This is a genomic window from Shewanella sp. BJSY2023SW005 (genome assembly GCF_047314585.1).
GTDB lineage: Bacteria > Pseudomonadota > Gammaproteobacteria > Enterobacterales > Shewanellaceae > Shewanella > Shewanella algae.
On sequence record NZ_JBKORJ010000064.1, the window covers coordinates 1 to 57,671 of the forward strand.

Genomic DNA, 57,671 nt, shown 5'->3' on the forward strand with positions numbered 1-57,671 from the left:
AGGGCTCACGAAGCCGGATATATGTGTGTGGCTACTTTGTCAGAAAGAGACCTGCCGGTGCTTGCATCGGAGAGGTGTCCATATAAGCTATTTAGAGCCGATCACAAAAGATTGCTCTAGAACTTATGGTGGTCGAAATCAGCCAGCACAAAGCTTAGCCGACTCAAAACATTTGAAAAAACTGCTCAAAAAACATAGACATCATTACCAGCCTTAAATAACATGTCACTCTCATAAAGAAATAAAATTTGTTAATGAACAGCACGAAATAAATTAAGACTCTGAAATTTATGAATAGCGTAATCAAATGGCTAAATAGTCGTTACGAAGAACTTGTAAAAGATAGTTACTTTACATATCTAGTTGGAGAAAATACGCTTAAGTTTGAGCCAACGCTTGATGATCGATTTGACTTAGTATGTTACGACGACAAGATAAATATGATTTTCGATCAAGATAAACGTCTCAAGTTTTTCATCGTGGAATACCCTCTTGATGAAGCGCTATTGAGCATGCTTTCAACAAAAGATATACCATTGACTGAAAAAATGAGTTTGACTTCGATAAAATCAGTATTTGGGGAGCCAGAAAAGTCGGTTGGTCCGAGAAAGCTACCTGGTTCAGTTAAAAATGGCTGGGTTCAATATAACTTATCAGAACAATACAAACTAACATTCAGCTTGTCTCATGTTGATCAAGCTCAGATAGTAGATATAAGGTTCTCAATGAGTTAGTAGAAAAGGTAGCTGATATAAAGAGTTATCTAAACTTTATTGACGATATTTACCTAAACGTCTTTTCAAAAGAGTTAGCAATACCCGCGATTGGTACTCCACTAATTTTCTTAAAAAAATCTATGTACCTACTCGACATCAAAATGAGAAAAGTGGCTTAGGGGGATATAATTAACCTTTCAAGAAAGGTAAACTAAATAACTTTCCCAAATAAGTAGAACACTGGAAGGGAACTCAGTCCAGTTTGAGCGTTCAGAGCTACCACAAAACAAACCTATTTCTTGTACAATACCTGAGGTTAGTTAATCCCCAGAAAATATCTAGCCCGAGGCGTAAAAAGTATACTTAGTATCGAACTACGAGCTATTGCTGAAATAACTGTTGCACTAACAACCTAATGCACAGCTATTTCAAAAACTCGTCCACCTTGATTTAATGTCATCTAGAAACTAATTCACTCTATTAAACTCCATTCCAAGAATGTATTCACTGAGTTTGAAAAACTGAAATGCTTCAATATTGAATTTGGCTAGCGCTTTTACTATTTTTCCATGAACGATAATTGCACCACCCTCCACTCGAGCCAACTTGATAATTAGGCGATTTTCTTCTGGTATATCATTCAAAATATTCTCGAGCAGTTTGTATTTTATAACCTCATTGTATTTAGCATTGGGTTCATACTCATCTACATTACTACTTTCAAAGTCAACACAATCCAAGGTGGAGTAAAAATTGAAGAAATAAAAGTCCTCGTACCACGTCCCATCATCACCTATAATGACAGCAGGAAACAACTGAAAGCCATTTATTTCGTATTGGTTCACTACTGAAGCAATATCCACAGATACCACTGGGTATATACTGTCCATTTGAGCGTTATTAAGATTAAAAGGAACCTCTCCTTTATACCCATTTTCAAAAAATACAGGGCCATCACCATAATCTAACTTTGCATATGTATGATTTCTTCTTCCAGTATCTAACGTCGCTCGCAAAGATAGATATTTATCGCGAAAAACTACGCGTTTCATTATAAAGTATTGATCTTCGTACTGACTCATTTTCTACCTGACTAAAAGTTATTTCATCCTACACAAACACAATCTTTGCTCTTATACAGTATTAAAACCTGTGTCGAGGACATTTATGGTGACTCATACGGAATCCAGCTGTTTATTCAAAGGCTGGTTGGCGAATTGGAGTCACCTACGGACTACTGTACTCACCTGCAACGACGACGCCGGCAAGAAACTGCGAATTGCCAGACATTGTCTCGCTGCCCAACCCATCAACCAAGTCGAACTTTGTTCGATTTCAATAATGCCTGAAATTGGTTCCTTGCACTAACTTCAATAGTCGAATGGCCCTCAAATGGCTATGGCTTGAAAGATAGCTTTCTCCCTGTGGAAACATCTGTGTTTCTGTAATCCAGGAAACTAGATTTCTCACTCAGTTAGTGTTGGGTGTATCTATTGTTTTCTTTATTTTTCGCATATCTTTAACCAATCTTGTTCAGTTGGCATCGTATCAAATTGTGGTATACCGTCATTCATGAAACCCACATCCCAACTTGCGTGAGAGCCGACATAGACATGAGCAGAAACTTTTGTATCAACAGGCTCGGAAAGCAAACCAGCAGGTACCCAATATGAATCACCGTTTGAGCTGATATTAGGTACCGGACTACCACATTGGCAACAAAACTCAGATTTAAAGCCTGAGCTAGTAGAAAATGACCGAATCTGATGTTCGCCAGTGCACCACTTAAAATTTGATGCCTTGACTATCAAAGCTGAATTTGATGAAGAACCCGACACTTTGCGACACAACGAACAATGACATTGATAGATAAGTGGTAATTCACCTGATAACTCAAACGAGATCTCTCCGCACAAACAGTTTCCTTTCAATTGAATTATTCCTTGTTAATTAGTACGCATACCCCCAAACAGAGGCGCAAGCTTCGCTGGTGTCCTGTAGCCTTGATTTTGTTATGTTTTTTTCGGTGGCTGAAACACCATCTAATTACAACAGTACATCTCGCTATGCATTTGTATTGATTGGTTAAACAGGTTTCAGTCCTAATATCCTTTGCAGCTAAACGCGCATTCACGGTTTCCAAATCTATTATCTACCAACAGTGTTTTATATCTTTTTGAATTTAAATCTATTTTCTGTGATATTACAGAAATAATGCGCAAATTTATCTTCAAATTGCCAGGCATTTTGTCAAAACTCTAATAGACAAGCAGCGTGGCTACCGTAGGGGGATTAAGTGTTCTGCCTCTTCCCTCAACCTAAATTTTATCTTTCTGTATCAGCATCTTGTCAGAGATTAACAACATTAGGCAAGCGATAAATTTGCTACCTTTTGGCCAGTTCTTCAATCTGTGCCTGAGTGAAATCACTCATCCAGTAGCACCAAAGATAACCGCCAATAAAAAAGAGCGATACAAGCCGCGGGGTCACTTCAGCCCCTAAAACCAATGCACCCATTTCAAACTGTTTGCGGCTGTGGCTAAGCCGTCAAGGAGGCTCAGCCCATGAGCATACAATGAGTATGTGATTAGGTGAGCCGATGCAGACAATAACGCCACTGTCGCAAACAAAAAGTAAAGCATTGCAGTCTGGTCGAGGGCTGACATACTTCAATCCCTAAACCAATGCACCTATTTCAAACGGTTTGCGGCTGTGGCTAAGCCGTCAAGGAGGCTCAGCCCATGAGCATACAATGAGTATGTGATTGGGGGAGCCGACGCAGACAATAACGCCACGGTCGCAAACAGGAAGAAATAGAAGAAATATCAGTAGTCGAAACCAGGCTGAGCTTTAACCCCCGCCTCAAACGCATGCTTCACGCTATTCACCTCACTGACAGTATCTGCTAATTCAATCAGTTGCCTGTGGCAGTTACGGCCGGTGATGATCACATGCTGCATGGGTGGGCGATTTTGCAACGCATCTATCACTCGCTGCAGATCCAGATAGTGGTAGCTGACCATATAGGTGAGTTCATCGAGCAGGAGTATGTCTATGCTGGCATCCTGAAGCCATTTTTCGGCGGCCGCCCAGGCCTTTTCGGCGGCGGCGATATCCTTGGCTTTGTCCTGGGTGTCCCAGGTAAAGCCTGTGCCCATGACTTCGAACTTGACCCCGGCGCCTTCCAGTAGCTTGCGCTCACCGCACTCCCAGGTGCCCTTGATAAACTGCACCACGGCGCCCTGCTTGCCATGACCGACCGCGCGGGCCAGAGTACCAAAGCCGGAGGTGGATTTACCCTTGCCGTTACCTGTCACGACCAGGAGTATGCCCTTCTCTTCGGTGGCGGCCGCGATTTTGGCATCCACCGCCGCTTTTACTTTCTGCTGCCGCTGTTTATGACGCTCTGCCTTGATATCGGTTTGATTATTATCGGTCACCCGGGCCTTCCTCTTTGAATATGTTGATTATTTTATTGAAATCCAGATGTTGCTCCAGCACATCGGCCAAACGATCCAGCTGTTGTTGTCGCTGCTGATTGATATCCACGGCATGGCGCTGTGGCGCCGTCATCCCGGCCCAGGCGAGCAGTAGTTCACAGGCTTCTTGGCTGTCAAACAGGCCATGCAAATAACTGCCGAGAATTTGATTATCCTCCGACAGCAGGCCTTCGCTGCGGAGTGCTGGGAATTGTGTAGGTGCTGTGGTTTTTGCAGGTTTAGTGATTTTTGCGGGCTCAGTGGCGCTGACACAGTTGGCGTCACTGCCTCGCTCATTAAGCAACAGTGGCTGGGTGCACCTGTCCGGGATCCGCGACACTCCGCAGTGGATCTCATAACCGAAGACTGATGCCGATGATTGCCCAAGCCTCAGGGTACCGCTGACATTGAGCAGCTGTTTTTCGACTTGCAGCTCGGTAGTGAGCGGCAGATATCCCAACCCTTGGCTGGTACCGGGCAAGTCTTCCAGTCCCAAGGGGTCGGCAATGCTCTGCCCCAGCATCTGAAAGCCGCCGCAGATACCGATAAGCTTGCCGCCATAGCGCAGATGGCGAGCTATGCCCTTATCCCAGCCCTGTTGGCGGATAAAAGCCAGGTCGGCGCGCACATTCTTGCTGCCGGGCAACAGCAGGAGATCCAGCCCTGGAAGTTCGCCCTGATGGATCGGCCCTATATAACAAAACTCGATATCCGGATGCAGCCGCAGCGGGTCAAAGTCGGTATGGTTGCTGATCCTGGGGTACACCAAGACGCCGACTCGCAGTCGCGTCCCAGTTCTTTCAGATTGAGTTGTTTCAGATTGAGTTGTTTCAGATTGAGCTCGTGCTGATTGAGCTGTTGTCGGCTGCTCGGTAGTCCCCCCCTGAGACTGAGCAGTGGGCTGCACCAGTGCATCTTCGGCGTCCAGATGCAGGGCATCGAGGTAAGGCAATACGCCCAATACCGACTTGCCGGTGTGAGCCTCGAGCCAATCCAGCCCGGACTGCAGCAATGAGATATCACCGCGGAAACGATTGATCACAAAGCCTTTTACCCGCGCCTGCTCACTCTCGGACAGCAGGGCCAAGGTACCGACCAGGTGGGCAAATACCCCGCCCTTGTCGATATCGGCGATGAGGATCACCGGGCAGTCCACCGCTTCGGCAAAGCCCATATTGGCAATATCGCCCTGGCGCAAGTTGATTTCTGCCGGGCTACCGGCGCCTTCTACCAGCAGCCAGTCAAACTCCTGCTGCAACCTGTGCCAGGATGCCAACACCGCCTGCATGGCAGCGGCTTTATAGTCACGACTCTCGGGGCCGAAAAAGGCGGCCGCTTCCAGGCTGGTCAGCGCCTTGCCCTGAATAATCACCTGCGCCTTGGTATCCGAGCTGGGTTTAAGCAATACCGGGTTGAAGTCGATTCTCGGCTCAAGACCGGCGGCCACCGCCTGCAGCGCCTGGGCCCGGCCAATTTCACCGCCATCCCGGGTGACGGCGCTGTTGAGTGCCATATTTTGCGGCTTGAATGGCGACACTCGCTGACCATGACGATGAAACACCCGGCAGAGTCCGGCTACCAAGGTGCTCTTACCGGCATCCGAAGTGGTGCCCTGCACCATAAGGCTGCGACCAAGCCGGGCCAGAGCCGAAAATTCAGCTTTAAGTTCTGCGCCATTATGGGGTACTGGGTTACTCATGCCTTGCCCCGCTGATCCGGGCTTGTACCCGAAGCGCTCAAGCCCAGGGAGCCACTGCTATCAGAGTTCACAGGCTTTAACGCCAGCGGTAAACCGGCGACCACCAGAGTGACTCTGTCAGCCTTGGCAGCCAGCGCCTGATTGAGCCAACCGGCCTCATCGACAAAACGCCGACTCAGCTCCCCAAGCGGCACTATGCCGGAGCCGACTTCGTTGCTCACCAGCAGCAGATCGCCGTCAAACTCGGCTACCGCCTGCAGCAAGGCCGCGCGTTCGCTAGCCATATCGGCACCAAAGCAGAGCTGATTACTGAGCCAAAGCGTCAGGCAGTCTACCAATACCGGCGCTCCAGAGCCTGAGCGCTGCACAAGCGCCTTGGCCAAATCGAGCGGCACCTCGGCCAACAGCCATTCGAGGCTGCCGCCTTGGCGCGCAGTTTGATGGTGGGCGATACGCCGGGCCATCTCCTCATCGGCGGACTCGGCCGTTGCCAGATACCAGGGGCGGACATTGGCCGGGCACAAGTCGGCCAGTTGCCGCTCGGCGTAACCACTCTTGCCGCTGCGGGCACCGCCCAGAATTAGATGGATCATGCAGGGCTGCCCCCCAATGCCAGCAACAGCATATAAACCGCCAGCTCACTCACCTGCTGCGCCGCTCCCAGGGTATCGCCGGTGTAACCGCCAATCTGGCGCCGGAACCAAAACACCAGGGCCCAACGCAGTAACAACATGGTCGGCAGTAGCCAGAACAGCAGCGTGGTGGACAGCACTGCCGTCAGCACAATTCCAGTCAGCAGCAAAATACCCAACTCATTGAGCCCCTGCTGCTGCGCCAGAGGTTTGCTCTTGCCCTCGTCGCGAACATAGGTTTCGCTGAAGATAATGCTGGCCGCCGTCACCCGGCTGACACAGTGCGCCAATACCAGGGCCAGCGCCGCCTGGTTGATGTCGTAAAGTGCCAACTCCAGCAGTAACTGGTACTTGAGCAGCAACACCAACACCAATGCCAAGGCGCCATAGCTGCCAAGGCGGCTATCTTTCATGATTTTCAGTTTGTCTTCTACCCGCCAACCGCCGCCGAAACCATCGGCGGTATCGGCCAGGCCATCTTCATGAAAACCGCCGGTAACCAGCACACTGCTAATCATCGCCAGCACTATGGCGATAGAGCTTGGCAATATCCCGGCGGCCAGCAACAACACCAAGGCGGAGATCAAGCCCACCACCACGCCCACTAGGCCAAAGTAGCGGCTGGCCTTGTTGAGGCTGTCGCTGTCCACCGTCAGGGCGCTGGGCACAGGAATACGGGTGAAAAAACCTATTGCGATCAAAAATAGCCGCAGCTGCCCGAGCCAGAATCCCATCAGAGCACCTCTTGGGTGGCAGGCTCTACCACCTTGTCGACCCCGGCTTCACCAAAGCTGGCCATCTGGTTGTAGAAGTTGGCCGCCGCCTGCACCAAAGGCAGCGCCAGCGCCGCGCCCGAGCCTTCGCCCAACCTGAGCCCAAGCCGCAGCAAAGGCTTGGCGGACATGGCCTCGAGCAGCAACTTGTGGCCGCGCTCTTCAGACTCATGGGCAAAAATAAGATAATCCCTCACCCCCGGCGCCAAACGCACAGCCGCCAGCGCCGCTGTCGACGCGATAAAACCGTCCACCAGCACGGGCACGCCAAATTCGGCCGCCGCCAACATGGCTCCTGTCATCTGCACTATTTCAAAGCCTCCGAGGCAGGCGAGGATACTGAGCGGCTCGGTCAGCTCGCAGTGGTGCAGCAGCAGTGCCTGCTCTATCAGCAGGCATTTGCGCTTAAGCGTCGCGGCATCTATGCCGGTGCCGCGGCCAACACATTCACTCACAGGCAGACCGGTCAGGGCAGCCATCACGGCGGCGGCAGAAGAGGTGTTGCCTATTCCCATCTCCCCCAGCGCCAGCAGGTTGCTGCCGGCATCGATATGGCGTTTTACCAAGGTGCGCGCCATGGCAAACCCTTGATGCACAGCGCCCAGAGTCATGGCGGCGCGTTTGTGGATAGGCCCGGTACCGGCGCCCAGACGCTGCTCTGTAACCTCGGGGATCCCCAAGCGGCTGAGAATGCCGCAGTCAATCACCTCCAGCTCGAAGCCGGTCTGGCGACAAAACACATTGATGGCAGCGCCGCCGGCAACAAAGTTGAGCACCATTTGGGTGGTCACCTCGCTGGGAGCAATCGACACCCCGGCCGCGGCAATACCATGGTCGGCGGCAAACACCAGCATCACGGGGCGGCGGATGACCAACTCATCAGTGGCGGAACCGAGCTGAATGCGCCCCAATTGCAGCGCCAAAGCCTCCAACTCACCCAAAGCGCCCAGGGGTTTGGTCTTGTTGTCTATGCGGGCCTGAATCGCGTCATCCAGCGCGTGATTGATTGCTGCAACCTGGTACATCCTTCCCTCTCTTATCGTTATTGGCCGCGTTTACGCAGCACTATCAGGAAAAACAGACTGCCGATGGCCGAGGTGATCACCCCCACCGGCAGCTCTTGGGTGGGCAGTATGCTGCGAGCCAGCACATCGACCCAAACCATAAACAGGCCGCCCGCCAGTGCCGTCAGCACCATGGGGTGCTGCCCCGGCAGCAACAACCTGACAATATGAGGCACCATCAGCCCCACAAAACCAATTCCGCCGCAGTGGGCCACCAAAGTGGCGGTAATAAGCGAGCATAACAGCAGCATGGAAACCCTGAGCCTTTGCACCCTGATTCCCAGAGTGTGGGCGGTTTCATCACCGGCAAGCATCGCCAGTACCTGGCGCTTGAAGGCCAGGATCACCAGCAAGGCCGCCAGCACCACCAGAGTGGGCAGTCCAAGCCCATCCCAACTGGCACGGGCAAAACTGCCCAGGCTCCAAAACAGCAAGGAGGTGGTGGCCTGCGGGGTGGAAAAATACAAGATCAAGCTGGTGAGGGCGCTGAACATAAAGGAGATGGCGACCCCGGAGAGCAACATTCTCTCTATCTGGTTGCCGATATTCCTGCCCGCGAGCAGCAGTACCATGAGCACGGCCAAACTGGCACCGATAAAGGCTCCCAGCGGCAGCGATATCCCGGAGATGGCCGAACTCAGGCCAAGGCCGGTCGCTAGGGCGACCGAGACCACCGCGCCGAAGCTGGCGCCCGAGCTGATACCGAACAGGTAAGGATCGGCCAGCGGGTTGCGGGTCACCGCCTGCAATACATAACCCGACAATGCCAGACCGCTGCCGGCGATAAAGGCCAGCAAGATACGCGGCAGGCGCAGATCCCAGACGATACGCTCGCTGATAGCGGACGGCTCACCCACGCCCAGCAGGTGTTTGCCAATCACTCTTGCCACATCGAAGAGACTGATATCTGCGGCGCCAAAACCGGCGGCGGCCAAGGGTGTCAACACAGTGCCGAGCAGCAACAGCAGCCAGCACCAGTAAAGTCTGGGCAAGGGCTTGAGAAACCAGCCGATAAGCGAGCGCCCCGGTGCGACCATGGAAGTAGTCATGCGCCACCTCCCACCGAGCCTGGGCGCCGGTCAGTTTCCTTGTGGGCAACACAGGTTTCGGCCGAGGCAGGCCCTGCCATTGGCTCGACTATCGCAGCGCCGTGAGCCTTGCCGTGACCAGGCTCTGGCGACTGATAGCCGTAAAAGTAGTGGATCAGCGGCCTTCCTAACTGCGGATGCGTCCCCACCTGGCAGCAGACACCGAAGACACCGGCAATTCTGTCTTCGGTCAATACGCTCTGGGGCGAGCCGTGGGCAATACGGCGGCCGTTATCCAGCAGCAAGAGTTCGTCACACAGGGCCGAGGCCAGATTGAGATCGTGAATCGAGGCGATCACCGTGACTCCCAGACTGCGCACCAGCTCGAGGATCTGGATCTGATAGCGGATATCCAGATGATTGGTGGGCTCGTCCAGGATCAAAAGCTTGGGGCGCTGCACTATGGCGCGGGCAATCAAGGCCCTTTGCTTCTCTCCGCCGGAAAGCTGCGCGAAAGGCTCAGCGGCCTTGTGCTGCAACCCGACCTGCGCCAATGCCGCCTGCACCTGGGCCTTGTCGGCCGCCGATGGCATATCAAACAACCCCTTGTGGGGAGTCAGTCCCATGGCCACTAATTGAGTCAGATCCAGTGCCAGTTGGGCCGGGGTATCCTGCAGCACCACGGCCACCTCTTTGGCGAAAGCTTTGGCTGACAAACTATTGATATCCTGCCCAAACAGCTGGATCTGACCGCTGTCCGGGCGGATATAACGATAGAGGCAGCGCAGCAGGCTCGACTTACCGGCACCATTGGGGCCTATGAGCCCGAGCATCTTGCCACTTGGCAGCTCAAAACCCACATCGGCCAATACGCTGTGACCACCGGGAAGCCAGCTAAGCTGTTGCACCTTGAGTGCCAGGCTCATAACCGCCCCCCGACATTGAGCCTGTGACCGGCAGAAGGCTCAGGCTGCAGTGGAAGAATCATCTATTCGCTCCCCCGGTTTACCCGCCCGGGTTTCTGGTTTGGTTTATCAGCCTGGGCAGGTCTCCTGACTCGTCGCCAACGGCGACTCACAGTTGCGGGCACAGTCCGGGCTTTCCCGGTTCCCTGGGTTGGTTCACCTGCAAAGGTGCCAACACCCTGGCTGCTGCCGCACTTGGCGGCCATTTGGGGTTATTATCCCGGTTTTATCGCTCGGCACAATTGCCTGGCGCAATAGCGCAGCACAATCACCACCGGATGCTTGCTCCGCACTATTGCGGCCAGTGGAGCTTGCTGAAACACTGCCATTCTTGGTCACTTTCACCGCTGGCATCACGGCTGGCATAGAGGGTTATTCTGACCCAGGCCGCATAAGGTAGCTCCAAGGCGTTGAACACTGCCGCAGGCGGCATTTGCCCCGGCAGCAAAATCTCGGACAACAGCAGCCGGATAACCCCGCTGTGAGTCAGGATCAGCGCTGCATCGGCGCTTGCTGAAGAAGCAGAATCTCCTGAAACAGAGCCTTCGGAAGAACTAACCTCTCTCGCAAGCCAGCGCTGCACCATAGTCTGCCAGCCATCCAACACCCGGCTACGAAAGGCTGGCAGCGATTCCCCGCCCGGCGGAGTATTGGCCACAGGGTCACGCCAGAAGGCTTCGGCCGCCTCGCTATGCTGCTGATAGACACTCGCCACCTTCATGCCGTCCCAGTCACCGAAGTCCAGCTCCCAGAGCCAGTCATGCTGCTGCAGCGGCGCCGGGAAATAGTCAGGCATATCGGCCTTGAGCTCGGTGGCAAAAGCCTGGCAACGCAGGGCCGGAGAACTCAGCAGCGTCAGGCGTTCGGGCTGGCTCGGCAACTGCTCCAGCGCACTACTGATAGCCCGCCAGCTGCGCCACATCTGCGCTTTGCCCTCATCGCTCAGGGCCACATCACTGCGGCCGCGGATAATCTCGCCGCCTTCACATTCGCCGTGCCGCAGCAGATAGATATTCAGTTGCCTATGTTCAGCCACACACTTCTCCCGTCAGAGTCCGGTGGTTACCGGGCCAATTTAACCTTGCCGCAGGCCGCCGGAATCCGTATATTATGGACGTCTATACGTATAAATGTCCAAAATAACTTTTTCCGCGCCCACACACGCCTTTGGCTATCATGCCAGATAGTGCCCCGGGCGTCAGGTCGGCAGAGATGATGTCGCGGATGCCAAGCGCCGCGAATGTAAAACAGCAATAAGACAGGTATGAAAGGTAACCCTATGGCGACTTCCCAGCACTCCCCAAGCCAGACAGAGCGCAAGCTCAAACAGACCCTCAAAGAGCGGATCCTGATTTTAGATGGCGCCATGGGCACCATGATCCAGGACTACAAGCTGGAAGAAGCCGATTACCGCGGCGAGCGCTTCAAAGATTGGCATTGCGATGTCAAAGGCAACAATGATCTGCTGATACTGACCCAGAGCGAGATCATCAAGACCATTCACAGGGAATACCTGCTGGCCGGTGCCGACATCATAGAAACCAACACCTTCAACGCCACCACCATTGCCATGGCCGACTATGAGATGCAGAGCCTGGCGGCGGAGATCAATTACCAAGGCGCCAGAATCGCCCGAGAAGTGGCCGATGAAGTGGCCGCCGCCAGCGGTATTCCCCGCTATGTGGCCGGGGTGCTAGGCCCCACCAACCGCACCTGTTCCATCAGCCCGGATGTGAATGACCCCGGCTTTCGCAACATACATTTCGACGATCTTGTGTTGGCCTACAGCGAATCCACCGAGGCGCTGATCGCCGGTGGCGCCGACATCATTCTGGTGGAAACCATCTTCGATACCCTCAATGCCAAGGCGGCGCTGTTTGCCATCGAAAATGTGTTCGAGAAACTGGACCAAAGGTTGCCGGTGATGATTTCCGGCACCATTACCGATGCCTCGGGCCGCACCCTGACAGGGCAAACCACAGAGGCCTTTTACCATTCTCTCAGACATATAAAGCCGCTGAGCATAGGCCTCAACTGCGCCCTGGGCCCGAAAGAACTGCGGCCATATGTCGAGGAGCTTTCCCGTATCAGCGAGTGCTTTGTCTCGGCGCACCCCAATGCCGGTCTGCCCAATGAATTCGGCGGCTATGACGAGACTCCGGCGGAGATGGCAAGCGTGATAGGCCCCTGGGCCGAAGAGGGGCTGCTCAATATTGTCGGCGGCTGCTGCGGCACCACGCCTGCGCATATCAAGGCGATTTCTGAAGCCGTTAGCCTTCATGCACCAAGGCCGCTGCCTGAGCTGCCGGTGGCATGTCGCCTCTCCGGACTGGAACCCCTGACCATAGATGCAAGCAGCCTGTTTGTGAATGTGGGCGAACGCACCAATGTCACCGGCTCGGCCAGGTTTCTCAAGTTAATCAAAGAAGGCCAGTACGAAACCGCGCTGGAGGTGGCCCGTGACCAGGTGGAAAACGGCGCCCAGATCATAGATATCAACATGGATGAGGGCATGCTCGACGGGGTCGAGATGATGCAGAAATTCCTCAACCTTATCGCCTCAGAGCCTGATATCAGCAAGGTGCCTGTGATGATCGACTCCTCCAAGTGGGAGGTGATTGAGGCCGGGCTCAAGTGCATTCAGGGCAAGGGAATAGTCAACTCCATCTCCCTCAAAGAGGGCGAGGCCAAGTTTATTGAACAGGCCAAACTGGTGAAGCGCTACGGCGCCGCCGCCATCATCATGGCCTTCGATGAACAAGGCCAGGCCGACACCCGGGAGCGCAAAACCGAAATCTGTACCCGCGCCTACCGGGTGCTGCTGGATAAGGTGGGCTTCCCGCCGGAAGATATTATCTTCGACCCCAATATCTTCGCCATCGCCACCGGCATAGAGGAGCACGATAACTATGCGGTGGACTTTGTCGGCGCCATTGAAGATATCAAGGCCAACCTGCCCCATGCGATGATTTCCGGCGGGGTGTCCAACGTTTCTTTCTCCTTCCGCGGCAACAACCCGGTGCGGGAAGCCATTCATGCCGTGTTCCTCTATCACGCCATCAAGGCGGGGATGGATATGGGCATAGTCAACGCCGGTCAGTTGGCCATCTATGACGATATCGACCCTGAGCTTAAGCAGAAGGTAGAGGCCGTGGTGCTCAACCTGCCCTGCCCGGTTGCCGACTCCAGTAACACAGAGCAGTTGCTCGAAGTCGCCGAGAAGTATCGCGGTGGCCCGGGCGGCGCAGGCAAGAAAGAAGATCTCGAATGGCGCAAGTTGCCGGTCAACAAACGCCTGGAACACGCGCTGGTGAAAGGGATCACCGAATACATAGACGCCGACACCGAAGAAGCGCGCCTGCAGGCCAAGCGGCCGCTGGATGTGATTGAAGGCCCGCTGATGGACGGCATGAACGTGGTGGGCGATCTCTTTGGCGCCGGTAAGATGTTTCTGCCGCAAGTGGTCAAGTCCGCCCGGGTGATGAAAAAAGCGGTCGCCTATCTCAACCCCTATATCGAAGCCGAAAAAGTTGAAGGCCAGAGCAACGGTAAGGTGCTGATGGTCACGGTCAAGGGCGATGTTCATGACATAGGCAAGAACATAGTCGGGGTGGTGCTGGCCTGTAACGGCTACGAAGTGATAGATCTCGGTGTCATGGTGCCGGTGGAGAAAATCATCGAAGTCGCCAAGGCCGAGAAGGTCGACATCATAGGCATGTCCGGGCTCATTACCCCGAGCCTGGATGAGATGGTGCACAACGTTAAAACCTTCGAGCGCGAAGGTCTGACCCTGCCGGCGATTATCGGTGGTGCCACCTGCTCCAAGATCCATACCGCAGTGAAGATAGCGCCTCATTATCCCCATGGCGCCATCTATATTGCCGATGCCTCGCGCGCCGTGCCCATGGTCAGCAAGCTCATCAACAATGAAACCCGCCAGGCCACCATAGACGAAACCTATCGCGAATATGAACTGATGCGCCAAAAGCGCCTGTCGCAGACCAAGCGCAAGCAGATAGTGCCCTTGCAGGTCGCACGGGATAACCGCTGCAGCCACGACTGGGCCAACTACCAAGCAGTGAAGCCCAACACCCCGGGGATCCAGGTGTTTGACGACTATCCGCTGGAGGACTTGCTCGATCGCATCGACTGGACGCCGTTTTTCCGCGCCTGGGAGTTGCACGGTCATTTCCCGCAAATACTGGATGACGAAGTCGTCGGTACTGAGGCCCGTAAAGTCTATGCCGACGGCAAGGCGATGCTGGAGCAAATCATCCAAGAGAAGTGGCTCACCGCCAAGGGCGTTATCGGCCTCTTTCCCGCCAACAGCGTCAACTTCGATGATATCGAGATCTACACAGATGACTCTCGCAGCCAAGTGTTGTTGACCACCCATCATCTACGGATGCAGCTGGAGCGGGTGGGCAACCACAACTTCTGTCTCTCTGACTTTGTTGCTCCCAAAGAGAGCGGCGTGGCCGACTATATGGGGGGATTTGCGGTCACCGCCGGCCATGGCATCGATGCCCATATTGCCCGTTTCGAGGCGGCCCACGATGACTACAGCGCCATCATGCTCAAGTGTCTGGCCGACCGCCTGGCCGAAGCCTTCGCCGAGCGGATGCACGAGCGGGTGCGTAAGGAATTCTGGGGTTATGCCAGCGAAGAAAACCTGGATAACGAGGCGCTTATTCGTGAAAAGTACAAGGGCATACGCCCGGCTCCCGGCTACCCTGCCTGCCCGGACCACACGGAAAAAGGCCTGCTTTGGCAGCTTCTTAAGCCAGACGAGTGTATCGACCTTAAGATCACCGAGAGCTTTGCCATGTACCCCACGGCGGCGGTCAGCGGCTGGTACTTTGCGCACCCGCAATCACGCTATTTTGGGGTAAGCAACATAGGCCGAGATCAGGTAGAAGACTACGCCCACCGCAAAGGGATGACAGTGGCCGAAGCCGAAAAATGGCTGGCCCCGGTGTTGGATTATGATCCTGAGTAAAAGAGGCTCTTAAGCGAACAACTGAGCTGTTCAGGGGCTCTCGCCTTTTCGGGTGAGGGTCCCTGAATTCAAGACCGTTCCACATTTTTGATAACAGCCATACTCATCAAACACTTACTGTATCTCATCTTCGCCCGTAAGCTGGTGCTTTTTGCAAGAACCTGAAACTGGGATTACTTTTAATGAGGTTGTCTCCATCACTTCATTGAAAAGGAATTCACTATGCGAACAGTGCATTTGGCCGCAGCCTTGCTTTGCCTATCTGGATGTACCAGTACACTCACCACAACGGTCATTAAAAGCAATGACGATCCCGGTGCAACATCGGCCAAGCAAGGTTTGGTTTACCATTTGCCGGCTTCATCGCAAACAGTAACGCTAACTCATAAATTGGTCTTTTGTCGTGTGGTCAATGATACCCTGGAGTTTGATTTCAACACTACCGCAACAGTCAAACAAACAGGGCATCCTGATCTAACCAAAGTATTCGTGATTAACCCTTCAGAGTTACATGCTTTTTCCAAAGCCTGGGGCATGAACGTGGTGATGCATCCCAATGGTTTGCTTAAATCCTTTTCCACCCATGCTGACGACAAATCCATAGAGTTGGGCATGGCGGCGATAAAAACCGTAGCCAACATTGCCGCCATTTCACAGGGAATTCCTATATCGATTGGTTCAGCTTCTCTCCCTCCAAGCGATAAAAAAAATCAGGGGCAAGGCGTTACGCCTCCCAAAGCAGCTTGTATTCCAAAACTTTTGCATCAACCCTTGGTATCCGTGGTTATCGATAACCTGAAAGCTACAGTGACAAATAAACAAGGAGAGCTGAAGAAAAAGCAGAAGCTCCTGGCCGCAAAAAAAGGGAATACCTCTGCAGAAGAAGCTGCGGTACTCAGCGCACAGAAAGCCGTATCCATGGCGACTCTTGAATTCGATACATTCCAGAAAGAAATCTCAGTGCAACGCGAATACACCATAGATACAGCATCAATCCCCCAAAATCAGCCTTATCTATTGCCTCTTGTTAGTGATGATTTTTTGCCTTGGGTAATATCCCAGGATACCGAGTTAAGAAATGACGTGGCGATAACTATGGCCAATAGATACCTATTTGGACTATCACTTGAAAAACTGACTGATGTCGGATTAGCGAAAGAGAGCACCTTAAAAGCAGAAGAGGATTATCCGGGGTTGTATTACACAACGTTCGGAACCCGTAAACTACTATTAGTGCGACAAGACACTGCTAAGAAACAAAACAACCTGACGATGGTATTCAGCGGTTTTATTAATGCGCCTGAATTCGGCCACGTAGGCATTTTGCCCTACCAAAACCATGTTGGAGAAAGTAACTCTTTTACGGCCGTATTCGACGCCAATGGTGCACTGACTTCAGTCGATTACGGAACTGAACGCCCTGCCTCAGAAAAAGTGGAGTCTGCCCTCTACGAGGTCACTGATTTTTATAGCGATTACGCCAATAATCGACAAACTATCCGCGATGCAGACAAGCTGGAAAGCCAGACATTGACAATCCACGCATTATTGATAGCCAATAGCACTTATCCGAACCTGACCGTTGATCAGTTAACCGCACGTGCCAGCATAGTCCAATCACTGCTCATCAAGCTTGGTGACACGGAGCAGAGTCGGGCGGCAATAACCTCTCTGTCGATGAACATAGACAATGACAATCTGATTCGATTAGCTGAGGCGTTATAAGCTGCCAAAGGTACTCGTCGGCTATCGAGTGGAACTGCTTAATATTTGCAATATAGGCAATTGGTTAGCCACCAATTGCCACTATGACTAGGGCTGATGTAATCGATATCCTGCTTCATTTTCTTTCACTAGTAAGGAAATACCTATTCGGGTCTGTTTCTTCTGTTAAAATCAGCGCAAATTGAATGTTTCAAACCAATGAGGAGCTTATGAATCCTATTATTGCCCTGCTGAAAGAGCACAATATCAGCGATGAACAAATAAACAGTCTGTTCCAGAGCCTGACCGAAAATCCCCTGATGGCCATGGGTACTCTGGGGCAGTTGGGATTACCGCCGGAAAAGCTGCAGGGGTTGATGATGCAAGTGATGCAGAACCCGGCACTGATCAAAGAAGCCGTGGAAGAACTGGGACTGGATTTCTCCAAGGTTGAAGCCGCCAAAGCCCAAATGAACAAGTCTGTTTAATCTTGTGCGCCCTCAAGGCCTGACTCATTTGGCTTTGAGGGCCGATGTCATGTTCTGTCATTCATCAGGTATTAGGCTGACAAATTGGCTGTGCCATCAGCTCAGTTCGCTGCAACGCTTAGGAAGGTGCGAATAGGTCCTCGTGGCACTCTGGCTTACACAGCAATTGGCGCTCAAGGCATCTGACTGAAGGCATGCCGGGGCATGTTGAAGTCGGATAACGCAGAGAGCCGGTTGCTGTGAAAGCCCCGAAGGGCGTGGCTTACAGACCTGTCTGCTGTGTTGTGCTTCTTGCAAAGGACTAGGGCCATTTGCTGCGAACCACGCCTTGCATCCAGGCCTGTAAGCCGACGCAGAGCACACATGGGACTTGTTCGCACCTTCCATTTTTGATAGTTCTCTGAAGCAATACCCGTATCAAGCGCCCGGCAATTTCTGCAATAACTTTGATGCCCGTCCGGATTGGCCGCTGTCACTCGTGCCGGCGTATTACCAAAATCAGTGGGATAGGGATGAAATATATGTTCCTCACCATGAGTCGTTGAACAGTTGGGACACGACTTAAACTTCCGACCGCTTCCCGGCTCCTGCTTACGTAACATTCCGTTATTCAAACGCCCACCACAAAAGTTACAGCTCATCAGCACTCTCCCTGTTATTAACTGATATTCAGCATGGCAAACAGCTCACGCTGAGCAAAAGATAACCAAAGGTGTGTTGAAAGCCAATCTATTCCCTCTTGTCTCTCCGCCATCGCCCTCACCTAACACAAGATTGAGACAAACCGTGTGTGTTTAACAAAAACGCTACAAAACGCTACATCATTTGCCGTGCCTCCCATTGAGTCGGCGTGCTTAAGTAGGTGCTCGGTCAATATTCGGCCAAGGAAGTATGGGTCGATGATCGAAAGCTGAATTTATCCCAATCATACAGGAGGTATTACAGTGACAAGATCCCAGTGGTTCCAGCGTCTATCGGCGCTATGTCTCGTCTCAGCCAGTTTGCTGCTGACACCGGCAGCCGTGGCCCAAAAACATCTCAAACAAAATCTCAGTCAATTGACCAGTCAGGCGTCCAGCATAGTCTCGGGCCAAGTGGTGTCTGTGACCGATGGCTTTGATGAGCGCAAACGCCCCTATACCCAGATCACTATTCGGGTAGGTATGGATGCCAAGAACAAACATAAGGCAGGCAGCGAATATACCTTCCGCCAGTTTGGTTTGCTCAAGCCCCGTTCCATGGGTAACGGCAAAGTCTACCTGGGCGTATCCCCCGAAGGCTTCGCCCGCTGGTCGGTTGGCGAGCAGGTAGTGGCCTTTATGAATCCGGATCTCGGTGCAGGCCTGACTTCTACCGTAGGGTTGGAACAAGGCAAATTCATTGTGCAAAACGGCAAAGTCAGCAATCAACTGGGCAACATAGGCCTGTTTGATGGCATGAACACCCAGTCGCTCAGCCCTGAAGAGCAGAGCCTTATCACCACGGCCGGCGCTGTGGATGCCGCCGCATTTATGTCTCTGGTTGGCAAACTGGTACAGGAGGCCAAATAATGAAGCTTTCAAGAATTGCCACGGCCTTGCTGTTGGGCTCAGTCTCCTCTGCCGCGCTGGCCGGTGGCCCGCTGTATATTCACGAACCCACAATGCAGCCCTATAAGTGGGATACTTCCAAGGGGGCGATTCCCGTCTATACCGACGGCGGTCCTGTGATTAAAAACAAGGATGGGGTTAACGTACAAACCTTCACCATTCTGGAAAAGGGGCAGATGTTCAATCTCGACATAACACTGCCGGACGGCACTGTTATCCCGGCAGGTACAGTGCTGGACAGGGATTACACCTTCCTCAGCATAGCTCAGGCCAATGCCATTACCGCCAAGGCCGTGGGCGAATGGTCAGCGGTGGAAACCTCCACCTTTGAGATGTCGGTGCAGGGCACCATTGAACAGCAAATCGGCATCCAGGACGTCAATCAAACCAATGTCGACCAGATCTATTCCGCCGTAAACGGCTATGGTTTCTGGGTCAACTATGACACCGACGGCCAGATACTGGAACAATATTTCGGCGTACCACGCAGCCAGGTCCTGGGGATAGCCTTCCCCGAGTGGGCCGATGAAGAAACCGGTGAAATCCTCGAGGCCACTGCCTTGATGAACGGCTGGTACGTGGGTATAGATGACACAGAAGGCGAAATGATTGCCGGGGTATTTACCCATGAATTCGGCCACGCCCTCAACATGTCGCACTCCCAGGCCAATGGTCATCTCAGCTATATGTCGGCCTCTTACAGCCCGCAATATGACGGGGTACCGGGCTGCGCCATCACCAATCAATACACCAGCGCCAGCCAGATAGCGCCGGACACTATTGAAACCATGTTCCCCTTCATCAATGTGTTGGGGATTCAGGGCGCCGAGCAATCAACGGTCAATGTGCGCGACGATATAGTCAACCTGTCCGATCTCTACCCCACAGCGGAATATCGTTCTGGCTACGGCTCGATTTCCGGTACCTTGTACACCAAGGAAGGAGTGGATTATTCGGGCATGAACATGGTGGCCCGTAACCTGGATAACCCACTGTACGATGTGGTCACTCAACAGTCCGGCAACCTGACTCAAGGGCTTGTAGGCCCGGATGGCAAGTTCACCATCAATGGATTGACTCCCGGCGGCCGCTATGTGCTCTACATGGAGACCATCAAGGCCGGTGGTTATCCTACCCGACAAACCGCCCTCTTGTCAGAGGCCGAATACTGGAACAGCAATGAAAGCAGCAATCCGGCCAGCGATAGAGCCTGTGATTTCACTCCTATCATTGCCGAAGCCGGGGTGACCAAACAGGCCGATATCTATTTCAACGGCTATAGCGATGGCATCCAATATACCCCGCTGGTAAGCGCCTTTGTGCTGGATCATGCCAAGAACGGCAAACGTGCCATGGGGATAACCGGCACTACGCCTTTCCTCTATGACAGCACCAAGAAAGCCCTGTTCGAGCTGCACCCGGCCGGTAATGCCGTGGTTGCCGGACACGCCACCATGAACAAAAACGCTACCAAGGCCGGTGTCATGGCGGACTTCAGTGGCAACGGCATCAGCAATGCCGCCATCTGGGATCTGCGCAGCGACAAGCTGACCTCGCTTGGGGATCTCAACGGTAACAGCTGCGGTGGCTCGGGACAGTCAGGCACCAACTCCAGCTATGTCTGGGATATGGATGACAATGGCGACACAGTTGTCGGCACCGCTTATGTGGATACTGACGGTAACGGCGCCTGCCAGAGTGCATTCAAGGACGAGATAGTGCCCTTTATCTGGACCAAGATGGCCGGTATGCAGCAACTGCCTTACCAATTTGCCGAAAAGGTTCAATGGCTGCGTGCCGACAGGATAGCCGGCAACGGCAGTACCATAACAGGTACTTATGATGGCACCAGTCAGGTTGCCTGGGTCGATGGCCGCTTCCACGACACCTCGGCTGAGTTTGGCGCCCAGGACTCTTCGGTGATCTCCAACGACGGCAGCACGGTTGGCTTTGGCACCCGCACCGGAGTCACCCTATGGCATACGGACTCGGGCCAACAGGAGCACATAGGCAGCCTGCGCTGGTGTGAGCAGGTACCTTTCAATCACTTCTTCCTGGGTAATCTGTGTGCCGAAGGTTGGGATCACGACAGTATCAGTGCCGAATTTGGCGTACCGCGTATGCTGCTGCTTGATGCCAGCGACGATCTGTCGATGATTACCGCTCGCTCCGGCAGCCTGTTTACCGGTTTCAGTGGTGGTATCTACCTGGAAGGTTTGGGCTGGATGAGCACCAAGGAGTTCTTCGCCAAGCAAGGCGTTACCGAAGCCAAGGCACTGACCATAGACAACCCTTTTGCCATCAGTGCCAACGGCTCTGAAATGATGGGTGGTATCGCAGGAGCTGTCTTGTCTATCGATGTCGATCTGAACAAGGCCTTTGTCTGCCGGGAGGGCCAGGATGTTCAGCTCAGCTTCCCGAAACAGGTGGTTGCTGCCGTCAAAGGCGGAGCCGAGTTTGGTCGCTGTGCCCACCTGAACGATTGATGCAAAGTTGAAGTAAACAACTGCCAACGGGAGCCTCAGGGCTCCCGTTTTTTGTCTGCCTAAAACCTTCCATCAGCGGTTGTTCTCAAGCCAGGCTGCCACTTTCCAACCGAAGAAATTGGTGCATCTAATTCCTTAGGCTTTCATGAATTACTGGCTCTGCTATAATTTGTGCCCGAAATTTTCAGGCATTTCCAGACGAGCGGTAAGCCATGTCCACTACAGGTGTTGAACTCTTTAATCCCGGCCAACAGGCACAAGCCCCTGATGCCGCCCCCAGCCAAGCGGTGCAACTGGCCGACAACAAGTTGGAGTTGATGGCTCCGGCCAAGAATGCCGATTTCGGTATCGAGGCCATTCGCCACGGGGCGGATGCCGTCTACATTGGCGGCCCGGCGTTCGGTGCCCGCCATACTGCCGGCAACAGTGTCGAGGACATTGCCCGTCTGTGTGAGTTTGCCCATAGATATCACGCCCAGGTATTTGTCACCTTCAATACCATATTGCTGGACGATGAACTGGAAGAGGCCAAGCGCCTGATCTGGGCCGTGTACGAGGCCGGTGCCGATGCCATTATTGTGCAGGACTTAGGGCTGCTTGAGCTGGACTTGCCACCGATTGCACTGCACGCCAGCACTCAGATGGACAACAGGGTTCCGGCCAAAGTCGCCTTCCTTGAGCATGTGGGCTTTTCTCAGGTGGTGTTGGCACGGGAGCTGAGTCTGAGCCAAATTCGCGCCGTGGCCGCCGAGACCAAGATGCGACTGGAGTTCTTTATCCATGGCGCCCTGTGCGTGGCCTACAGCGGCCAATGCTATATCAGTGAGGCGTACACAGACCGCAGTGCCAACCGCGGCGAATGCTCGCAGCAATGCCGGATGCCGGGTAATCTCAAGACCCGCCAGGGCGATATCATTGCCAGCAACGACCATATGCTGTCGCTGAAGGACAACAACCAAACAGATAACCTCGAAGCGCTGATCGATGCCGGGATCCGCTCCTTCAAGATAGAGGGCCGACTCAAGGACCTCAGCTACGTCAAGAATGTTACCGCTCACTACCGCCAGCAACTGGATGCCATCATGGCGCGTCGGCCCGAGTTTGAACCCTCGTCCCACGGCCGTTGCAACTACAGCTTCACCCCGGATCCGGACAAGAGCTTTAACCGCGGCAAGACGGACTACTTTGTCAATGAGCGCAAGGCGGACATCGGCGACTTCCGCACTCCGAAATACTTGGGAGTAGAGGTCGGCAAAGTCAGCAAGATAGGCAAAGACTTCATCCAGGTCGACTCGGATGCCGAGTTCCACAACGGTGATGGCTTGGGCTTCTTCGCCGCCAACTATCAAAAGGCCAGGTTGTCGGATGACAAGCTGACAGGTTTTCGGGTCAACCGCGCCGAGGGTAACACCCTGTACCTGAAAAACATGCCGAAAGATCTCTATGTCGGTGCCACCCTGTATCGCAACAAAGATCAGGCCTTTGAAGCCCTGCTGGCCAAAGAATCTGCCGAGCGAACCCTGTTGCTGGACTTCAGCCTCAGCAATACCCAGACAGGTCTGGCGCTGACCGCCGCCGACCGTCATGGCCATCAGGCGACAGTGACCGCTGACTTCGAAAAACAGCAGGCCAAGGATATTGGCCGCAACCGTGAATCACTCGGCAAGCATCTCGCCAAGCTGGGCAATACAGATTTTCGTCTCGGACAAGTGGATTTGGGCGATGCCGAAGCCGTTTTTGTACCGGCATCCATCATCAATGGCCTGCGCCGTGATGCCATTGCTGCCCTGGACGAAGCGCGTATTCAGGGGTATCAAAGACCCACACCCTGGGTACGGGACGACAGTGCCCGCTTCCCGCAGCGCAGCCTGACCTATCTTGGCAATGTGGCCAACCAAAAGGCCAAGGACTTCTATACCCGTCACGGGGTGGTATCCATCCGTGATGCCTATGAAGTGCGGCCGGTGAAAGGCGATGCACCCTTGATGATCACCAAGCACTGCATACGTTACAGCTACAACATGTGCCCCAAAGAAGTGCCGGGGATCAAGGCCGAGCCGCTGGAAATGGAGCTGGGTGGCAAGCAGTTCAAGCTGGTGTTCGACTGCCATAAATGTGAAATGCTGTTGGTGGGTTAAGGAGAAAAACATGGGATTTTTGAACGCCTTGATGGGCAACGCCAGTGAAGTGGATCTGGATAAACTCAACGAAGAACTGACGCCGATTATGGCCGACAGCGAACAGTTGCAGCTGGCCTATAAACTGGTTCGCGACATGTTTGTCTTCACCAACAAGCGCCTGATCTTGATAGATAAACAAGGCATGACCGGCAAGAAAGTGAGTTATCACTCCATCCCCTACAAGGCGATAGTGCACTTTGAAGTGGAAACCGCCGGGCGCTTCGATATGGATGCCGAACTCAAGCTGTGGATCTCAGGCCAGGCAGAGCCCCTGGTCAAAGAGCTCAAGCGCGGCACTGATGTGGTGGGTATTCAAAAGACCATAGCCAAATTCACGCTCTGAGGTTAAAAAAGTCTAAGATCCGCTATTTGGCAGGGAAAGCGCTTCTTCAATGCCGGTCTGCGCCACAAACTCCTCATCATGACTGATCAGAATAAAAGCGCCCGGGTATGCTGCCAGTGCCGCGGCCAGACGCGCTTTCGATTCAATATCCAGATGATTGTCAGGCTCATCCAGCAGCAGTAAGGGATTGCCCCGCTGATGACTGACATAAAGCATGGCCAGCTTCATCTTTTCACCGCCGCTGAGACAAGCCACAGTGCGGTGCACCTGCTCGGCGCGAAAGCCTATCTGGGCCAGCAGAGTGCGGCGCTGACTGTCATCCATCAGGCTGGGATTCACCTGGTTATGATCAATCGGGCTGCTATCAACTTGCGCACAGCGCTGCAGGGTTTCCAGCAATGTCCACTCTGGCTTGAGTAAGCTGAAATGCTGATCCAGATAGACACTGTGGCCATTGAGTTGCACTTGCCCAGAGCTCAATGCCAGCCTAGCCTGCAAGACCCGAAGCAAGCTGGACTTACCACTGCCATTGAACCCCGCCAGACGCAGTTTCTCGCCACTGCTGAGGGTTAAATTGATAGGCTCTCGACTGCCATAGGGCAAGACAGCATCCAATAGCCGTACCAGCGTCTGCTTCGCCACTGGCTGGCCAAGGGTTTCGCGCCCCAGAGTCAGGTTTTGCCTATGCCTTTGCTCACACTGCTGTTTCAGCCCGGCAAGCTCAGAGTCCAGCAGTCGCTGATGTTGCCGCTCCCGGGTCGCCATGGCCGCCGCATTGGCACCGGCCCGCTCTTTTTGACGGTCGAGCAACACCTTGGCCTGGCTGCCACTGCGCGCCAATTTCTCCCCTTTGGCTGCCCTCTGTTGTGCCCGCTCCCGGCTCAACTGCGCCTGCTTTCTTGCCTGACGCCGGGCCTTGACGACATTCTCCAACCTGCGTTCAAGCGCTTGCTGTGCCAGGGTGTGCTGATGCCAATAGCTGTCATAGTTGCCTCCATAGGAATCCAACCCCAAGCTGTTGAGCTCCCAGATTTCATCCATCTGTCGCAGCAGATCTATGTCGTGGCTTATCAGCAGGATCTGCCCTGAAAATGCCGACATCCGCTGCCGCAGCCACTGTCTGCCGCCTCTGTCCAAATGATTGGAAGGCTCATCGAGCAGCAACCAGTCGGCCTCGCTTTGAAACAAACGCCATAGTTTCAGCTTGGCCTGCTGGCCGCCGCTGAGGCGTTCGAACTCAAGCTCGGGCTCTGCCGGCAACCCCAGCTCCCGGCAGAGTTCGCAAAAGGTTTGCCGCACCTGCCAGTCGTCATTGAGCTGCTCAAACCAATGACTGTCACAACAGCCCTGCTCTATTTGTGTCAGTGCCTGTAATCTGGTCGCCAAACCCAGGCATTGGCTCAGGTAGCTTCCGGTTTGCATTGTTGGCACTTGGGATGAGGGGCCATCAACCCGGCTTGCTGCGGCCGTTAGCAGCTTTGGTTCTTGCTGCTGCCGGTATATACCGCAAATGCCCCGGCGCTCAACCGTGCCGCTATCCGGCGCTCTCAAACCGCAGAGTATTTCGCCCAGCAAACTCTTGCCTATGCCGTTGCGACCAATCAGGCCGGTCATTCTAGCGCTCAGGTTACAGCTGATATCGGCAAACAATGGCTCAAGGCCATGAGTATAGAGTGAGATTTGTCTTGCATTAAATGCCTGCATCTTGCCTCCTGCAGACAGGGAGGCACGGCGAGATCCGATCCGGGTTTAAGCAGTCATGATATGGCGAATGAGTGCCAACTGACTGCAACAATAAAGACTTGAGCGAACACGCCGACCGACCCTGCCAATCTAATAATGGAAAAGTAAAAAAGATTGGTGATCAGGTGTCAGTTGTTCATTTTGGCGTGAGCTCCAATAGGCGAGGATGGCGGAATTATAACCGCCTGAGACAACAAAAATCCAGCTTGTCCCCTTTGGGGGTTGTCCTTTGGGATGAGAGTGCGGCTCAAAACTAAACAGGATGCTAGAGCAGTCTATGACTCAGCTCAATATCATTGTTCCTTCTGACTTCTATTGACTAAATATCCTCAATAGCGGATATTTAGTCAATTATACCCACCGGGGTATAAAGTAACATTTATCCCAACAAAGGGATAAATGTTATCTCATCCTCTAGTGGGGATATGAGATAACTTTAAAATTCATCTCTAATCATTGAGGGCTGGAACTAATGATATATAGTCCAAAGCAACTCGCAGATATGATGCTACTGATACGCCAAAAGAATGGCTGGACTCAGTCAGAGTTGGCGAAAAAAGTCGGTATAAAGCAAGCAACAATCTCGAACTTCGAGAACAACCCCAACAAAACAACGCTTTCTACCTTCTTTAAGCTTGTACAAGCGATGGATCTAACACTGAGTATCCAAGAAAAAACACAGCTGACTTCGCCAAGTGAAAATGATGATGAGAGTTGGTAATGCAAAAGCTAATAGCATACATGAATGGTGAACTTGTTGGCACCTTGGCGAAGCATAAGAACGGCGCTCACACTTTTCAATATGATAAGGACTGGATAACCAATGCAATGACTCGCCCACTGTCATTGTCTTTGAGGCTTCAATTACCGACTATCACTTCCGATGCCGTTATCAACTATTTTGACAACCTCTTACCAGACAGCCCACAAGTCAGAGATAGGATCGTTGCAAGGTACAAAGCCTCATCCAAACAACCATTTGATCTCTTGAAAGAAATTGGAAAGGATAGTGTTGGCGCTATTGCACTATTTCCTCCCGAACACCCCTATAAAAAAGAGCCACTCAGCTACGAAATATTGGATAACAAGAAACTAGAAGCCGTTCTTTCTGCATACAAGTCTGATATTCCCCTCGGAATGCTCAAAGAGGAAGAAGACTTTAGGATCTCAGTGGCAGGTAACCGCACTCTTATTCATTGATGGACAATGGTGTATACCGAAAGGAAACACCCCAACCACTCACATTATCAAGCTGCCAATAGGCGAAATACCACAAGCTAACGCGACACTGGATCTCAAAGATAGCGTAGAAAATGAATATCTTTGCATTGAACTAGCTAAAGCGCTGGGATTCGCAGTTCCCAGCGTCAATATAATCAAAACAGACAACCTTAAAGCTTTAGCTGTAAAACGATTTGATCGACGCTGGACAAAAGCTTGCTACGCTTACCTCAAGAAGATATTTGCCAGGTGTTTGGTATGCCATCATCCATCAAATATGAATCTCAAGGTGGTCCAGGCATAGAACAGATCATGAAGTTATTAATGGGCTCAAGTAATGCACTTGAAGATCGATATAACTTCATGAGATTCCAGATATTTCAATGGATCATTGGGGCTACGGATGGACATGCTAAAAACTTTTCTATCTATATTGATAAAGGAGGTAGCTATCGACTCACTCCATTCTACGACATTCTTTCAGCCTACTCATTACTGGGAGGAAAAGGACTCAATATTCGACAACTTAAGCTCGCAATGGGATTAAAAGCCACAAAAGGCAAGAAGTATGAAATCAATAAAATCCTGCCTCGTCACTTTTTAGATACTGCTAAAGCTGTGAATTTTAGTCAGGATAAGATGCAAAGAATAATGGATGAAATGAAAGGTGCGTTACCTGAGGCAATCTCGCAAGTAAGGGCGAATCTACCCGAGGGCTTTCCAGAGCATATCTCCAACTCAATTTTTGAGAATGCCAAGAAAATAATTAAAAAATCTAGCTATAAGATATTAATTTTAAAGGCTATTTCCATAATCGAATACGGGTTAATGTCCTTTTTAAGTAAGATTTTCATTACCTGTGCCAATCTAAAAAAGGATGCCGAAGCATCCTTTTTCTCAAGCCGTTAGCCGGGACAACTTACTGCTGCTCGGCCGTCTGGTTTTCCGTGGTTTGCTTCAATAGCCGACTGGTCATGGTACCTGCGGTCATGGAGCCGGATACGTTCAAGGCGGTACGCGCCATATCAATCAGCGGTTCGATGGAGATCAGCAGCGCCACAATGGCCACCGGCAGCCCCATGGCAGGCAGGACGATCAGCGCCGCAAATGTTGCACCGCCACCAACACCGGCTATCCCGAAGGAGCTGATGGTCACTATGGCAATCAAGGACAGCATGAAATGCAAGTCCAGTGGATCTATGCCCATGCTGGGCGCCACCATGACAGCCAACATGGCCGGATAGATACCGGCGCAGCCGTTCTGGCCGATAGTGGCGCCGAACGAGGCCGCCAGGTTGGCAATGGCAGGCGGCACATTCAGCTGGGTCACCTGAGCCTCGACATTCAATGGAATAGTCGCCGCCGAACTGCGTGACGAGAAGGCAAAGGTCAGCACGGGCCAAATTTTACGGAAGTAGTCCAGCGGGCTGACGCCCACCATGGCCACCAGCATGCCGTGAACAACAAACATCAGTAGGATGGCGACGTAAGACGCCAGAATAAAGCCCAACAGGTTGAGCATATCGGCAGCGCTGGAAGAGGCGACCACCTTGGCCATCAGCGCGGCAATACCATAGGGAGTCAGCGCCATAATCATCTTCACCAGGCGCATAACAATCGCCTGCGCACCTTCAACAAAGGTTCGTATAGGGGATTCCAGTTGCTCTTTTTCATGCATCACCTTGCGGGCCGCTATCCCGAGGAGGATACCGAAAATCACCACGGCAATGATGGAAGTGGAACGGGTACCGGCCAGATCGGCAAAAGGATTTACCGGAATAAAGCTCAGCAGCATTTGCGGTACAGTCAGATCGGCAATCGAAGCCGCCTTGGTATCCAATACCGCCATTTGCGCCGTTTCCCGGCTACCGGCTATCAGCCCCTCGGCAGAAATCCCTGAGATGGAAGTAACCAGAATACCTATCAAAGCCGCTACGGCTGTGGTCGCCATCAGAATAAATATGGTCAGGGAGGAGATCTTACCGAGCGAGCCTCCCTTATCCAACTTGACCACTGCCGCGACCATGGACACCAACACCAAGGGCATGATCACCATCTTCAGCAAGGCCACATAGCCACCACCGACTATGGCTATCCAACTGAGCGTCTCTGCAGTGACCGGGCTGTCCACGCCAAAGTAAGACTGCATCAGGAAACCATAGGCACTGCCGAGGATTAAACCGATCAGCACCAGACGGGATAATTTGTGCTCTTTTTGCTGTTGGTGAAACAGAATAAACAGAACGCCGAGAAATACCGCAATGGATGCGATAACTGCAATAGACATATGGAACCTTATACGGGAAACGGTATATGAAGAGAGAATCTACCGCATAATAAGCGCTAGTTTAAGCACGACAAAATATTAAGTTATTATTCTTTATAGCCTCTGATTATAAATAACCTGACTTAACCCCATACAAAACGGCCAAATTTCGCACGATACCGTACGAGCGCTAACAGAAAGTTACACAAAATAATCCCATCAAGCCGTGCCCGGATAAGCTTGTTTTCATCATCCGGGGATATACTCCCGAGGCAGCCTTCGCTGCCAAATATAATAACTATCTGTATCTAAAGGAGACTTTCCGTGAAGAAGGTTGGAATTCTGTTGCTCTGCCTCTTGATGCCACTGGCATCGGCGTGGGCAGAGCCGGGCAAGCCCTTGTCGGTTGAGCTATTGTGGCAACTCAAGCGTATCGGCAGCCCGGTAGTATCGCCCGGCGGCGAGCATATCATCGCCCCCGTGACCGAGTATGATGTCAAGGCCGACAAAGGGTCGACCCAACTTTGGTACTTTGATGCCGATGGCAAACATCAACGCCCACTGACTGCCGCCGGACTCAAGGTGAGCAACCCGGTATTTTCTCCCGATGGCAACACTCTGGCCTTTGTCAGCCAGCGCAATGAAGACGATGCCGGGCAGATCTATCTGCTGCCGATGAATGGCCCGGGTGAAGCCCAGCGGCTGACCGAAGTGCCTACCGGCGTGTATGGCATCAAATGGGTTGGCAAACATCTTTATTTCATCAGCAACATCTTCCCCGGGCAGGACTGGAAGCAGATGCAAGATCAGCTGAAAGCCGACAAGGACAACAAGACCTCGGCCAAGCAGTGGAATGCCCTGCCCTATGCCCAGTTCGATCACTGGCTGGATGAACGTCGTCAGGCGCATGTGTTCCGAATTCCTGCCAAGGGCGGCGAGATAGAAGCCATTACTCAAACGCTGGGCCATGAGCTGCCTCGTTCGAGTCAAAGCGCCGGCAGCTATGATGTTTCTGCCGATGAGAAACTGATCGCCTTCAACGCCTACGGCTCCGACAACCGGGTCGATCCCAAGCTGGACATCTTCCTCGGCAAGATAGGCGCAGACAAGGCAGAAAACCTGACACCGGACAACGAAGCGCCCGATAGCCGCCCAAGCTTCAGCCCCGACGGCAAGACGCTGGCCTTCACTCGCCAGAAGATCCCGGGGTTCTATGCCGACACCTCCAGACTGATGCTGCTGGATATCCACAGCCGTAAGCTCAAGACCCTGACCGCCAATTGGGACAGATCTGTGTCTCAGTTCAGCTGGACACCGGATGGCAAAGGCTTCTACGCCGCCATTGATGATGCCGCCACCAGCCGTATCTATCATATCGATGCCAAGAGCGGCAAAGTGAAGGCGATCACCAAGGACACCAACTATGGTCAGCCGCAGATAGGCAAGAAAGGCACCCTGATTGCCCTCAACGACAGCTTCCTTTATCCGGCGCGACTGCTGGCGATCAATCCCAAGAACGGCAAGGGCCAAAGGCTGGAGCAGTTCAATGACGAACTGCTCAAGGATGTGGATCTGGGCAGCTATGAGTCTGTGACCTACAAGGGTTACAACAACCAGGATATCCAGATGTGGGTGCACTACCCACCGGGTTTCGATCGCAGCAAGAAGTACCCGCTGTTTATGCTGGTACACGGCGGCCCACACAACGCCATCAGTGATGGTTTCCACTATCGCTGGAACGCCCAAACCTTCGCCTCCTGGGGTTATGTCACTGCCTGGCCCAATTTCCACGGTTCCAGCGGCTTCGGCCAGGACTTTGCCGATGCCATCAACCCGGACTGGAAAAACAAGTCTCTGGATGATGTCCTCAAGGCAGCCGACTGGTTTGAACAAAAGAGCTGGATCGACAGCGATCGCATGGTGGCCGGTGGTGCCAGCTACGGCGGCTATCTGACCTCCATCATCCTCGGGCAGAAACATCCGTTCAAGGCGCTGTTGATCCATGCCGCCGTGTACGACATGTACTCCCAGATGGCTTCCGACTTCGCCGTGCACAGCACCCGCTTCGGCCACTACTGGGAAAACCCGGAAATCTACCAGTCGATTTCACCCCATTACTTTGCCGCAGGTTTCAATACCCCGACGCTGGTGAGCCATGGTCAGCTGGACTACCGGGTGCCCGTGGGACAAGGTTTTGAGCTGTTCCGCACCCTGCAAAGCCGTGGAGTGGAATCGCGGATGATCTATTTCCCCGATGAGAACCACTGGATCATGAAGCCCAATAACTCTATCTATTGGTATAACCAGGTCAAAGACTGGATGACCCATTATGCCGAGCCGGGCCCACGTTAATCGCCGATAATCGGCATCCAAGCAAGAAGGCGACTCAGGGTCGCCTTCTTTCATATTAATGCCACGGAAAGCGGACATCAGAGCATGGGTACTATGGATGCCAGCAAGAGACCGCCCATCAACAGGTTAAAACCACGGGCGTAGTTGGGCGCCGTCAACCAGCGACTCAACTGTTTGCCGATAAGGGTCCAGATACTGACAGACGGGACATTGACCAAGGCAAATATTACAGAGATCAGCAACAACTGCTGCCAACTGGCACTCGGGTTGTAAAGACTCACCGCCGCCAGCGCCATGGACCACCCCTTGGGATTGAGCCACTGAAACAATGCCGCTTGAATGAAGGTCATGCTGCGATAACCTTCATTGGTATTTCCCGGACGACTCAAGGCGATTTTCAGCGCCAGATACACCATGTAAGCAATACAGAGCAAACTCAGTAACTGGTGCAACCAAGGATAGGCCTGAAACAAGCCGGTCACGCCGATCCCCACCAACAACAGCATCAGGCTGAACCCCAGCACTATCCCCAGCATATGCGGTAAGGTGCGAACAAAACCCACATTGGCACCTGAAGTCATCAACATGATGTTGTTGGGCCCTGGGGTCACGGTTGAAACAAAGGCAAACATCACCAAAGGCCATAGCAAATTAGGCTCCATTCTTGCTTTACTCCTGAAATAAACAGTCAGCAAATACTAGATGGATTGGTACGCAATTTTGTGCTTATATTTGCTCTTAAAGCGAAAAGTAAGCAATAAAACATCACCATGAATAGATTTGACGAAAGAATATTGCAAGAGCTACAGAGTGATGGCCGGATCTCCAATGTCGAGTTGGCCGAGCGAGTGGGATTATCTCCCTCTGCCACCCTGAGGCGGGTACAGGAACTGGAGCGAAAAAAACTGATCAAGGGCTACCGGGCCGTATTGGACAAGAGCCAACTGAACATAGGTTTTATTGCTTACGTCGCCATAGGCCTCAACAGTCACAGTAAACAATCCCAGTTGGGCTTTGAAGAGCATATCCGCTACGCCAGGGAAGTGATCGAGTGCCACAATATCACAGGCGCCAACGAATACCTGTTGCGAGTCGAGACCAAAGATCTCAGCAGCTATAAACGTTTTCATGCCGAAGTCCTCGGAGAATATCCTCAAGTCAAATCCATCACCACCATGGTGGTAATGGATTCACCGAAAGATCAACGTCAATGATTATCTGCGATAAACCGCATGTCGCATGGTATTGCTGGCGACACTTTTTATCCTTGGGTACCATTGAGCAATAAAGAGGCGCCTGGACATGCCGGCGCCAGGGAAGATGGATACCCGAATGGAATTGAGATATACGTTGCTGTGCCTGTTTTTGCTGCTAACCAGCCTAAAACTATTTGCATTAGAGCAGGTTAAGCTTCCCATTGTTGACATAGAACAAAGCAGCGTCGCGCTTGATGAATTCAAAATCGGCTATTTTATTGATGACAACCAGAGTCTCGGTTTTGAGCAGGCAAGCCAGAAGCCTTTCGGCGTAACCAATAATGTCACCACCTTGGGCACCAATGCCAGGGTCACTTGGTTCAAGCTGATACTGCACAATAGGCTCTCGCAGGAAAAGCCGCTGTTTTTACACCTGCCCCATGCTTACCATGTGCAGCAAATCGACATCTATGAGGAAAGCGGCCAACAACTGCAACGACACGAGCAGTTGGACCTCGAACAGGCCGCAGACAACCCACTCATGTATCGGGGTACAGCCGTCTACCCATTGACTCTGGCGCCAGATCAGATAACAACCCTGTATATTCGTAGCCACGCCTACTCCCATCAATGGTTTGCCATGACACTGATGGATGAGGAAAACTCGCGGCGGGCCCTGGTGAGCACTCACTATGATATTGCACTTATGGTGGGCATGTTGCTGGCACTGGTGTTCTACAACTGCCTGCTGTATTTCGCCACCAGTAAGAAAGAGAACATCTACTATTCGCTGTATCTGATCTCCGGTCTGGTGTGGATTGCCCTGTCCTATGGTCTAGTTGCCAGCGTGTTCAACGCCTACGGCTCGAGCGTCTTCATGCTCAATCTGTCGCTGATCACCATGCCGATTTTCCTGCTGCTGTTTATGACGGCCATCTTCGAGACCAGGCAGTTCTACCCCACAGAGCACAAGGCGTTGCAGCTGATGTTGCTGTTACTGCTGGCGACCCTGTTCTGGGGCTTATTTGATATCTCAGCGGCACTCAAACCCGCCAGCAGCCTGGCTGCACTCATGATGCTGGTGACCTTCTCTGTGAGTATCTCCCTCTATCGCAAGGGCAACCCCCTGGTGAAGTACTTTCTGGTGGGCCACAGCTTCTTCGTGATCTTCAACGGCATAGCCGTGCTCTTCTACAAGGGCTTGATCTCTCCGAGCTATCTCAGCAGCCACGGGGTCGGCATAGGTATTATGCTGGAAGCCCTGACCCTGGCATTTATCATCTCCTACAGGATTAAAATCCTGGAGGATATCCGCGCCTCGCAGGAAGAACTCAAACGCCAGGCGGCCACAGACCCTCTGACCAAACTCTATAACCGGCGCTATTTCTATTCTGAGGCCGACTATCAACTTAAGCTGGCCGGCCGCAATGGCGAGGCTATCTCTGTGCTTATTCTGGATATAGACAGTTTCAAGCAGATCAACGATAACTTTGGTCATCACTTGGGCGACAGGGTGATAGTCGCCCTGGCCAAAATATTGAAACAACACTGCCAAGGAGCCGAGATGGCGGCCCGCTTCGGCGGTGAAGAGTTCGTGATCTTGCTGCCGGGAGCCTCCCTAAGCCAAGCCTTGCAGCGAGCCGAGCAGCTGCGCCTCAATGTCGAAGCGATGCTGCTAACCGCCGACACGGGAGACAGGATAAGTTGCACCATAAGCTTGGGCGTGGCCGAGGTTGAAATTGCAACAGAATCGATAGAAGCGGCCGTAAAACGAGCCGACCGCGCACTATACCAAGCCAAAAACAGTGGCCGCAATCGCGTATGTGCCGACACGCCAGGGGCGCTAGAGAGCTTACCGGCCACCGCAGACTCGGTTTGAAGAAACCGGGGGAGCCTCGGCTCCCCACTGCTTAGAGCATGATGCCTGCAATAACCGCCGACAATAAGCTGACCAGAGTCGCCCCGTAAACCAGTTTGAGACCATAGCGGGATACTACAGCACCTTTTTCGGGGCTGAGCGCCTTCACCGCGCCGGCGATCATTCCAATTGAACTGAAGTTGGCAAAAGACACCAGGAACACAGACAACACTCCAGTGGTATGAGCCGACAAGGCCCCCTCTTTGACCATTTTGCTCATATCTATCATGGCGACAAACTCATTGGTTACCAACTTGGTGGCCATGATACTGCCCGCTTGCATCGCTTCGCTGGCAGGAATACCTATCAACCAGGCCAAGGGATAGAACACATAACCCAATACCTGTTGGAAACTGATACCGAACACCACCTCAAACAGATAGTTGACCAAGGCAATCAGGGCAATAAAGCCAATCAACATGGCCGCGACTATGACGGCAACGGTAAAACCGGCAATGATATATTCCCCCAGCATCTCGAAGAAACTGACCTTGCCACTACTCTTTTTATCGGCAGTCATCAGTTGGTCTGTGGTCGAATTATCCACTTCATAGGGGTTAATAATATTGAGCACCACAAAGGTACTGAACATATTCAGTATTAAGGCGGTCACCACAAAACGCGGCTCTATAAGCTGCATATAGGAACCGACAATCGACATGGATACTGTGGACATGGCTGTGGCAGATAGGGTGTACATCTGCTTGTCTGTCATGTGGGGAACCAGGTTCTTGATGGCAATGAAGTTCTCTGACTGGCCCACAATCATGGAGCTCACGGCATTGAATGACTCCAACTTTCCCATACCGTTAATCTTACTGAGACAGATACCTATCCCCTTGATGATCAAGGGCAGGACTCTCAAGTACTGCAATATACCTATCAAGGCAGAAATGAAAATAATCGGCATCAACACCATGAAGAAAAAGGTAAATCCCCCCTCATTGGTCACACTGCCAAATACAAAATCCGTCCCTTGCTTGGCAAACTCCAGTAACTTGGAGAAGGCGGCGGCAAAGCCTCCCACTATTGTCACCCCAACAGAAGAGTTCAACAGGAACCAAGCCAGCAACAATTCCACCAGCAGCAGTTGTATCACATAACGGATTTTTATCTGGCGCCAGTTATTAAGGTTAGCCAAGAGTGCCAAGCCAAGAATGGCCAACAAACCTACAAAAAAATTTACATATTCCATAGCATCCACCTAACGCTGTTTTATTTTTAGCCACTCGAAATTTAATTCAGTAGAAACTGAATATGAGAGTGTTGTGATTTTAATAATCTTGAATAAGTTAAAAACAATGTGATCGGCAATAGTACAACAGTGAATTCAAGCAAATTCATGAATATTAATTAATAATAGATTATTAAATCTATTCATAGTGTTATCGATCAAGCTTGATAAGAGTAAGTTCAAAAAACAAACAATCTTCTTATTAGCAATAAAAAAACAAAATATATAGCAACAATTCAAAACACAAAACCAATCACAAAAGCCAACAACTGAAACCTGAAAACAAGCCATACCACCAAAAAACAACAAAAAACCGAAAAGCGAAAACGGATTAAACACAAAAATTAATCATGCTTTATATTCCACTTTTCACTTAAGTGTAAAAACCTACTCAAAGGAAAATACAAAATACCGATAATTAAAAGGTTAGAGAAAAACAACCATCATCAACGTAGATTAAAACCCATCAATAATTTAGCCACAGAACTCGGCAACAAGTGTTAATTCCACAAGAGTCAGAACAAACCACTTTCAAAAAGAAAAAGCCTCAATAAAATCCGGATAAAAATAGTGAGAGTGAAACAAAAACAAGATGAAAGGTTCAAGTCCGGCAATTAAACCCATAGCCTTATTGGTCATATCAATATTGGCAAGTTTTACGGCCAGTGCCGTCGAAATCTATGGCGATGAGAATAACCAGGTGATTGTAGGCGGTAGGTTGCAACTGCATGTGATCAACACCCAGGGAAAAACCGAGATGGCCAATGCCGGCTCCAGAGTACGCTTCGGCTTCGACCATAAGCTCAATAACGGCTGGGTCATAGACACCCTATTCGAATGGGGCGTCAACGCCGTTGGCAAAACCGATTTGGTATACAGCAGCGACAGTGCCTTACATGCCGAAAGTGACGATTTTCTCAGTAATAGATTGGGTTATGTCGGCTTCAGCCATGAAAACTATGGCCGCCTCTCCTTCGGTAAGCAATGGGGGGTATGGTACGACGTTGTCGGTGCCACCAACCAAGGCATGGTGTGGGATGGCAACGCTGCCGGAGTATTCAGCTATAACAAAGGCGATGGCGCAATCAATGGTGTCGGCCGCGGTGACAAAATCATGCAATACCGCAACAGCTGGGGAGCATTCGAGTTGGCTGTTCAGGCACAAATTAAAGATGAATTAACCAAACTCAAGGCCAGTGGTGACCCAATAAATCCTTTCCCTCCGGGTTCCATGTTGAATGACTCATTCCATGACACTCAAGTGCGAATGTACAACACCTACGGAGTTGCCCTTGGCTACCAGCTGGGCGGAGGTTGGAAACTCACCTTGGGTGTCAACACGGGTGATATAGATATCATACGTACCGGCCAACGGCAGCAACAAGAGACAGATTACATCTATGGCATGGGAGTCAGCTATGGTTGCTTTGGCTGTGACGGCCTGTTTGCAGCAGCCAACTACAATCACAACGCCTGGCACGATACCGATAACTTGGGGCGCATGTTGCCAAAATCCCAAGGTGTGGAAACTTGGATATCCTATCAATTTATCAATGGCCTGCGTCCATTCATCTCCTACAACATGCTCGATGCCGGTGCCGAATATGCCAGCGCCTATGGCGGCGATGAATTCAAGCGGCAGTTCGTATTTGCCGGATTGCATTATCAGCTGGACCGCAGTGTGACCCTATTCCTGGAGGCTCGGAAAGACTGCAGTGAGATCCATTCCAGCCTCGCCGGCATGGCCGACTCAGAAGATGACGGCGCAGCCATAGGAGTGCAATACAACTTTTAGAGCTGTTCTCCCTTTGCAGGTTTGCCCGTTTGACCAGCGGGCTTTTTTATTGCAATTGCTTCAGGGTTCCGCTTCCCAGTTGCCGCATCTGTTGCTGGATCCAGTCGGCGCGGCGGTTCATGTAAGCGCTGGGGGGATTGATTTGATATTGCCAGGGATTGGGCAACAAGGCGGCCAGCAAGGCTGCCTCGCGGGACGACAACTGGGCGGCGCTCTTATGAAAGTAGTGCTGCGCCGCCGCTTCGACGCCGTAGATCCCCGGGCCGAATTCGACAATATTCAGATACAACTCAAGGATCCTGGGCTTATCCAACACCAGCTCCAGAAGCAGGGTGAACCAAGCTTCGGCCCCCTTGCGAATAAAGCTGCGCGAAGACCACATAAACAGGTTCTTGGCGGTTTGCTGGCTCAAGGTGCTGGCGCCTCTGAGACGCTCCCCCTGGAGCTTTTCCTCTATGGCATTCTGAATCGCCTTGAGATCAAAACCGGAATGAAGGGCAAAACGCTGATCTTCACTGGCGATCACCGCCAGTTGCATATTGGCAGATATCTTAGTCAGCGGCTGCCATTGATGTTGCACCTGATGTTGTACCTGTTTGACCAGCGCAGGCGGAAACCAATAGCGTTCAATACGCCAACTCCACAGCGGTGGGTTAACAAACTTAAGGGTAATCACCATCAGCAGGGACAGTATCACCAGCCCCAACAGCAGTTTTATCAACCAGGCTGTCAGTCGCCTCAACCATCCTTTTTTCGCGGCCAAATTCGCTCCTGATAAATAAGCTCCCCCAAACTGAGTGAGCCTGGAAACCCTCTGTGAATAATAATTGAGTATTTTGCAAGGTGCGAACCCGGTCCGGAATGACAATCTGTAAGCTTATCCGGAACACCCGGGAGACTCAGTGGCACTTTTCTTAGCCTCTTGCCTCTTAGTCAGCGCCGAAGCGGCCGCGCTCAAGAAAGCCCTGTACCGCCGCCAGCGTATCCTGATGCCAATGTATGGCCTTATGGCACAGGGGCAACACCATCCAATCACTGGCATCATCACAACGGGTGGAAGCCAGGGGTACCCGGCCATCGGACTCGCCGTCAATCAAGGTACCCAAGGGAGCCTGAGTCCCACTGCCGGCGATGATCCCAAGATGAGCCTGACTATCCTCGCGCCAACTTGCCCAGCGCTGCCCCGGCAGCAGAGATTGCAGCGGCTGAAATAGCCGGGAATATCCCGGAAGCTTATCGGCCAGGCTCGCCAGCGGTGAACCATCATGGGGCGTGGCAATAAACACACTGTGGCCCAAATTGTCGGGCGGCTGCTCTGCCAGCAGTTGCCGGACGATTAAGCCCCCCATACTGTGAGCCACAAAGTGCACCCTGGGATACTGCTGCCAATTCTGCTCATCCAGCGCCTGGCGCAGTGTCGCCACCGCTTGTTGCAGTGAGCCGAAACGGGTGGGCAATCTGGGGCACAGGATACTGTATTGCCGGGCCAAGCCTTGGGCCAGAAACTCCATGTCGCGCTCATCTTTATTGAAGCCATGAACCAGCACCACCAGAGCTTTGTTGTTATCCAGCCTCAAATTGGCTGGCTCTTGAGCCATTGCTGGAATGCCTGTTTGGGCATGGCACCGGCCTGTTGGGCTATCACGCGGCCATTTTTGAACAGCATTATGGTCGGAATGGAGCGGATCCCATACTGAGCCGCCAGCGCTTGCTGAGCCTCGGTATCCAGCTTGCCAAAACGAAACTCCGGCTCCAGCTCGGCGGCACTCTGCTCGAATATGGGGGCAAACTGTTTGCAGGGGCCACACCAACTGGCCCAGAAATCCACCACCAACGGCAGCTCTGACTTGTGGGCATGGTTGGCAAAGTTGGCGCCGGTCAGCTCAAAGGGTTTGCCCTGAAATAAAGGCTGCTTACAGTGACCGCACTTAGGGCCTTGAGACAGCCGTTCTTTCGGCACCCGGTTCATTCCAGCGCACTGGGGACAAGCAATCAACATAGAACTCTCCTCTCAAGCGGCGTTATCGCCACACATTGTGAGATATGGGGATGACTCACGCCAGGCTCAAGCCAGTCGACTCAAACCAGATGAGGCTGCAACGCAGCCAACACCTGGGGATAATCGGCCTGGTTATCCAAGGTCAGACTCAGATAGCCATCGCCGCGAAAGGCCCGGTCCAGCTCCAGCAAGATATGGGTTTGCTTTCCGGCCGGTACCAGGGTGAGCTCCACTTCACGCAAAAGGCGGATCCCAAGCCCTGCGGGTACAAACTCCAACTCTTGATAGCAGCCTGAACCACTGCGAAACCCAGAGGTGTTGATATAGCCTTGCTCGACATCGGCTTTTTTAAGGACAAAGCCCAGCTCCTCCATGGCCTGCAGCAGGTGCAGCAACAGCTGGGTAGGCTGGATCTGCAGCAGATCCTGATCGCCCGGATCTATGGCGTAATCTATCGCCAGCCCGGTTTGCAGCCAGACCCGGCATTGATTGTTACGCACAGGCAACTCGGTAAATGGGGTCTCAGGATGCAACTGACCGATGAAAGGCAGTTCTCTCACCTCTCCGGCCTGAAGTTCAAAGCCCTCGCTGATGCGCCAGCTGGCCAGGCAATGATTGATAAAGCTGCTGTCGCCATCACTGACTTTAACCCGGGTCATTAGGGCCAGCTCCAGGCCGGCAATACTTTGGCTTACCTCGCCGCCTTTGAGCACGATTCTGGCTTCAAAGGTTTGCCCGGGTTGCAGGCTGGCATTGAGCAAGCGGGTATCTACACTGGCACCACCAACGCCAATTGCGGCAAGCAGTTTCTTAAACATCCTATGTTCCTGTTTACTTAATAGACCTTGCCGCATTTAAGCCCCTTTTCCCCATAGAGTAAAGGGCGCCAGGGGTTAACCCAAGACGACAACAGCACAGATAGCGGTGGTTGAAAAAGATTAGGAACAAAAAAGGGAGCCAGGCCCCCTTTGTTCTTTGTTGATCATGCCTGGTTAATCAAAGTGGCCTGAGTTACCAGACTCTGGCCACCAAACCTTTGAGATAAAAGCCTTCCGGGAAAGCGCCACCTATGGGGTGATCCGAAGCCTGTGACAGGCGCTCGATAAACTGCAACTCACGCTTTGCATCCAACGCCGCATCGGCCACTATCTTCTGGAACAGATCCGCCTGCATCAGCCCCGAGCAGGAGAAAGTCAACAGAGTGCCGCCCGGCTGCAACAGCTGCATGGCGATCATATTGATATCTTTATAACCGCGGCAGGCACCGTTGAGTTGCGCCTTGTTATCGGCAAACTTGGGCGGATCCAGCACTATGACATCAAACTTACGCCCTTCATCGCGATATTGTCTGAGCAGCTTGAAGACGTCGGCCTCATGGTAATGCACATGGCTGTCGTCCAGTTGATTGAGTGCCATGTTCTGCTTCGCCGTGTCCAGCGCCAGCTTGGAAACATCGACATTCTCAATACTGGCGGCGCCGCCCTTGGCGGCATAGAGGCCAAAAGTGCCTGTATAACAGAAGCAGTTGAGCACAGACTTACCCTTGACGAAACGGGCAGCCATGGCACGGTTGTCACGCTGATCCAGATAGAAACCCGTCTTGTGACCCTTGGTCACATCCACGGCGATCTTGATACCGTTTTCCTCTATCACCACAGGCATGGCCGGCAATTCGCCATGCAGCAGGCCGGTAACCAGCTCCAGGCCCTCTTTTTTACGTGACTCGACATCGGAGCGCTCGTAGATGGCGCAGTCCGGGTAGAGCTCAGAGAGCACAGAGACCAATGTATCGCGCCAATAGTCGGCGCCGGCCGACAGCAACTGACACACAAGCACATTGGCATACTTGTCTATGGTGATCCCGGGCAAACCGTCCGACTCGGCGGCAATAAGGCGATAACCTGTGAGCCCCTTCTCGGCAATCAGGGCATCACGCCCCTTTTGGGCCCGCACTATGCGGCGTTTGAAGAACTCCCTGTCTATCTCTTCATCGCGATTAAAGCTCCAAACCCGCACCTGGATCTGCGACTCCGGCGACCATGAGCCCCGCCCCAGCCAGCGGCCATCATGGGCAACAACTTCAACCGTTTCGCCCATTTGTGGTTTGCCTTTGATATTGTGAATGCCGCTGGAAAAGACCCAGGGGTGATGCCGCAGCAGGGATTTTTCCCGGCCGGGTCTAAGTTTGATTTTGAGTACCATGATGCGCCTGTCTGGAGTGTCGGCAACCGGGTCCTGATGACCCGACTGACTTTTCAAGGGGCGAATAATAGCCTAAAAGTCGGCTCACCACAGGAGTTTTCGACAACTTTTTCGCGCGTTTTTGGGACTTTTGGCCGTTTGATTAGCCCACCTGAGTGCAACGTCAAGGATGGCGTAAACGGACTTCTGCCAGTATTGGTGTATGGTCGCTCGCCTGTGCATCCTGCTCAAACTGCGGCCGCAGCAGATGTTTGTCATAGACCCGATAATCCACCACTTCTGCCAGGCTATGCTGGCTACGGGCATCAAACTCCTGACTCAACAACAGATAGTCGACCACACTGCCTTGAGAGCCGTGAAAATGGGTCACGGGGCGAGTAGCTGTCACTTGATCGCCAGTTTGCTCAGAGACTTCTAGCCAGAGCTGCCAGGCGTCAAGCAGCTGAAAATGTGCCAGTTGCAGTTTCAACCTTTCATCAGGCAGGCCGTGAAGGCCTGCTGCGCGAATATCCCCGTTGTAGAGCTGTCCGGCGCCCACCAATAGGCCCTTGAGTTCACTGGAATCTATGCCGGCGTTGAAATCCCCCATCAACACCACAGCGTTGTCGCTTTGCCGGCGCCGCTTGAGTATCGCCTGATACAACAACATGGCCTCACTGCCACGCTGCAAAGTGGCTGACCAGTGGCCCAGCGCACTCTCTGCCAGCAGCCCGGCGGCACCTTGCAACTCGACCGCGCCCTTGGACAACTTGTTGCGAGGTGATTTGAAATGCACCACGTAAGTATCACAGTGGCCTATCCCCGGCAGCATCAAGGTGGCTCGCAGTATCTGGCGACTACTTTGAAACTCTTCCTTGAGTCCAAGTGAAAATGCCAGTTCGCTATCCAGCTCCACCGCCGCCAAGGAAACAATCGGAAAACGGCTTGCCAGTGCCACCACACTCTTGCGGGCAACAAAGCCTTCTATGACCGGCGAATCCACCAGCGCAAAGTGGGCAAGACCGGCAGCCTGACACAATTCGCGTAGCGGCTCGGGGCTGAATACCTCCTGCCAGCCCACCAGATCTGGCTGCGCCTGCTGCAGCCAGCGGACTGTCCAGTCGCACTTTTGTTGCCACTGCCCTTGGGTATAGATGTTGTTGAACTCATGAAACGCCAGCGGCGGCATGGCAAAATTGAACAGATTCAGACTGGCGATGCGGATATTGGAAGACATGAAAAGCGCTGCGGCTCCGGTAACCCTGCTGAGTAATAGTGTTGATATTAAGCCGCTGCTGAGATTTGTCCAATAGCACACCAAAAACAACCTTCCGGCTACCCATTACCCCCCAACAGCGCCCAATAGCCCAACAAATAAGCAACATAAAGCCGCTGTTTGTGGCTAAAAAAACCTGTTTGACAGGCTTTTTCGATCTCCCGCTTGACTTGTTTGGTTTCGACCATACAATCGCCGCTTAATTAACCATACGGAGACCCACTGTGGACACACACATAGGTGACAGTAGATGCCCTGTCAGTCAGACAGGATTATTTGCCCGGCACTAGTCTGCAGCTTCGCAAACTACTGCCAGGACTGGCAGTAGCGTATTAAAGAATCCCTTTTTCCGTTACTCCCCATAAAAACCTTGTTGAGCTTTACATGCATACGCATGCCGCAGTGTTCTCCTGTGGCTGCAAACTAATGCATCCATAAAGGTTTTTTACTTAGGACAGCCTTGCTGCCGCTGCCCCATCTACGACCTTGAGTGTTCCCCCACACAGGAGGAACAAGCATGAAACTCAGATATACCAATACGCTGCTGCTGGGCGGCCTGCTCTGGCATGGACAACTGCATGCCGGCATTCAGTTGCTGGAAGATCCCGATATTGCCGCTGCCACAGAACTCGCTGTCGACTGGCAACGACAAGCGGGCAACAACGGCTTTGCCCTGGGGCTCAACCAAGCCGTCTTTGGCGGCGAATTGGCGCTGGAACTGCAAACAGACGACCGGGATGCCCCCTGGGACAGACATGAGAGCCGCGGCTGGCAACTCGGCTACAAACAACCGCTGGCCACAAACGGCTTATCTCAGACTCTGGCACTGGAGCTGGGGCGTCATCACAGAGATGGCTGGCAGGGTCACGCCCTGTTCAGTAGCGATCTGCCGATTGCCACCCAAGGCTTCTTTGTACGCAACAACTTGGGGCTGAGCCTGGAGTCGGGTGAAGGCCCGACAATGATTTTTGGCCTGGGAGCCGGCTTCAAAGTTCAGCAGCAAACCCTGCTGTTTGAAAACCAGTATCTGGGCCAAGGCGACTATGGCTACCAGCTACTCTGGCAAAACCAACCCAACGCCCATTGGCAGTGGCAATTGGGTTATGGCAATCAGTATGGCGGTGGCGCCCGCCAATTTGGCGCCGGCATACAATTTTTCTTTTCTTGATAGCTCATTGGGAGAATGACCTATGAACAGCAACAACATCATACTCAACCTGCACCTTATTCTGGCCAACAAAGACGCCAAGGCGATGCAGATGCTGGCATCCGAGCTGCATCCGGCGGACATAGCCGCCGTACTGCCGACCTTCGACAGCCAGCAAACGGCCTCAATACTGACCCTGTGCCAGCCCAAAACCGCGGCGGCGCTGCTGCGGTATCTACCCCATCAGCAGCAAAAGCTGCTGGCGGAAGCACTGGATCATCAAACCCTTGGGAAAATTATCATGGAGATGGCGGCAGACGAGCGCGCCGACCTCTACAACGAGTTGGAGATTGAGCAGCAAGCCCTGCTGCTGCCGACACTGGCCAAGGCGGAACGCGAGGACATGCGTACCCTGGCGGCCTATGATGACTCCAAGGTCGGCTCCATTATGACCTCTGACTATGCCCTGCTGCGGGTCAATCAAACCGCAGAAGAGGCCATAGACAGCCTGAGGAAAGTGGCAGCGGATCTGGAAACCATCTACCAGACCTATGTGGTGGATGAGCGCGGACGCCTGATAGGCAATGTGTCGCTGCGTCAGCTCATCATCGCGCCGCCCAAGGCGTTGGTGAGAGACTTTATGAAAGAGCAGACCATTGCCATAGAAGCGGAAGCCTTCAAAGAAGAAGCGGCGCAGATGATAGCCCACTATGATCTGCTGGCGCTGCCCGTGGTCAACGGCAACGACCAACTGGTCGGCATAGTCACTTATGATGATGCCATGGATGTGGCCAGTGCCCAGGCCGATGCCGAATTCAGCAAACACGGCGCCGTGGGGCAGTTGGCCTGCTCTTTCAAGGAAGCCAGCATTGGCATGCTCTATCGTAAGCGAGTCTTTTGGCTGGTGTTGCTGGTGTTCGGCAATGTGTTTTCCGGCACAGGGATCGCCTACTTTGAAGATACCATCACAGCCTATGTTGCCCTGGTGTTCTTCTTGCCACTGCTCATCGGCAGCAGCGGCAACGCCGGTTCGCAGTCTGCCACCTTGATGGTCAGGGCGCTGGCCACCGGGGAGGTCGTCCTCAAAGACTGGCTGTCGCTACTGGCCAAAGAGCTGTTTGTAGCCGGCTTGCTGGGTGCCACCATGGCCATTGCGGTATTTACCCTGGGTTATTGGCGCGGCGGTGATATCGCCCTGGTGGTCGCCCTGACTATGCAACTTGTGGTGATTATCGGCAGCCTGATAGGCATGTCCCTGCCCTTCTTGCTGAGCAAGTTCAAGTTGGATCCGGCCTCGGCCAGCGCGCCGCTGGTGACTTCGATAGCCGATATCATAGGTGTCATCGTCTACTTCAATGTCGCCACCGCTATTTTGGATTTTCCGCCTGTCAGTGGTTAATTGGCCTTGGCACAACCTATGCTGAAACCAACCCAGGTTGTGCCATCCCAAAACGGCTTAACTTCACTCTTCGATAACCTTAACGCCGCGTTTTTCGGCTGCCGCAATAAAACCTGCGCTCAGGTTGTTAAGGTCAGTGGTGGTGATCAATTTAAGATTGGGAAGCAGGCTTAAGTCTTCAGCCGCGATATCCTTCACCGCCAATATGCTGTCGCCGCATCCGGGATCCCAATAAGGATTGATATTGTAATAGACCTCAGCCCCACCGGATAAACCATCGTCCTGATAGAGCTCGGTTACCTTTGCCAGTTCCGTATCGGCGATATCCAGCGCCTGATAAAAATCTATCACCTGTGGTATCTCCCCGGCATCATTGCGCTCAATTTCGCCACCACAATACTCTGCGGCAAACTCCGCCAATGAAAACTTGGGCGAAAGCGAGTCTTGTCTATACATAAGCTCTTCAATAACCAGCAACTTCAACCCGAAATCTTTAAAACTATTCACCGCAGTTGACGCGGTGGCAAACTTTTTAGGGCCTTTGGCAAAGCGATTGGCCTCGAGCAGTAGCTCAGACAGCTGTCTGGCCTTGTCATTGATGGCAGCATATTGCCCGGCAACGCGGCAAGCAAAATCATAAAACTTCCGGGACACAGCCAACTTGCGAACTGCCTCCTGGCGATTGAGGCTAATAAACTCCGGATAATGATGCTCAATATACTCGGCCTGTTGCTTATAATATTTTTTATCCGACTTGTTCTTTAACACCTTGGCAAGCCTATGATTCGATTCAATTAACTCTGCCTGGCTGCGCATTTCCACATCAAGAGGCTCAATGAGCAAACTTTCAATAAGGTAGCCGAGTTCAGATGCATCCCAGGTTTCTTTGAAGGAGATAACTTTCTCAAAGACTTTCAAAGAGTGCTTATACAAAAAGCCTTTGTATTCACCGGCCGCCAGCATATCTCCGGCAATATCGGCTATTGCAGGACAATGCTGATAGATGTCACGATTGAGCATACAGGCATATATCACCCTCGCATAAAGGCTCTCGGCTTGCGGATGACAGGAGATACACCCCAGCGCCAGGGAACAATCAAGGTTAGGGTACAACTCCAGCATTTTTACTACAGTCGGAGCTATCGAGGCGCGGGTCTGTGGGTCAGCATAGCCATGATAGAAATAAAGCTGGCACAGGGTTAGGGCCAGCTCTACCGAGCTGAAGTTAGATTTGGGATCAGCGATAAGCTCACACTCCCCTCGGTCCAGGAGAGTATTGGTAACGGCGATAATCTCAGGGGATTTGGCAGAGATGATGCTTGAAGCAATGGATATTTTTGATGAGCACAGGGCAACGGCAACCTTGGCACACAATTCGGCTTCAGCTTGATTGCTCCAATCAGTCGTTTTCAAGAGAAAAACAAACTTATCCAGGCAAGGCTTCACATTGTTCCCCGACCAGATTTTTCTGGCTCTATCCAGAGCAGACTTGTTACGGAACTTGGCCTCGGCCACTAACTTGAAACCTTCCTCTATTGCTTCCATGCGCACCACACTACCTCCCATACTCGTGTGAAAAAGACGAAATAACGGCACAGATGCCTGCATCGGCAAGCTCTGTCACTGCGAGATGTTACCGGAAAACTCTGCTTCAGAGGAAATCGAGTAAACAATGGGCAACCTCAAAGATTTACCTTTGCAAACTTTGCAGTAAAGCAAGAGAGTGGGATAATCCCCGTCGGCCATTTCGCTGACAAGCCCAACCCAGGCAGGCTCAGCGGGATAAATCACAGGACAGGCCTCTAGGCCGCCATGACAGGGAAACATATGCAAGGTATTGCACAGTGGCAAAGCGCCCAACCCACCGACAAAGTACAACGCTATCTCAATCGACTCGACGACTATGACGCTCCTTATATGCTGATTATCCAGCTGAATACTGAGGTGGCCGCGTCAATCGAGATACTCAATACACTCATTACTGAATTTGAGCTAGACGCCGAATGTGTCGAAAAGCTCAGCGATTCAATGCTTTTCTTAGCGCTTGAGTATTTATCCGGCGACGATGAAGCCGGACAGATACAGGCATTTGCCCGGGAATTTCAGGCCCGGCTCACAGCCCTTGGCATACTCAGCCACGGCGCCATAGTGCACCATAACTGTTTGGGCCAAGCAGAGCAGAGCTTTCGCGACTGTTTGTCACTGGTCAAACGCATCATTGACGGTGCGGCAAACCAAAGCGAGCTGGCCATCATGGATTTCGGTGATAACAGCCCCAGGTTCATAAAGTAAAGACGACTCCAAATGGCGCTAATGCTAGGGACAATCTCTCACACTTGCTGTCCCTTTTGTCCGGTTTATCAATGGACTTAGACCCTTTAGTGTAATCACGCCCGCAAGGCGGTGATGCAGTTACAACATCAAGAGACTAATCAATGGAACATTTCACGGAAGACAGCCGCAGCTTAGGCGGTGCGCTCAAGGATCACATTCTCAACCAGGATCTGGTGGCTATCAGCCAAATTGTCAGTACAAACAATGTCGATCACAACCTGGTTCAGGACGGACTTCGCCAATGCAGGCCACTGGACTTTGTGCTGGAACAGGCCGATCCCAAGTTTGACAGAGTCGTCCAGCACCTATTAAAACTGGGCGCCGGTATTCGTCACTTGTTGGATAAAGAGCGTAAACCCAATCATCTGCTGCAACGAGCGCTGCGCTCGGCAGAGATGGTGCAGATGCTCAGCGAGCAAGAGGTTAATCTCAATATACTGTGGCAGGGTGAATTTAACCTCTTGTCATTGGCCACCTGCCGCGGTGACTATCGTATGGTCAAGGCGGTGTTGGAACAGCAACTGCCGCTTTTGGATGATGAATGTTTCTTCTGGCACTGCTTCAGTCGTAACCCGGCGCTGGAGCAACAAACTGTGCAGTTACTGCTGTCTCACGGCATTGAATATCAAGGCAGTGAAGAGCGCGAATATTGTGATTCACTGCTGTTTCAGCTGTTCAACTCTCCCATGCCAGAACTGAAAATACTCTCCATTTTCAATATGTTGTTCGAACAGCAATACGACTGTGACTTAGAGCGACGTTACTCTGGTAACACCTTGCTGGCGATGACGATAAAGAATGGTCAACGCCTATTGTTGACTCGCCTGGTAGAACTGGGAGCGGATATCAGCCACCATCAGCCGGAAGTGGCGCGCATGCTGCTGAACAAGGAGAAGCTGCAGTCCCGTCTGGTACTGGATGACAGCCTGGATCTGTTTTCTGTCGATGCCGCCGAGGTTGAGCGTTATCTGACAACCCAAGCAGATTTCATTGGCAAGTCGGTTATCGGCCCTATCCTGTGTCACACCAACCTGTCATCCAGCCAACGCTGCCGATTTGCCGAGTTGGCCATTGCCAAGGGCGCCGATGTCAACCAGGCATTCGCTTTCACCACGGCCGGTGGCACCGAACTCTTCTGTACGCCTCTTTATTCCTTGTGTTCCATGGAGCAGGACAGACTGGATGAAGTCGCCCTGTTGCTGCGCCACGGCGCCGTGGATCCCGTTGAGAATCGCAGTGCCCTGTTTCTGACTATCAGCCAGGCCAGGCTCGAACTGCTCAAGGTATTGTTGCAAGGTGGCATCAACCCCAACTTTGCTCTGCGCGGCGAGCCGGTGAATGAAAACTGCCGTATGGATGATGAAATGTGGGTAAGCCATTTCTATCCAAGCCATCTCAGGGTTAAGCCCAACCCGGCGCAAAAGCGTGCCATGTTCAGCATGCTGCAGGAGGCAGGGCTCAGCAGCCTGCTACAGACAGATTCCGCATGGACCGCTCTGGATATCGCCTTGCTTCGCAGAGATCATGAGTTTGTGCAGCAGATGCTGGGCGAAGGTTTCCTGCCGCCCTTGAGCCCAAAGACCCTTAACTGGGCGTTCGAATACTGCAGTGACCTGGCCACGCTGGAAACCTTAATTGCCTTGAGTGATACCCAGGTTGAAGTCACAGAGGAGATGGTCTCAGGTTATTTCCACTGTTTCGCCAACAAACCGGAGGAAACCTCTCAGGATCGCGAAGCCATTTTTGAACTCTTGCTGCGTCTGGGATTGGATCTGCAACGGCAATATGACGGAGGTTCACTGCTGGAGCTGGCGATACGCACCCGCAACGAGCCTGTAATACGGCGCCTGTTGCAGCTGAGACAACAATTCCAGATCCCGGCCGATGCGGTCGCCTGGGCGATACACTCACTGCAAAGTCCACAACTTGTGGGCGATATCGTTGCCCTGTTCCCGGATTTTGAACTGGCCGATGTGCATCAGAGCTTCTCCGGCAACCACAAAGCCCCGGCAACGGCAATTACCCTGGCACTGCATAAGAAACGCTGGTCTTTGGCGCAATATCTGTTGCAACGTTTCCCGACTATGCGCGCCTGGACCGAGGTACGTTGGCTGACCGAAGATGTACTGTGGGAGCTTGAAGAGGACGGCCTGGAACTATTCCGGCTTCTGATAGAGCGCGAACAGGATCTGGATCGCCTCTGTTTGGATGGCAATGATGCCTGTCGTTGGAGCCTGTTGTATTTCCTCTGTTTTCGCTACGCCAAGCTCAAACAACACAAACAACTCTATCTCAGTGCGGTGGAAATTCTGCTGGAGGCGGGAGCCGCTGTGGATCAGCCCTACTCCCTGGATGTGGAGCGCACGCCAACCAAACCGGATATCACCCATATTTTCTCCTGCATTCTCTACGATGCGGAAAACGACTTTGAATACTGCCGCCCCATGTTTGATCTGCTGATCGACTATGGTGTCGACCCGACAGTGCCCGTGGGACAGTTCCACGAATCCGGGGTGATGAGTACGGTTCAGAGATATCATTCTATTATCAACGAAGAAACCAGTCTCAAGTTTGTCCGCTATCTGTGGCAAAGAACCGGATTCAACATCCATGAAGTCAACAATCTGGGCAATAACCTGATCTTTGCCGCCGCCATGCCGGGACGCCCGGAACTGCTGCGCTGGTTTGCCGAGCACGGTGCTGACATTCATCATGTCGGCGGCTTCGATCATTCCAATGCCATGCATAAATGTTTGTCCAACTATTCGGACATCAATCCAATCGATCGCGCCAAGACTGTGGCTGCTCTGTTGGATCTCGGAATGGACATAGAGGTACTGGATCCGGATCCCGACTCCAGGGCCACGCCGCTGATGACAGCCTGCACCTTTGGTATTCAATCCTGTATCGACCTTTTGTTGAGCCGCGGCGCCAATATCAATGCCGTCTCGCCTTTGGGCGACACCCCACTGCTGGCGGCCATCACCAGCCAGTACTGTTACGATGCCCACTCTTCTGTCGAAGCCAGCAAGAAGGGGCTGGTCACTCAACTGGTGCAACAGGGAGCCAAGATCAATCAACTGACGCCCGGGCGCAGCCATCCCTTGCTCGAGGCCGCCTTCGCCGATCGCCCCGGGATCTTCGAGTGTTTGCTGGAACTGGGGGCCGATCCCTGGATGCTGGATCCGAATCTCAAGTCTGAATCCTCGGGCAGCATAGGCTTTGTCAAACCGCAAACCCCGGATGCCGATGGCATGAATCCATTGGGCTTTCTGTTGATGCATGGTGAAAAGGCCAGACAATATCTGCAAATAATTGCCCGTTACTATGGTGATGACGTCATAGTCTCGGCGATTGCAGACCTTGAAGCCATGCGGCCACCGGTTTGCCCGGCGCAGGCAGCGGCCAAACTGGCAAAGCTTCAGCAGCCAAAACCACAGCCATCCCAAACACCTCAGGCGCCGGGGGCCGAAACTGAGCCAAGTCTTACCTTTAAAGATAACGAAACCCGGCTCAAATTCCGTCGCATCATCCGCCAATCGGTTACCTTGCAGGGTATCAGCGTTAGTCTGGATCTGGCATTTGAGGAGACCCGCGCCCTGGGCGCGGCCATAGAGGCCCAGTGCCCTGGTGCCAATATGAATAACCCCGTCAACTGGCAACGCTTTATCTGTGCCGTGTTCAATCAAAGAGCACCTGAGCTGGCGCAAGCCCTGCAGCCCCAGGATGATAAAGGTCTATGTGTCTTCGAGGTAGAGCCCGCCAAGGTATCAAGCCTGACTCAGATGCAGGCCTTGGGGCAGTTGTTCCGAGAACTGTTTGCCACCCCGAGAGCTGTGCTGGGCGCCCTCGAGGAAGTACAGCATGAGATTGAATGGCAAGCCGCCAGCGCCGCAACTTCAGCCGAGGACAAGACCACAGAAGATTCTGCACAAGCCCCTGATGAGGCCGTACCATTGGATCTTCGCGATCTGTACCAGATCATGGCCAACTTCGGTTTTGTTAACGTGATCTTCAAGCTGAACTCGACCACTATGAAACAGCTGGCCGCCAGCGTGCAAAGCCTGCTGCCACTGGAGATGAATGCCGAAGACTGGAGCAGGATCATCCAGGCCATCTGCCAAAACCAATTTGGCGAACAGACAGATCTCATCTCCTTTGAGGCCATAGGCAACTACTTCCGGGTGGTGCTTGAGGATGAACCCGGGGTCAAACATGAGCTGGTGAAAAACTTCCGTCAACTGCTGCGGCAACTGTTCCACACAGAGCAGAGCTTCATGCAACAGGTAATGGCCGTACGCCAGCATCTACCGACCGAGGCCTGACTTGAAGGCCATCAACTGGCTGCTGTATGCCCTCCTGATGTTGCTTAGCCTACCGGTAGTTGCACGCTACTACTTGCCGGCCAAACTGGCAGGGCTCAAGGCAGCCTGGGTTTGTCGGCGCCATTTCGGCGCCGACCTCAGAGTGAGTGACTGCCGCCCCTTTTCTGTCGGCGGCGAGTTGGTGCCCCGTAAGGGGCGCTACAATCTGGAGCTCTACAGCCAAACTCTGGGTGAATACCTGAATCTGTACCAGCTTAAACGCGAAGAGATATCGGTTGAGCGCTTGTCGCAGGCGCTGGCAAAACAGCGGCAGCAGGCCCAAGCCGAGCGGGCGAGGCTCAAAGAGCTGTCCGATCTGCTCGGCGGCCCACTGTGGCTGTTTCGTCATCTTCGCGCCAACGAGCTCCACCAGCAGCAACTCTTGCTGGTGACGCCACCGGAAGGGGGCGAGACCCTGACGCCTTGGCTGAAACGCTTGACCCGTCTACTGCTGGATAACCCGGATTGCTGCGCTTATTTGATACTCAAGGAGCGGCAAGCCAACTTGGCAAGCGAGTTGGCGCCGACCTTGCTGCCTGAGCGGCTCGGGGACAATGTCCGCCTCAAGTTAGGCCTCAAGGAGTGCAAATTAAATTCGACTCTGGCGCCATATCAACTGTTTGAGGCGCAGGCTTGCCTCAAAATCTATCGACCAAGGAAGTTTGGCAAGCTGCAGCCGGAAACACAGGGCATAGTGCCTCAAACACTGTCTTTGGACAGCGAGCTTCTGAGCCGGGCCTTTCCCTCACTGATCTTCAGGCCACTGTCGCAAAGCCGCCAAGAAAATTGAATTTAACCATCAATAACTTACACCAACCAAGAGGGACCTATGCCTACAACCTTTATATCCAGTCACAGACTGGGCAATGAAGCTTGCCCCGAAGATTTGGCCTTCCTGCTTAAACATTGCCGAGACTGGCTTGAAAGCGAGCTGTTCGTCCGCTTTCCTGAAGATGAAGATTGGGCACCGTGGGAGGATACCAGTTACCTGAATGAAGATGACTGGGCCGACCCCGAAATAGCCGCCAACGTTAAAGCCATAAGTGATACCTGCAAGCACATCGCCTTTGTGGCCGAACTGCCCGATGGTGAGTACCTGGGTTACTGGCGCGGTGAAGCCAAGCGCCCGATAGCCGAGAGCCCGCTGGTCAAATACAGCAATGACGGCTGCTTCAGCCTCTGGGGCACGAGTATGCTGCAGGCATTGCATTTCGACATGGAAGAAGCACTCTTGGATGAACTGCGGGAAATCGCCGAGCGGGCAGGATGGCAACTGAGCCAAGCCCACTTGAGCGACTATTGCGAGAGCGAAGCGCCGGACAGCCCGGATGAGTTCCATCAGGCCAGATATCAATTCCATCGGCAGCATCCCTGAGCAGGGAAACAACCTTCTGAGTCGGCAGGCGTCAAAGAGCAAGAACTAAAAAACAAGGACAGCCCTGAGCTGTCCTTGTTGCTATGAGCTTAATTCGCGTTTTTAGCCATTCACACCAATAACCAAACTAATCAGAGAGCTCATCTGCCAGCAAAAACGGATTTACCGTAGTAGCATGAAAGCCTTTTGCGTTTAACTTGGCATCCAAAGCCATAGAGGCAATATCGTCCGCAACCGCATCCATCCTGGGATCTAGGTTCATAAACAGCATCTTGCTGTAGCCGTGGCAATCATCGCAGCTTTCAATGCGAACCGGCGTCTGATATTTGTCAAACGACCACAAACTCATCTCTTTTGCTTGATTGCAACTGCTGCAATGCGCCCGAATAAAATGCCATTGTGTTTCACACAAACTGCAGTGCAAATAACGCAGGCCTTCACGGGGTTTATCAACCACCACACTGGCTACCGGATGACTGCCACACACAGGACACATGGATTGCTGTTTAATCTCAGTGGTATCCATACGGCTGGCTACGGCCGCTGCCCAATGACTCCAATAAACAGATAACGCAGCCCACAAAAACAAGCGGTATTCTGCCGGTACCTGGCTGAATCGGCCATCCAACAGGCTGCCCGCCCACTGTTGCAGTTGCTCGGGTGTTTGACGCATCAACTGCCGTATCACTTGCGCCACATTGGCAGGCACAGTATCCAGCAGTTCACTGAGCAGTTGTTGCAACAGTGCTATCCAGTAGCCATTTTTCTGGATCCCGCGCAGTGGCATAGTGGCGCCAGTGTCGATATCCGGTGCCGGCCCCATTAGGGTGTCGCATAGCTTATTCTGCACCAACACCATGGAGCGACACAGCGCCAAATAATCTTCCAGCGAAGAATCCTTGGCAAGCTCGGCCAAGCGCTCCGCGCGGCGTAGGTAAACCTCTTTGGGATCGGCCGTGATCAGCACTTTCAAAGCCAAAGGGGAGCTGTCGGTAAAACTTGATGGGATCTCGCCGGCAAGACTCATGGTCAGTTATCCTCGTGTTCGTTCAACATGGCCGGATGGTGTTTGCGGGCCCAGGCCTTCGACACTTTGCCGTACAACATGCCAGTGATAGAACCTTCAATCCAACAAGCCATCCATACATGCACCACCAAGGCTATAAGCATCAGGATGCCGCAGGCCGAGTGGATCAAGGTGGCCCAGTTCACCGCTTCGGCAGAGAACATGGGAGCAAAGTAGGGCTGCCACATCATGAAGCCGGTGACGATAAACGCCAACACGAAAACCACAAACGAGCGGAACAACATCTTTTGGCCAGGGTTGTAATGACCAACTGGAGGAATGTTTTCCTCTTTCTGAAGCAAAACCCACACAATGGCCTTCATCCACGGCAGATCATACCGGTTCCATTTGTTGTGGTTGTAGTAGCGCAGCAGCATCACTGCCAGCAGCACACACATAGCTATGCCAAAGAAAGGATGCATCACTTTCGCCAGTTGTGGCGTACCCACTATGCCACTCAGCCACTGAAACGATGGAAAGAAGAAGGCAAACCCGGTCAGGAAGGTGACCAGGCCCACAAAGACAATGACCCAATGGCAGATCCGGTCAATGAGCTTATGACGAACAATCATCGGCTGGTTACTCATTGTTTTTCCTCCTCTGCTTCGGTGACAGGCTCTGCATATCCGGGCTGATCTTCCTCAACGATATTGCGACCCACGGTAATCCTGTGCAGCAAGGCAATACCCGCTGTGGCCAACAGGCCGGCAGCGCCCAAAGGCTTCAACCAGTCCTGGCGGATTTCGGTTGCAACCGGTACCCGAGGTTCTATCGGCATACCATAGGTTTCCGGCTTATTGATATTGTGCAGAATCATCATGTAGTGACTGCCGCCAACCCCTTCAGGGTTGTACAGGCCGGCGTTGGCATAACCCCGCTCTTTCAACTGTGCGACCCGCTTTTCTGCGTAGAACAACATGTCTTCGCGGGTTCCAAATCGCAGAGCCCCTGTGGTACAGGTCTTCACGCATGACGGCTCCAAACCCACGGCGAGCCGGTCTGAACACAGAGTACATTTATAGGCCTTGTTATCCTTTGCGCTCACTTTGGGCACATTGAATGGACAAGCGCTGGCACAATAACCACAGCCGATACACTTGTCAGAATCAAAGTCCACAGTGCCGTTGGCATGCTGCACTATGGCCCCGGCGGTTGAGCAAGCTTTCAAACAAGCCGGGTCGGCACAATGCATACAGGCGGTATGGGTAAACTGCCAACGCAGTTTGTTGTCATCCACAACTTCGTGATATTGCATTATGTTCCAGCTGTCCGGAGACAGGGTCATAGGATTCTGGTAACTGCCCTGGAAAGTACCAACGTCTTCACGCAGGTCGTTCCACTCTGAACAGGCAACCTGACAAGCCTTACAGCCGGTACATTTAGTCGCGTCAAACAGCTTGGTCACTTGTTGTACCGCGCCGATGCGGGCATGAGCGGCCGGAGTGATATCTGCGGTACCCGAGCGGCGAATAATATCCTGAGAAGCCATAATCAAAAGCCCTCCGCTTTAGAAATATTCACAAGGAATGCTTTGTATTCAGGAGTTTGCGTATTGGCATCCCCCACTGCAGAAGTCAGCTCATTGACGATATAGCTCTTTTGCGTCAGTGCTTCATAACTGCCATGGCGTGGAATACCTATGGTGTGCACAGCTTTACCTTGTACCATCATGGGTTGCAGACGCTTGGTCACATAAGCCTTGGTGATGATATGGGATCGTTTGGAGGTCACTTTCACCCAATCCCCATTGGCAATACCCTTCTGAGCCGCCAGGGTTTCATCGATTTCGATAAAGTGTTGTGGCTGGGTAATGGCCGCCAAACGGCAGTGAGTCGTCCAGTTGTTGAAGTGCTCTGTCATTGAGTAGGTTGTGCCTACATATGGGAACTCTTCATTGGTCCCGAAGGTTTCACGCATTCCCTGGAACATACGGGCCACTGGGTTATTGGTGACTTTGGGATGCAAGGGGTTGCTCGCCAGCGGTGATTCAAAGGGTTCGTAGTGTTCAGGGAAAGGACCATCTTTCAAATCGCGCAGTGCAAACAAGTGCCCCACCCCATCGGCCTGCATGATGAATGGGTGTGCCGAATCCTGAGCATTCAACTTGGCATTGAAGTCAGGCACATCTATGCCTTGCCACTTACCGTCTTTGTACTCGAGCAATACGCGGCTGGGATCCCTTGGCTTTCCTTGCACATCGCATGAAGCACGGTTGTACAGAATGCGGCGGTTGGCAGGCCATGCAAATGACCAGTTGGGCGTTATCCCCTTACCCGATGGGTCACTGTTGTCGCGGCGGGCCATCATGTTGCCCCGCTCTGTCCACTGACCTGAGTAGATCCAGATACCGCAGGACGTTGAGCCGTCGGCTTTCAATTCAGTGAAACTGTTCAGCAGCTTGCCGGTTTTAAGATCGTAGCCGTTCATCTCTTTCGCTAGCTCTTCCGAACTTGGCTCATGTTCGATGGCATAATCCCATTTGATTGCTGCTATAGGCTCTGGCAAACGGCCGCCTTCTTCACGATACAAGCGTTTCAGTTCCAGCATGATGCCGGAGAGAATGGCAGGATCCGACAGGGCTTCTCCCGGTGGATTGGCACCTTTAAAGTGCCATTGCAGCCAACGGCTGGAATTGGCAATAGAGCCGCTTTCTTCAGCAA

General features: G+C 52.6%; 47 protein-coding genes and 1 riboswitch (1 of these 48 running past the window's edge). Of the genes, 22 read left to right on the forward strand and 25 right to left on the reverse strand.

What is annotated here, in order from left to right; all coding sequences use genetic code 11:
- Positions 1 to 290 precede the first annotated feature (290 nt).
- Positions 291 to 734 (forward strand): hypothetical protein, encoded by a 444-nt coding sequence (locus ACMHXI_RS20315; protein WP_208148849.1) that lies wholly within the window; start codon positions 291 to 293, stop codon positions 732 to 734.
- Between the two features lie 449 nt (positions 735 to 1,183).
- Here ACMHXI_RS20315 and ACMHXI_RS20320 read toward each other — a convergent pair whose 3' ends face one another.
- The 10 genes from ACMHXI_RS20320 to ACMHXI_RS20365 all read right to left on the reverse strand — a co-directional run bounded on the left by ACMHXI_RS20320 (position 1,184) and on the right by ACMHXI_RS20365 (position 11,392).
- Positions 1,184 to 1,798 carry an imm11 family protein gene (locus tag ACMHXI_RS20320; protein ID WP_208192797.1) on the reverse strand — a complete coding sequence of 205 codons (615 nt, stop codon included), beginning with the start codon at positions 1,796 to 1,798 and terminating at the stop codon, positions 1,184 to 1,186.
- Positions 1,799 to 2,218: 420 nt separating this feature from the next.
- The gene (locus tag ACMHXI_RS20325; RefSeq protein WP_208125513.1) at positions 2,219 to 2,647 is read right to left on the reverse strand and encodes a GFA family protein; all 429 of its coding nucleotides are present in this window, start codon (positions 2,645 to 2,647) and stop codon (positions 2,219 to 2,221) included.
- Between the two features lie 894 nt (positions 2,648 to 3,541).
- A complete protein-coding gene (gene cobO / locus ACMHXI_RS20330) occupies positions 3,542 to 4,156 on the reverse strand; it encodes a cob(I)yrinic acid a,c-diamide adenosyltransferase (protein ID WP_025011252.1) in 615 nt (204 codons plus the stop codon).
- Positions 4,146 to 5,816 carry a cobyric acid synthase gene (locus tag ACMHXI_RS20335; RefSeq protein WP_413735995.1) on the reverse strand — a complete coding sequence of 557 codons (1,671 nt, stop codon included), beginning with the start codon at positions 5,814 to 5,816 and terminating at the stop codon, positions 4,146 to 4,148. Before ACMHXI_RS20335 ends, cobO begins: the two co-directional genes overlap by 11 nt.
- A 74-nt stretch (positions 5,817 to 5,890) precedes the next feature.
- The gene (cobU, locus tag ACMHXI_RS20340) at positions 5,891 to 6,487 is read right to left on the reverse strand and encodes a bifunctional adenosylcobinamide kinase/adenosylcobinamide-phosphate guanylyltransferase (protein WP_413735957.1); all 597 of its coding nucleotides are present in this window, start codon (positions 6,485 to 6,487) and stop codon (positions 5,891 to 5,893) included.
- Positions 6,484 to 7,260: an adenosylcobinamide-GDP ribazoletransferase gene (locus ACMHXI_RS20345; RefSeq protein ID WP_101052783.1), complete on the reverse strand. Its 777-nt coding sequence runs from the start codon at positions 7,258 to 7,260 to the stop codon at positions 6,484 to 6,486. Before ACMHXI_RS20345 ends, cobU begins: the two co-directional genes overlap by 4 nt.
- A complete protein-coding gene (gene cobT, locus ACMHXI_RS20350; RefSeq protein ID WP_345842268.1) occupies positions 7,260 to 8,324 on the reverse strand; it encodes a nicotinate-nucleotide--dimethylbenzimidazole phosphoribosyltransferase in 1,065 nt (354 codons plus the stop codon). Before cobT ends, ACMHXI_RS20345 begins: the two co-directional genes overlap by 1 nt.
- Positions 8,325 to 8,341: 17 nt before the next feature.
- Positions 8,342 to 9,412, reverse strand: a complete 1,071-nt coding sequence (locus ACMHXI_RS20355) for a FecCD family ABC transporter permease (RefSeq protein ID WP_243756819.1) — start codon at positions 9,410 to 9,412, stop codon at positions 8,342 to 8,344.
- Positions 9,409 to 10,317 (reverse strand): ABC transporter ATP-binding protein, encoded by a 909-nt coding sequence (locus ACMHXI_RS20360; protein WP_129978818.1) that lies wholly within the window; start codon positions 10,315 to 10,317, stop codon positions 9,409 to 9,411. Before ACMHXI_RS20360 ends, ACMHXI_RS20355 begins: the two co-directional genes overlap by 4 nt.
- Positions 10,318 to 10,415: 98 nt before the next feature.
- Positions 10,416 to 10,553: riboswitch (cobalamin riboswitch) on the reverse strand.
- A gap of 95 nt (positions 10,554 to 10,648) precedes the next feature.
- Positions 10,649 to 11,392 (reverse strand): histidine phosphatase family protein, encoded by a 744-nt coding sequence (locus tag ACMHXI_RS20365; RefSeq protein ID WP_345842269.1) that lies wholly within the window; start codon positions 11,390 to 11,392, stop codon positions 10,649 to 10,651.
- 243 nt (positions 11,393 to 11,635) lie between these two features.
- On the opposite strand from ACMHXI_RS20365, the gene metH reads away from it, so the two are divergent.
- The 7 genes from metH (at position 11,636) to ACMHXI_RS20400 (ending at position 24,145) form a co-directional block, all read left to right on the forward strand.
- The gene (metH, locus tag ACMHXI_RS20370; RefSeq protein ID WP_413735960.1) at positions 11,636 to 15,355 is read left to right on the forward strand and encodes a methionine synthase; all 3,720 of its coding nucleotides are present in this window, start codon (positions 11,636 to 11,638) and stop codon (positions 15,353 to 15,355) included.
- Between the two features lie 222 nt (positions 15,356 to 15,577).
- A complete protein-coding gene (locus tag ACMHXI_RS20375; protein WP_413735962.1) occupies positions 15,578 to 17,080 on the forward strand; it encodes a hypothetical protein in 1,503 nt (500 codons plus the stop codon).
- Positions 17,081 to 17,289: 209 nt separating this feature from the next.
- The gene (locus tag ACMHXI_RS20380; RefSeq protein ID WP_025011260.1) at positions 17,290 to 17,547 is read left to right on the forward strand and encodes a DUF2999 family protein; all 258 of its coding nucleotides are present in this window, start codon (positions 17,290 to 17,292) and stop codon (positions 17,545 to 17,547) included.
- A 944-nt stretch (positions 17,548 to 18,491) separates the two neighbouring features.
- Positions 18,492 to 19,097: a hypothetical protein gene (locus ACMHXI_RS20385; protein ID WP_025011261.1), complete on the forward strand. Its 606-nt coding sequence runs from the start codon at positions 18,492 to 18,494 to the stop codon at positions 19,095 to 19,097.
- The gene (locus ACMHXI_RS20390; protein ID WP_413735964.1) at positions 19,097 to 21,622 is read left to right on the forward strand and encodes a hypothetical protein; all 2,526 of its coding nucleotides are present in this window, start codon (positions 19,097 to 19,099) and stop codon (positions 21,620 to 21,622) included. The genes ACMHXI_RS20385 and ACMHXI_RS20390 overlap by 1 nt, the downstream gene beginning before the upstream one ends.
- Before the next feature lie 212 nt (positions 21,623 to 21,834).
- A complete protein-coding gene (locus ACMHXI_RS20395; protein WP_208191355.1) occupies positions 21,835 to 23,760 on the forward strand; it encodes a peptidase U32 family protein in 1,926 nt (641 codons plus the stop codon).
- Between the two features lie 10 nt (positions 23,761 to 23,770).
- On the forward strand, positions 23,771 to 24,145 hold the full coding sequence (locus ACMHXI_RS20400; protein WP_014386412.1) for a PH domain-containing protein: 375 nt from the start codon (positions 23,771 to 23,773) through the stop codon (positions 24,143 to 24,145).
- 12 nt (positions 24,146 to 24,157) lie between these two features.
- Here ACMHXI_RS20400 and ACMHXI_RS20405 read toward each other — a convergent pair whose 3' ends face one another.
- On the reverse strand, positions 24,158 to 25,849 hold the full coding sequence (locus ACMHXI_RS20405) for an ATP-binding cassette domain-containing protein (protein WP_144224924.1): 1,692 nt from the start codon (positions 25,847 to 25,849) through the stop codon (positions 24,158 to 24,160).
- A gap of 511 nt (positions 25,850 to 26,360) precedes the next feature.
- Between ACMHXI_RS20405 and hipB the strand changes: the two genes are divergently transcribed.
- Genes hipB through ACMHXI_RS20425 form a run of 4 tightly spaced genes read left to right on the forward strand, consistent with a single transcriptional unit; the run spans position 26,361 to position 28,018 of the window.
- Positions 26,361 to 26,609 carry a type II toxin-antitoxin system antitoxin HipB gene (gene hipB, locus ACMHXI_RS20410; protein WP_025011264.1) on the forward strand — a complete coding sequence of 83 codons (249 nt, stop codon included), beginning with the start codon at positions 26,361 to 26,363 and terminating at the stop codon, positions 26,607 to 26,609.
- Complete coding sequence (locus tag ACMHXI_RS20415) at positions 26,609 to 27,088, forward strand: HipA N-terminal domain-containing protein (protein WP_315899122.1); 480 nt, start codon at positions 26,609 to 26,611, stop codon at positions 27,086 to 27,088. The genes hipB and ACMHXI_RS20415 overlap by 1 nt, the downstream gene beginning before the upstream one ends.
- Before the next feature lie 58 nt (positions 27,089 to 27,146).
- Entirely contained in the window at positions 27,147 to 27,413 is a 267-nt protein-coding gene (locus ACMHXI_RS20420) for a HipA domain-containing protein (protein WP_413735997.1), read from the forward strand.
- On the forward strand, positions 27,326 to 28,018 hold the full coding sequence (locus tag ACMHXI_RS20425; RefSeq protein ID WP_413735968.1) for a HipA domain-containing protein: 693 nt from the start codon (positions 27,326 to 27,328) through the stop codon (positions 28,016 to 28,018). The genes ACMHXI_RS20420 and ACMHXI_RS20425 overlap by 88 nt, the downstream gene beginning before the upstream one ends.
- Before the next feature lie 10 nt (positions 28,019 to 28,028).
- Here ACMHXI_RS20425 and ACMHXI_RS20430 read toward each other — a convergent pair whose 3' ends face one another.
- Positions 28,029 to 29,396 carry an L-cystine transporter gene (locus ACMHXI_RS20430; protein WP_028781110.1) on the reverse strand — a complete coding sequence of 456 codons (1,368 nt, stop codon included), beginning with the start codon at positions 29,394 to 29,396 and terminating at the stop codon, positions 28,029 to 28,031.
- Positions 29,397 to 29,699: 303 nt separating this feature from the next.
- Between ACMHXI_RS20430 and ACMHXI_RS20435 the strand changes: the two genes are divergently transcribed.
- Complete coding sequence (locus ACMHXI_RS20435) at positions 29,700 to 31,727, forward strand: alpha/beta hydrolase family protein (RefSeq protein WP_115389266.1); 2,028 nt, start codon at positions 29,700 to 29,702, stop codon at positions 31,725 to 31,727.
- A 77-nt stretch (positions 31,728 to 31,804) separates the two neighbouring features.
- Here the strand turns inward: ACMHXI_RS20435 and ACMHXI_RS20440 are convergent, their stop codons facing one another.
- A complete protein-coding gene (locus tag ACMHXI_RS20440; RefSeq protein ID WP_028781108.1) occupies positions 31,805 to 32,389 on the reverse strand; it encodes a LysE family translocator in 585 nt (194 codons plus the stop codon).
- Positions 32,390 to 32,497: 108 nt separating this feature from the next.
- Here ACMHXI_RS20440 and ACMHXI_RS20445 point away from each other — a divergent pair, with 108 nt between their 5' ends.
- Both ACMHXI_RS20445 and ACMHXI_RS20450 read left to right on the forward strand, forming a co-directional pair.
- The gene (locus ACMHXI_RS20445; protein ID WP_413735971.1) at positions 32,498 to 32,941 is read left to right on the forward strand and encodes an Lrp/AsnC family transcriptional regulator; all 444 of its coding nucleotides are present in this window, start codon (positions 32,498 to 32,500) and stop codon (positions 32,939 to 32,941) included.
- Positions 32,942 to 33,059: 118 nt separating this feature from the next.
- A complete protein-coding gene (locus ACMHXI_RS20450) occupies positions 33,060 to 34,802 on the forward strand; it encodes a diguanylate cyclase (RefSeq protein ID WP_208223180.1) in 1,743 nt (580 codons plus the stop codon).
- Positions 34,803 to 34,833: 31 nt separating this feature from the next.
- Here the strand turns inward: ACMHXI_RS20450 and ACMHXI_RS20455 are convergent, their stop codons facing one another.
- Positions 34,834 to 36,036 carry a NupC/NupG family nucleoside CNT transporter gene (locus tag ACMHXI_RS20455; RefSeq protein WP_413735973.1) on the reverse strand — a complete coding sequence of 401 codons (1,203 nt, stop codon included), beginning with the start codon at positions 36,034 to 36,036 and terminating at the stop codon, positions 34,834 to 34,836.
- Positions 36,037 to 36,667: 631 nt separating this feature from the next.
- Between ACMHXI_RS20455 and ACMHXI_RS20460 the strand changes: the two genes are divergently transcribed.
- On the forward strand, positions 36,668 to 37,870 hold the full coding sequence (locus ACMHXI_RS20460; protein WP_413735975.1) for a porin: 1,203 nt from the start codon (positions 36,668 to 36,670) through the stop codon (positions 37,868 to 37,870).
- Between the two features lie 46 nt (positions 37,871 to 37,916).
- Here ACMHXI_RS20460 and mtgA read toward each other — a convergent pair whose 3' ends face one another.
- The 6 genes from mtgA to ACMHXI_RS20490 all read right to left on the reverse strand — a co-directional run bounded on the left by mtgA (position 37,917) and on the right by ACMHXI_RS20490 (position 43,287).
- Positions 37,917 to 38,633, reverse strand: coding sequence for a monofunctional biosynthetic peptidoglycan transglycosylase (gene mtgA / locus ACMHXI_RS20465; RefSeq protein WP_413735977.1), 717 nt, complete (start codon positions 38,631 to 38,633; stop codon positions 37,917 to 37,919).
- Positions 38,634 to 38,799: 166 nt separating this feature from the next.
- Entirely contained in the window at positions 38,800 to 39,468 is a 669-nt protein-coding gene (locus ACMHXI_RS20470; protein WP_413735979.1) for a lipase family alpha/beta hydrolase, read from the reverse strand.
- Positions 39,444 to 39,869 (reverse strand): thioredoxin TrxC, encoded by a 426-nt coding sequence (trxC, locus tag ACMHXI_RS20475; RefSeq protein ID WP_101060130.1) that lies wholly within the window; start codon positions 39,867 to 39,869, stop codon positions 39,444 to 39,446. Before trxC ends, ACMHXI_RS20470 begins: the two co-directional genes overlap by 25 nt.
- Before the next feature lie 80 nt (positions 39,870 to 39,949).
- Positions 39,950 to 40,687: a sporulation protein gene (locus ACMHXI_RS20480; protein ID WP_144166189.1), complete on the reverse strand. Its 738-nt coding sequence runs from the start codon at positions 40,685 to 40,687 to the stop codon at positions 39,950 to 39,952.
- Positions 40,688 to 40,880: 193 nt separating this feature from the next.
- Positions 40,881 to 42,071 carry a class I SAM-dependent rRNA methyltransferase gene (locus tag ACMHXI_RS20485; RefSeq protein WP_144216899.1) on the reverse strand — a complete coding sequence of 397 codons (1,191 nt, stop codon included), beginning with the start codon at positions 42,069 to 42,071 and terminating at the stop codon, positions 40,881 to 40,883.
- A 163-nt stretch (positions 42,072 to 42,234) separates the two neighbouring features.
- The gene (locus tag ACMHXI_RS20490; protein WP_208185133.1) at positions 42,235 to 43,287 is read right to left on the reverse strand and encodes an endonuclease/exonuclease/phosphatase family protein; all 1,053 of its coding nucleotides are present in this window, start codon (positions 43,285 to 43,287) and stop codon (positions 42,235 to 42,237) included.
- Positions 43,288 to 43,843: 556 nt separating this feature from the next.
- On the opposite strand from ACMHXI_RS20490, the gene ACMHXI_RS20495 reads away from it, so the two are divergent.
- Positions 43,844 to 44,494, forward strand: a complete 651-nt coding sequence (locus tag ACMHXI_RS20495) for a hypothetical protein (RefSeq protein ID WP_144134287.1) — start codon at positions 43,844 to 43,846, stop codon at positions 44,492 to 44,494.
- A 22-nt stretch (positions 44,495 to 44,516) separates the two neighbouring features.
- Entirely contained in the window at positions 44,517 to 45,872 is a 1,356-nt protein-coding gene (gene mgtE, locus ACMHXI_RS20500) for a magnesium transporter (RefSeq protein ID WP_144134289.1), read from the forward strand.
- A gap of 63 nt (positions 45,873 to 45,935) precedes the next feature.
- Here the strand turns inward: mgtE and ACMHXI_RS20505 are convergent, their stop codons facing one another.
- A complete protein-coding gene (locus tag ACMHXI_RS20505; RefSeq protein WP_144134291.1) occupies positions 45,936 to 47,417 on the reverse strand; it encodes a DUF6892 domain-containing protein in 1,482 nt (493 codons plus the stop codon).
- A 282-nt stretch (positions 47,418 to 47,699) separates the two neighbouring features.
- On the opposite strand from ACMHXI_RS20505, the gene ACMHXI_RS20510 reads away from it, so the two are divergent.
- The 4 genes from ACMHXI_RS20510 (at position 47,700) to ACMHXI_RS20525 (ending at position 53,945) form a co-directional block, all read left to right on the forward strand.
- Entirely contained in the window at positions 47,700 to 48,164 is a 465-nt protein-coding gene (locus tag ACMHXI_RS20510; RefSeq protein ID WP_144191332.1) for a hypothetical protein, read from the forward strand.
- Positions 48,165 to 48,307: 143 nt separating this feature from the next.
- The gene (locus ACMHXI_RS20515; protein WP_413735983.1) at positions 48,308 to 52,531 is read left to right on the forward strand and encodes a hypothetical protein; all 4,224 of its coding nucleotides are present in this window, start codon (positions 48,308 to 48,310) and stop codon (positions 52,529 to 52,531) included.
- A gap of 1 nt (position 52,532) precedes the next feature.
- Positions 52,533 to 53,360: a hypothetical protein gene (locus ACMHXI_RS20520; protein ID WP_413735985.1), complete on the forward strand. Its 828-nt coding sequence runs from the start codon at positions 52,533 to 52,535 to the stop codon at positions 53,358 to 53,360.
- A gap of 39 nt (positions 53,361 to 53,399) precedes the next feature.
- Positions 53,400 to 53,945 carry a hypothetical protein gene (locus ACMHXI_RS20525; protein WP_025011283.1) on the forward strand — a complete coding sequence of 182 codons (546 nt, stop codon included), beginning with the start codon at positions 53,400 to 53,402 and terminating at the stop codon, positions 53,943 to 53,945.
- Between the two features lie 127 nt (positions 53,946 to 54,072).
- On the opposite strand, the gene fdhE is transcribed toward ACMHXI_RS20525, so the two are convergent.
- The 4 genes in view from fdhE to fdnG are tightly spaced (at most 2 nt apart) and all read right to left on the reverse strand, a layout consistent with a single transcriptional unit that may run on beyond the window.
- Positions 54,073 to 54,972: a formate dehydrogenase accessory protein FdhE gene (fdhE, locus tag ACMHXI_RS20530; RefSeq protein ID WP_413735987.1), complete on the reverse strand. Its 900-nt coding sequence runs from the start codon at positions 54,970 to 54,972 to the stop codon at positions 54,073 to 54,075.
- A gap of 2 nt (positions 54,973 to 54,974) precedes the next feature.
- Positions 54,975 to 55,598 carry a formate dehydrogenase subunit gamma gene (locus ACMHXI_RS20535; RefSeq protein ID WP_028781091.1) on the reverse strand — a complete coding sequence of 208 codons (624 nt, stop codon included), beginning with the start codon at positions 55,596 to 55,598 and terminating at the stop codon, positions 54,975 to 54,977.
- The gene (gene fdxH / locus ACMHXI_RS20540) at positions 55,595 to 56,500 is read right to left on the reverse strand and encodes a formate dehydrogenase subunit beta (protein ID WP_413735989.1); all 906 of its coding nucleotides are present in this window, start codon (positions 56,498 to 56,500) and stop codon (positions 55,595 to 55,597) included. Before fdxH ends, ACMHXI_RS20535 begins: the two co-directional genes overlap by 4 nt.
- A gap of 2 nt (positions 56,501 to 56,502) precedes the next feature.
- A protein-coding gene (gene fdnG, locus ACMHXI_RS20545; protein WP_096141973.1) for a formate dehydrogenase-N subunit alpha crosses the window boundary here: on the reverse strand, positions 56,503 to 57,671 show its end. 1,849 nt of this gene lie beyond the right edge of the window; 1,169 of the gene's 3,018 nt are visible here — the last part of the coding sequence; its start codon lies off the right edge, out of view; its stop codon occupies positions 56,503 to 56,505.

Excerpts from the sequence above, each read along its gene's own strand:
- trxC (WP_101060130.1), bottom strand. The coding sequence starts at position 39,869 with ATGTTGATTGCTTGTCCCCAGTGCGCTGGAATGAACCGGGTGCCGAAA.
- ACMHXI_RS20390 (WP_413735964.1), top strand. The coding sequence starts at position 19,097 with ATGAAGCTTTCAAGAATTGCCACGGCCTTGCTGTTGGGCTCAGTCTCC.
- ACMHXI_RS20315 (WP_208148849.1), top strand. The coding sequence starts at position 291 with ATGAATAGCGTAATCAAATGGCTAAATAGTCGTTACGAAGAACTTGTA.
- ACMHXI_RS20515 (WP_413735983.1), top strand. The coding sequence starts at position 48,308 with ATGGAACATTTCACGGAAGACAGCCGCAGCTTAGGCGGTGCGCTCAAG.
- ACMHXI_RS20405 (WP_144224924.1), bottom strand. The coding sequence starts at position 25,849 with ATGCAGGCATTTAATGCAAGACAAATCTCACTCTATACTCATGGCCTT.
- ACMHXI_RS20355 (WP_243756819.1), bottom strand. The coding sequence starts at position 9,412 with ATGACTACTTCCATGGTCGCACCGGGGCGCTCGCTTATCGGCTGGTTT.
- ACMHXI_RS20495 (WP_144134287.1), top strand. The coding sequence starts at position 43,844 with ATGAAACTCAGATATACCAATACGCTGCTGCTGGGCGGCCTGCTCTGG.
- ACMHXI_RS20490 (WP_208185133.1), bottom strand. The coding sequence starts at position 43,287 with ATGTCTTCCAATATCCGCATCGCCAGTCTGAATCTGTTCAATTTTGCC.
- ACMHXI_RS20320 (WP_208192797.1), bottom strand. The coding sequence starts at position 1,798 with ATGAGTCAGTACGAAGATCAATACTTTATAATGAAACGCGTAGTTTTT.
- ACMHXI_RS20485 (WP_144216899.1), bottom strand. The coding sequence starts at position 42,071 with ATGGTACTCAAAATCAAACTTAGACCCGGCCGGGAAAAATCCCTGCTG.
- ACMHXI_RS20375 (WP_413735962.1), top strand. The coding sequence starts at position 15,578 with ATGCGAACAGTGCATTTGGCCGCAGCCTTGCTTTGCCTATCTGGATGT.
- metH (WP_413735960.1), top strand. The coding sequence starts at position 11,636 with ATGGCGACTTCCCAGCACTCCCCAAGCCAGACAGAGCGCAAGCTCAAA.
- ACMHXI_RS20525 (WP_025011283.1), top strand. The coding sequence starts at position 53,400 with ATGCCTACAACCTTTATATCCAGTCACAGACTGGGCAATGAAGCTTGC.
- ACMHXI_RS20470 (WP_413735979.1), bottom strand. The coding sequence starts at position 39,468 with ATGGCTCAAGAGCCAGCCAATTTGAGGCTGGATAACAACAAAGCTCTG.
- ACMHXI_RS20505 (WP_144134291.1), bottom strand. The coding sequence starts at position 47,417 with ATGGAAGCAATAGAGGAAGGTTTCAAGTTAGTGGCCGAGGCCAAGTTC.
- ACMHXI_RS20510 (WP_144191332.1), top strand. The coding sequence starts at position 47,700 with ATGCAAGGTATTGCACAGTGGCAAAGCGCCCAACCCACCGACAAAGTA.
- cobU (WP_413735957.1), bottom strand. The coding sequence starts at position 6,487 with ATGATCCATCTAATTCTGGGCGGTGCCCGCAGCGGCAAGAGTGGTTAC.
- cobT (WP_345842268.1), bottom strand. The coding sequence starts at position 8,324 with ATGTACCAGGTTGCAGCAATCAATCACGCGCTGGATGACGCGATTCAG.
- ACMHXI_RS20345 (WP_101052783.1), bottom strand. The coding sequence starts at position 7,260 with ATGGGATTCTGGCTCGGGCAGCTGCGGCTATTTTTGATCGCAATAGGT.
- ACMHXI_RS20415 (WP_315899122.1), top strand. The coding sequence starts at position 26,609 with ATGCAAAAGCTAATAGCATACATGAATGGTGAACTTGTTGGCACCTTG.
- ACMHXI_RS20400 (WP_014386412.1), top strand. The coding sequence starts at position 23,771 with ATGGGATTTTTGAACGCCTTGATGGGCAACGCCAGTGAAGTGGATCTG.
- ACMHXI_RS20380 (WP_025011260.1), top strand. The coding sequence starts at position 17,290 with ATGAATCCTATTATTGCCCTGCTGAAAGAGCACAATATCAGCGATGAA.
- ACMHXI_RS20445 (WP_413735971.1), top strand. The coding sequence starts at position 32,498 with ATGAATAGATTTGACGAAAGAATATTGCAAGAGCTACAGAGTGATGGC.
- ACMHXI_RS20430 (WP_028781110.1), bottom strand. The coding sequence starts at position 29,396 with ATGTCTATTGCAGTTATCGCATCCATTGCGGTATTTCTCGGCGTTCTG.
- hipB (WP_025011264.1), top strand. The coding sequence starts at position 26,361 with ATGATATATAGTCCAAAGCAACTCGCAGATATGATGCTACTGATACGC.
- ACMHXI_RS20455 (WP_413735973.1), bottom strand. The coding sequence starts at position 36,036 with ATGGAATATGTAAATTTTTTTGTAGGTTTGTTGGCCATTCTTGGCTTG.
- ACMHXI_RS20460 (WP_413735975.1), top strand. The coding sequence starts at position 36,668 with ATGAAAGGTTCAAGTCCGGCAATTAAACCCATAGCCTTATTGGTCATA.
- ACMHXI_RS20360 (WP_129978818.1), bottom strand. The coding sequence starts at position 10,317 with ATGAGCCTGGCACTCAAGGTGCAACAGCTTAGCTGGCTTCCCGGTGGT.
- fdxH (WP_413735989.1), bottom strand. The coding sequence starts at position 56,500 with ATGGCTTCTCAGGATATTATTCGCCGCTCGGGTACCGCAGATATCACT.
- fdhE (WP_413735987.1), bottom strand. The coding sequence starts at position 54,972 with ATGAGTCTTGCCGGCGAGATCCCATCAAGTTTTACCGACAGCTCCCCT.
- mgtE (WP_144134289.1), top strand. The coding sequence starts at position 44,517 with ATGAACAGCAACAACATCATACTCAACCTGCACCTTATTCTGGCCAAC.
- ACMHXI_RS20450 (WP_208223180.1), top strand. The coding sequence starts at position 33,060 with ATGGAATTGAGATATACGTTGCTGTGCCTGTTTTTGCTGCTAACCAGC.
- ACMHXI_RS20440 (WP_028781108.1), bottom strand. The coding sequence starts at position 32,389 with ATGGAGCCTAATTTGCTATGGCCTTTGGTGATGTTTGCCTTTGTTTCA.
- ACMHXI_RS20535 (WP_028781091.1), bottom strand. The coding sequence starts at position 55,598 with ATGAGTAACCAGCCGATGATTGTTCGTCATAAGCTCATTGACCGGATC.
- ACMHXI_RS20480 (WP_144166189.1), bottom strand. The coding sequence starts at position 40,687 with ATGTTTAAGAAACTGCTTGCCGCAATTGGCGTTGGTGGTGCCAGTGTA.
- ACMHXI_RS20395 (WP_208191355.1), top strand. The coding sequence starts at position 21,835 with ATGTCCACTACAGGTGTTGAACTCTTTAATCCCGGCCAACAGGCACAA.
- ACMHXI_RS20335 (WP_413735995.1), bottom strand. The coding sequence starts at position 5,816 with ATGGTGCAGGGCACCACTTCGGATGCCGGTAAGAGCACCTTGGTAGCC.